Origin of the sequence: Eikenella sp. NML03-A-027, from assembly GCF_001648395.1 — a bacterium.
GTDB lineage: Bacteria > Pseudomonadota > Gammaproteobacteria > Burkholderiales > Neisseriaceae > Eikenella > Eikenella exigua.
Window position 1 is genome coordinate 1 of record NZ_LXSM01000016.1, and the last position, 57,020, is coordinate 57,020.

Here is a 57,020-nt window from a genome sequence, read left to right on the forward strand (position 1 = left end):
GGAAGGGGAAAGGATAACTTGAATCAGCCTGAAAGTCTTGTCTGTATTGAGTTTGGCTAATTGCATTGGATGGCGTTAGACGTAAAAAAACAGCCCGAAAATTTGGGCTGTTTTGTGAAGATGGTGCCGACAATGAGACTTGAACTCATACGACCTACGGTCACTACCCCCTCAAGATAGCGTGTCTACCAATTCCACCATGTCGGCTGAAAAATCAGAATTTGTTTTTACTCCGGAATAACTGGCTGGCTGGCTGTTGCTGGTTGCGAAGCAGCCGGAGCGTGATGCTGTGCTGCAGCAGGTGCATCCAAACCAAGTTTGCTGCTGCCCTGCTTGGATGAAATAATGCTGAGCGCCAAGCAGCAGCAGAAAAATACAGTAGCGGCGATAGCGGTGCTGCGGCTGAGGAAGTTGGCGCTGCCGCCAGAACCGAATACGCCTTGCGCGCTACCCGTGCCAAAAGCGGCACCGGCATCAGCACCCTTGCCTTGTTGCACCAGCACCAGGCCGATGACGGCAATCGAGGCAAAGCCGCCGATAATCATAATAAGGGTTTTGAAAGCTTCCATGTTTGTTTCGCTATTTATTGTTTTGCTGCAGCTTGAACGATGGCGGCAAAACTGTCGGCCTGCAAGGATGCGCCGCCGACTAAGGCACCGTCTACATTTGGCAGGGTCAGAATGGTTTGTGCATTTTGTGCATTGACACTGCCGCCGTAAAGAGCGCGGATATTAGCACTCTTGTTGGCGAAAGACAAGAGCTCTGCGTAAATAAAAGCGTGCATATCGGCAATTTGTTCGGCTGAGGCCACTTGGCCGGTACCGATAGCCCATACTGGCTCGTAGGCAACGGCAATATGGGGCATGGCTTTGCCGCGCAATACAGAGAGTTGTTCGGCCACTACAGCTTGCTCCTGCGCAGTTTGGCGTTGGGCTAAGGTTTCACCCACGCACAGAATCGGGGTGAGGCCGGCGGCCAAGGCATTGTCTAATTTGGCGGAGAGAGTTTTGTTGTTTTCGCCGAAATATTGGCGGCGTTCAGAGTGACCAAGCAGAACGAATTGTGCACCAAGGTCGGCCAGCATGGCAGCGGAGGTTTCGCCGGTAAATGCGCCGTCTTTATCGAAGCGGCTGACATCTTGTGCGCCGACTGGCAGGGCAGGTGCGGCTTGTTTTAAATCGAGTAGATAGGGCAGGGGGGCGGCAATGCCGGTGCTGACGTTTTCAGGTAGCCTTTGTTCTGCCCAAGCTTGGGCGAATGCTGCTGTTGAGCTGCGGCGGCCGTTCATTTTCCAGTTGCCGATAATCCAGGGTTGTTGCCAATTCATGCTGTGCCGTCCTTTCGGTTGTGGGATGGTCGGGGCTTATTCTGCGGGGTTGGTCGCAGTTTGGGGTTGCTCTGCTGTAGTAGTCAGGCGTGCCATTTGGGTGGCGATACCTCGTTCGATTTTGGCCATGGAGCCGGATTCAACTTCGTGGTAGGCCTCGAGTAGAGCGTATTTGAAGGCTTCTACGTCTGCGCCGCCGTGGCTTTTGATCACGATGCCGCGCAGGCCGAGGAAGATGGCGCCGTTAAACTTGCGCGGGTCGAGGCGGTTTTTGAAGCCGCGCAGGGTGGGCAGTGCCAGCAGGGCAGCCAGTTTGTTTAGCCAGTTGCGGCTGAATTCTTCGCGGATAATGCCGCCGATAAATTTAACCGCACCTTCAATGGCTTTCAGTACGGCGTTGCCAGTAAAGCCGTCAGCCACGACAACATCGACTTCGCCACTGAACACAGCGTTGCCTTCCACGTTGCCAACAAAATTCAGCGGGCTTTGTTGCAACAGGTGGTGTGCTTCTTTAATCACGCTACCGCCTTTGATGTCTTCAGTACCGACATTAAGCAGGCCGATACGCGGTTGGCTGTTGCGCGGATACATGGCGCCGAACAGTTCGCCGCCCATCACGGCAAATTGCAACAGCTGGGCGGCGGAGCAATCCACGTTGGCGCCCAAATCCAGCATCAGGGCGAGGCCGCCGCCTTTAGAGGGCATGAATTTGGCAATTGCCGGCCGGTCGATGCCGGGCAGGGTTTTGAGCACGAAGCGGGCAGTGGCCATCAGTGCGCCGGTGTTACCGGCGGATACGGCTGCCTGCGCTACTCCTGCTTTTACCTGGCTGATGGCCACGCGCATAGAGGAGTCTTTTTTGTTTTTCAAGGCCGACTGTGGGGCTTCGTCCATGTCCACCACTTCGCTGGCATGTATGATTTGTAGCCGCTCGTGTGAAGCGTGTTCGCTCAGTGTGCTGCGAACGGCTTCTTCATTGCCTACCAGAATGAGTTTGACATCAGTTTTTTCTTGTAGGAAGGCCAAAGCTGCCGGAATGGTAACCGTGAGGCCGGCATCGCCGCCCATTGCGTCTATGGCTAAAGTAATCATTTAATTCTGTGTTTCCGTTGTGTTCCGTTGCCGTGCCATGAGGCTACCTGAAAGATAGAATGGAATAGCGGCGGACGGATGGTTTCAGGTAGCCCTTAGGGCAGTTGCGGTTTTTGGGCGGCTAGTGCGTTGTGTTCATTGATGTCGTCGGCATCCCAGGGGTAGTTAATCCACCAGTCGGGCGTAACAAGGCCGCTGAAGTAGGCGATATTGGGCGGTAGGGTGCCTTTTTTTTCTTTGATTTTTTCGTGCAATACGGCTACGCCTAGTGAAGCAAAGTTTTCTTTTTGCAGCTGTTCGAGGCAGAATTGCAGGGTAACACGGCTGTCGTCTACTTCGTCCACCACCAAAACGTGTTTGCCTTTCAAGCTCTCCGGCATTGGGTCGAGCCATTGGATTTTCTGCACGGAATCGCGGGGGGTGTGGCTGTGGTCGTTACAGTAATAGGCGGTGGTGATGGCGTAGATTGGAATATTGATGAAGCTACGCAGCATCCGCGCGGGGATGAAACCGCCGCCGCCAATGGCGATCATCGCATCGTAGCGAGTGCCGGACGCTTGGATTTTTTGCGCCAGATGGCGGATAGCTTGATGAATCTCGTCGTAGGTGTACCAAATTTTTTCCGACATTTTCAATCCTTTGTTAAGTCGGCGCAGTGAGGGTTGTTATTGAGTTATCTGCGTGACGGCAAATTGTAAACAGCTGTTGAGCAGAGGGCAACCAAGCAGAGGGCAACCAATAGGCACAGAGGCTGTTTCAGGCTGCCTGAAACCCCGGTTTTCTTTGCTGCCCTATATTTGCAATGCAACGCAAAAAAGCCAGTAATTGCTAAGGGCAATCTGCTGGCTTGGAACCGGCCTATGGCTGATTTACTCGTCTTTGGCCTTAACGACTTTGCGGCCACGGTACATGCCGTTGGCGGAAATGTGGTGCGGGCGGTGTACTTCGCCGGTAGCGCTGTCTACAGACAGGGCGGGAGCGGTCAGCGCTTCGTGGGAGCGGTGCATGCCGCGGCGGGAGGGGGATTTCTTGTTTTGTTGAACAGCCATGTTGCAAACTCCTGAGGATAAACCTGAATAAAATAATTAACGACCACTTTTCAACGCCGCCAAAGCAGCAAACGGATTGGGGCGATCTTGATTGACGGCATCGAGCGTATCAGAATGGCAGCTTTCGTGGCAGGGTGCATACGGCAGCGCCATCAGAATCTGCTCTTCCACTAGCATGCCGACATCCAACTGCGCTTCTGGCAGCATGCCTTCGAGCTCTTCTTCGGCTGCCATGGCTTCATCCAGCGCTTCTTCGCTGTCGAACAAAACGATACGCGCCTGTTCGTTTAAAGCAAAGGGTAGCGGCTGCATGCAGCGTTGGCAAACCAGCAACAATTGCGCTGAAACCGACAAATCCAAATACAGGCGCTGCCGTTTGTCGCAGCCACCCTGTAAGGCAAAAGACACCGGCGTTTGCCGTTCGGCCAAAAACTCGTGCCAGCTCACGCGCTCATCCATCTCGCTCAGCCGGATTTGGCCGGCCAGATGCTGCGCCTGTTCGGCCAGCGCTTTCGGATCAATCAAAATAGGGTCTGACATAAACGCGTCATGATATAATCAGCCGCCTGAAACGTCAATAATTTTAATACGGTTTATGAACACAGTTCCGCCGATTGTCCTCGCTTCTTCTTCGCTGTTCCGACGGCAGCAGCTGGCCCAGCTCGGCCTGCAATTTGACACCGCCGCACCTGATTGCGATGAAACGCCGTTGCCCGGAGAAACGCCCTGCCAAACTGCCCAACGTTTGGCCGAGGCCAAAGCCCGCGCACTGGCCGTGCGTTTCCCGCGGCATTTGATTATCGGAGCCGACCAAGTGGCCTGCTGCAACGGGCGGCAGTTGGGCAAGCCGATGGACGTGGCGAAAGCACAACAAATGCTGGCTGAAACCGCCGGCCAAGAGCTGCATTTTTACAGCGCATTGTGTGTGCTCAATACGTTTTCAGGTAGCCTGCACCGCCATGTGGATACCACCATGGTAAAGATGCGCCCGCTTACCGCGCAGCAAATCGCTCGTTATCTGGAGCGCGAACCGGATGCGGTTTATTGCGCAGGCGGCGCGAAAAGCGAAGGTTTGGGCGGTGCGCTGATTGAACGCATCGACAGCAGCGATCCCAATGCCCTCATCGGCCTGCCGATTTTTCGGCTGATTGATTTTTTGCAGGCCGAAGGGGTGGCGGTTTTGTGAGCTTGAGGCTATCTGAAATTTCAGGTAGCCTCATTAAAATGTTTTAACGACTCAAGGAGGCAGTTATGTTTATCGTTTCCCTAAACTATATCAAACCATTATCCGAAATTGAGGCTTATCTGCCCGCCCACATCGACTATCTCGACCGCCACTATGCCGCCGGCACGTTTTTGCTTTCCGGTCGCAAAGAACCGCGCACTGGCGGCGTGATTATCATGCGTGCCGACAGCCGGGCGCAGGCCGAGGCCGTGATTGCCGAAGACCCGTTTTACCAAGCCAAACTGGCCGAATACCAAATCACCCAATTTATCCCCACCAAAACTGCCGCCGATTTGGCAGCCTATCGTGAAACGCTTTGATACGGCACAGGCTACCTGAAAACGGATTCAACGCCGCTAAAGCGAACGCAGTGAGTTTCGGCGAAGCTAAAACGAACAAAGCAAGTTTCGCTAAAACAAGGCGTTTAAAGGCGTTTAAAAGCAGTCAAGCCAAGGTTTCAGGTAGCCTTTCTTGAGCCAGCAACAAAACTATGCCCCCCACTTTATTCCTTATCCCCACCCCGCTAGGCAGCCCGGATACCCCCTGCCTGCTGCCGCACGAGCAAAAGCTGCTGGCCGGGCTCACCGATTTTGTGGTTGAAGGTGAGAAAACCGCCCGCGCCTGCCTGCGTCATTTCGGCTTGAACGCCCCGTTGCAAGAGTTGAGCCTGCGCACGTTAAACAAACACACCGAGCCTGCCGAATTGCCCGATTTGCTGCAACCGCTGCACCAAGGCCGCAGCATGGGTTTGCTCAGCGAAGCCGGTTGCCCCGCGGTGGCCGACCCCGGCTCGGCGCTGGTGGCACTGGTGCATCGCGCCGGATTTGCCGTGTGGCCGCTGGTGGGGCCGTCCAGCCTGATGCTTGCCCTGATGGCCTCCGGCGCCAACGGCCAGCAGTTTGCCTTCCGCGGTTATCTGCCCGCCGATTCTGCCGGACGGGTAGGCTACCTGAAAACCATCGAGCAAGATTCGCAGCGCCGCAACGAAAGCCAAATCTTTATCGAAACCCCGTATCGCAACAACGCCCTGCTGGCCGATGCCGTGGCCGCGTTGCAAACCGATACCCTGCTGTGCGCCGCCAGCAATCTCACCCTGCCGGAGCAGCGCATCATCAGCATGACGGCAGGCGAATGGCGCAAACAGCCGCAATTGCCCGACCTGCACAAGCAGCCGACCGTATTTGTGGTGTATGCCACCGGTCAAACGCCTGCGCCTGCCCGCAAACAGCGTTAGAGGCTACCTGAAACCTTGGCTTGGCTGCTTTTGAACACCTTGTTTTTGGCGAAACCCGCTTTGCTCGTGTTAACGGCGTTGAAGCTTCGCTTTCAGGTAGCCTTTGCCATCCAATCGTATTCAATAGAAGAGGCCTTATGACCCCCATTCCCGTGAGCATCACCATGCTGGTGAAAAACGCCGAGCGGCACTTGGCAGCCTGCCTGGCCGCACTGGCTGCGTTTGACGAAATCATCGTGCTCGACAACGGCTCCACCGACCGCACGCTCGACATTGCCCGCCGCTTCCCCAATGTAGCGGTACATCATCACGACTTTATCGGCTTCGGCCCAATGAAAAACCTGGCCGCCGGTTTGGCGCGCAACGATTGGGTGCTCAATATCGACAGCGACGAAATCCTGCCGTCCGAGCAAGTGGAAGCCATCCGCGCGCTGGATTGGAGTGACAGCAGCAAAATCTACGCCCTGCCGCGCCTAAACCATTATCGCGGCCGCCCCATCAAAAGCTGCGGCTGGTATCCGGATTGGGTGAAACGCCTCTACCACCGCCAAACCGTGCGCTTCAACGACAACCAAGTGCACGAATCCCTGATCGAACCGGCCGGCAGCAGCGTGGTGAGGCTACATGAAAAATATCCGCTTCTGCATTATTCGTTCGATGGCGCTTCCGCCCTCATCAGCAAAATGCAGCACTACACCGATTTGTTTGCCGCACAGCAGCAATTCAAACGGCGCGCTTCCGTGCTCGGCGCGGTAGGGCACGGCGCGGCGGCGTTTTTCAAAAACTATATTTTGAAACGCGGCATGCTCGACGGCGGCGACGGCTGGACGATTGCCTTTGCCAGCGCCAGCGGTGCCTACTACAAATACATCAAGCTGCACGAGGCCAACCAGCGGCTAAGCGTGTCGCTCATCATCACCACCTATAACCGCCCCGACGCGCTGGAAGCCGTGTTGCGTTCGGTGCTGGCGCAGCGCGTGCTGCCGCAGGAAGTGATTGTGGCCGACGACGGCTCGCACAACAATACCCGTGCCGTGGTCGAACGCTATCGGGCGCAGTTTCCCGTGCCACTGCTGCACGCCTGGCAGCCCGACGACGGTTTCCGCCTGGCCGAATCGCGCAACCGCGCCCTGGCGCAGGCGGGCAGCGACTACATCGTGATTATCGACGGCGATATGGTGCTGCATCCCGAATTTATCGCCGACCACAAACACGCCGCAAAAAAAGGCCTGTTTGTGCAGGGCAGCCGCGTGATCCTCACGCCCGAGAAAACCAACGAGCTGCTGGACAACCCTTCAAGCTACCGCGTGCTGAAATGGTATGAAAAGGGCTTGGAAAAACGTTTTGAAAAACGCTTCTCCGCCTGTCGCCTACCGTGGCTTTCCCAGCGTATCCTGCGCCGCGAAACCCGCGATGATTTCCACGGCATCCGCGGCTGCAATATGGCTTTCTTCCGCGAAGACGCGCTGAAAATCAACGGATTCAACAGCGATTTTGTCGGCTGGGGGCGTGAAGACAGCGAATTTGTCGCCCGCTTTTTCAACAACGGCGGCCAACGTGCCAACCTGAAATTCGCCGCTGTGGCTTACCACCTCTACCACCCCGAAGCCGAACGTGCCGCCCTGCCGGAAAACGACCGCCTACTGGCCGCTGCTCAGGAACAGAAGCTGGTGTGGTGCGAAAACGGAGTGGATCGGTTTTTGCCCGCAGAGTAAGCGCTGCAAATGATAAAAAGGCTACCTGAAATTTTCAGGTAGCCTTTTGGTTGAGAGAAGCAAGCGGTTAGCGGTTATTGTCGGTATTGTATTTTTTCTCCAGGTGGGAGAAGAACCAGGCCAGTGTCATGGTGAGCATCAGGTAAACCAAGGCGATGAAGTAATACGGTTCTTCATACACATAATAGCGGCCGGCCGCGCTCTTGGCGACATAGGTCAGCTCGGCTACGGCGATGGTGGCCAAGAGCGAACTGTCTTTGAGCAGGGTGATAAATTCGTTGCCCAAGGGACCGAGCATACGGCGCAGGGTTTGCGGCAGGATGATGTAACGCATGGCTTGGCTGTAGCTCAAGCCGAGCGAGCGGGCAGCTTCCATTTGTCCGCGGTCGATAGATTTGATGCCGGAGCGGAATACTTCGGTGATGTAGGCGCCGGAGTTGAAGGAGAGTGCCAAGATACCAGCCACCAGCGGGGCATAGTTCTGGCGCAGGTAGATAGCCAAATCGCCGCTGATTAACAGGCCGTTTTGCTGGTGCACCAAAAGGGGCGACCACACGTTGTGCCAAATAAAAATCTGCACCAGCATCGGCGTGCCGCGGAATAGGGTAACGTAGAGGCGCGAGCATTGTTGCAGCAGCCGCAGCAGGCCTTTGGTAACGATGTTGCCTTTTTCGATTCGAATCACGCGGATCAGGGCGTTGCACAAGCCCAGAATCATGCCGAAAAAGGTGGAGGCGGCGGCGATGCCGATGGTGGCCAGCATGCCGAAGAAGAACATTTGGCGATATTCGTAGATAATCGGAAAATGTTGGGAAAACAGTTGAATAAGGCCGGTTTCGCTGTTCATGGAAATCTTTGCTCTGCTGCGGTATGGCGAATTAACTTAACTTTTGCTACGACGTTGGCCCGCCTTGCCGTACTACCTGTACTATCTGCGGCTCGCCGCCTTGTATCGAAAATGTGTTAATCCGCTATCAAGGTTTACGGATTTTGACGAAATAAGAGGCGGATTGTACAAGAAAACGGCGGGTTTGTCAGTCGGCGGCAAGTGGCTGGGAAGGGGGTCGTTGGCGGCGAAATGAATGGAGGCTACCTGAAAGCGAACTTCAACGAAGTTAAAACGGGATTCGTTTTCAGGTAGCCTGATTGCGATTGGCTGTCTAGTCGGCAGGATTGGCCAGGCAGTTGATTTCGGCCAGTACGGCAGCGGGGTCGGACGCCCGGGTGATGGGGCGGCCCATTACGAGGTAGCTGCTGCCGGCCTCGAGGGCTTGGGCGGGGGTCATGATGCGGCGCTGGTCGTCTTGGTTGCCGCCGGGGTCGGGGCGGATGCCGGGCGTAACCAGCACAAATTCGCCGCCGCGCTGCCGGCGCAGGGCGGCGGCTTCGTGCGGGGAGCAGACCACGCCGTCGAGGCCGGATTGCTGCGCCAGGGCGGCCCAGCGGGATGCCCAATCGGCAACGGGGGCGGTGAGGCCGAGTTCGTTGAGGTCGGCCTGTTCCATACTGGTGAGGATGGTTACACCGATGAGCAGGGGGCGTTGGCGTTGGTTGGCCACGGCTTCGGCGGCGGCTTCCATCATGCGGCCGCCGCCCGATGTGTGCATGTCCACCATCCACACGCCCATGTCGGCGGCCACGCGGCAGGCGGCGGCGACGGTGCTGGGGATGTCGTGGTATTTGAGGTCGAGGAAGAGCTGGAAGCCTTGGTTGATTAGGGCTTCGGCCAGGCGGCGGCCGGTGGCGGTAAACAGCTCTTTGCCGATTTTGAGGCGGCACAAATCGGGGCTTAGGCGGCGCACGAAGGTGAGGGTATCGGCTTCATTGGCGAAATCGAGGGCAACGATAACGGGAGTGTGGCGGGCGGAGGCGGTGGAATCGAGGATAAGGGGGTTCATGGGGATGGGGGCGGATGGGGTTGGAATGGAAAAGGCTACCTGAAAGCCGTGTTGCTAAGAAATAGGTTTCAGGTAGCCTTTAATTAGGCATCGAGCGGGGGCATGGGGCTGCCGATTTCGCCTGCGGTGGCGGTAAGCTCGGCAAATTCTGCGGGGTGGCGGCGGATATAGGGGCAGACGGTGCAGAAATCGTCTTCGCACACGAGGCAGTAGTCGGCGTCGAGCTCGTCGAACTGGGGGAATTGCGCGCGCAGTTCTTCAATGCTGCTGCCGTTTTGGGCGGCGGCTTGGATGGCGGCGCCGTGCTGTTGGTAAAGGGCGCGGGCGCGATCGATGATGTTGGGGGTGTCGCGAACGCCCCATTGGCGCAGGTATTCGGCGGTTTCGGGGGCGAGGGCGTGTTCGCCCCGGCCATCGGCAATCAGCACCACGAAGCCGTCGTCTTCCATCAGAAGATCGAGGCTGAGGTAGGCGAGCAGGGCGCGTTGGGCGCCGCTGTAGCGTTCGATAAAACGGTCGCTGTGGCGGATGCGGTGTGTCCACACGTTGAGCATGCGGTACATTTGGTTGATGGTCATCATGTTATCGGGCATTTTGTTTTCCGTTCGGGGCTAAACTTCGATTTTGTTGGGGGTGAAGGTTTCCCATTTGTTGCAGGCGGGACAGTGCCAGAAGAATACTTGCGATTTGAAATGGCAGTGGCGGCAGCGGTACATCACGTTTTTCTGCAGGGTGCGTCCGATCACGCCGCGCATCATGTCAGCATCGCTCTTCCAGGCAGGATCGAGGTTGTTCAGGCGCAGGCCGAGCAGGCGGTATACGCCGCCGAGGTCAGGCTTTTGGCGCACGAGTTCCACGGCGGTTTCGGCCGCTTTTTCTTCGCCGTAGAGCAGCAGCGATTTTTCGTACACTACGTTGATTAAATCGAGCTGGGGAAAGGTTTTCAGGTAGCCTGTGAGCACGGCGAGGCCGGCGGCGGCTTCGCCTTGGGCATCGTAGGCGTCATACAGTTTTTCGCCCACCATGCTTAAGTAGGCATGGTTTTGTTTTTCGATGGCGGTGTAGGCGGCTACGGCGGCGGGGTAGTTGCCAAGCTTTTGCTCCAAGTCGCCGAGAATCATGTTGGCGCGGGCGCATTTGCGGTTGGCGCCCAGTGCTTTGGCAATATTGGCACGGGCTTGCTCGAAGTCGGATTTGAACAGGGCAGCTTGCGCCAGCTCACAATAGAATTGGGCGATTTCGAAGCGGTAGGTTTGTTCGTCGTGGCTGAGCAGCTGGGCAGTGTCGATGGCTTTGGCCCAGTCGCGGTCTTGCTGGTAGATATTCAGCAGCACTTGGCGGGCTTGGGCGGCCATATTGCCTTGCTGCAGGCCGAGGAAAATCTGCTCGGCGCGGTCTACCAAGCCGGCGCTTTGGTAGTCTTGCCCCAGTTCGAACAGCACTTGGTTGCGCTTTTCGCCCACGGTTTCGGGCGCTTCGAGCAGGGCTTGGTGCATGCGGATGGCTTTGTCGTTTTCGCCGCGCTGGCGGTAGAGTTTGCCCAGGGTGAGGTGCAGCTCGTAGGCGTTGTCGCCGGCGGGCGGCAGGTCGGTCATGTCGGCCAGGTGGCGGGCGGCGCTGCCGAGGTTGTGGTCTACCAGGGCATCCAGGCTGGCGTAAAACGCGGTGGGTACGGATTTGGCCTGCTTAAGCACGGCTTTCATGTCTACCCGGGCGGCAAACCAGCCCATGGCAAAGAAGACGGGCAGCAGGATAATCGGGGTGAGCCACCACCAAATATTGCCGTCCATGCGCCTATTCCTTCACCGGGGCGGCGTTGGGCACAGGCTGAGTGGCATCGGCGGGCGCGGGCGTTTGCAGCTGCTCCTGCGCGATCCGGGCGTTTTTGCGCACTTCGTTGCGCAGGCGGTTGTTTTCATGGCGCAAGGAGAGTAGGCGGCCAAACATGGAAAACACGCCGAACACCGCGCCGATAACGAAAAACGCCAAGAGCAGCAGAATCAGCGGCAGGCTGATTTCGCTGCCGGGCAGGTAGCTGAAGCTGACGAGATGGGTGTTGAATGCGGCTAAAATGATAAAAACCGCTAAAAGCAGCAGTTTGATGATGAGCGAAAACAGTTTCATGAAGCTAGGCCTTTCGTCATGCGGGCGGGAATGGATATCAATGGTGAAGTGTAAACTATTTGAGGGGTTTCAGGTAGCCTGCCGGGCAGTGGGAAGGCTACCTGAAAATATGTTATGATGGTTTCATCTTATTAAGTTTGCCGCCAGCTAGCCTGCATTAAGCGGCTAACCATTTCAAACAATAATAAAATATCCAATCAAACCCTGCTGGCTGGATTTTTCTCCCACTCGTTAAACAAATTAAGGAGCAATCTGATGTCTGCAACTGCTGTTACCTCTGTATCCGAATCCCTATTCAAACTCGGCCTGAACCAGGCGCTGCCCGTGAGCGAGCAGGCCACCACTTCGCGCACTGTGCTGAATAACGACTTGCTGCGTGTGGTGGCTTTCACGCTTGATGCCGGCCAAGTGCTCACCGAGCACACCTCTACCAAGGCCGTGGTGGTTACCCTGCTGGAAGGCGAGATGGATTTCTCCATCGGCGCGCGCCACGAAATCCTGCATGCGGGAGATGTGGTGTATCTTGCCCCGAACGAACGCCATGCGTTGAGCGCAGTGAGCGCTTGCCGGATGCAGCTGGTGATGGTGAACGTGGATTGAGCTTGGTGCCTCGGGTGTTGAAGCTACCTGAAAATGAAATAGCAGCTGGATATGGCTGTTTTTTCAGGTAGCCTTTACCCCTGATTCCGGGCTACTTGAAAAACGATTTACCCACACAGTCGCTACAAATTTTAACCTAGGGCTAACAGTAGATTAAAAAAACGGTTTGTTACAATGCACCCAATGTTCTGCATTGGGTTTTGGCCAAATAAAAGGCCAATCCGCCTAGAGAATACCGATTATAGTGAATTGAATGAGAACGCTACTGCGTTGGCTCGCCTTGCCGTATTACGCATACTGTCTGCGGCTCGCTGCCTTGTCCCATTCTCATTTTAATCCACTATTCATTCCAACATGAAGGGAGTTTGAAAATGAAGTTTTGGCAATCTACTGCATTAGCTGCTTTGGCCGTGGGCATCGCTGCCCCGGCATTTGCCGCCAGCGGCACAGTGTCTTATGTCTGCCAACAAGGCAAACAGGTGGATGTGAGCTATCAGTTCAACAGTCGTGGTAAACCCGTGTCTGCGCGCGCCCGCCTCAACGGCAGCAACCGCAACATGGCTTTCGATGCGCGCCACTCTGACAGCACAGGCACTGCGTTTAAAGACCGTGCCGGCTACAACCTGACCGGCCCGGTGCTCACCGTCAACAACTACCGCAGTGAAGAAGGCATCAGCATCCTCTCGCCGCGCAGCGAATTCCTGTATAAAGACTGTAATCCACGGCACAACGAGCCTGCCCGCCAAGCTCCGCCCGCTTCAGCCCGCAGCGGCAGTGTGGCCTACGTTTGCCAGCAAGGCCGCCGCTTGAATGTGAATTACCACTTCAACTCCGCCGGTGTGCCCACCAGCGCCGAACTGCGGGTGAACAACCGCAACCTGCGCCTGCCGTATAACCTGTCGGCTTCCGACAATGTAGACACCGTATTCAGCGCCAACGGCTACCGCCTAACCACCAATGCCATGGATTCGGCCAACTATCGCAGCCAAGACATCATCGTGAGCGCGCCCAACGGCCAGATGCTGTATAAAGATTGTTCGCCCGCCCGTTAATCGGAGTGGCGGATAAGCAAACAGGCACAACTTTGCAGTTGTGCCTGTTTTGTTTGGCTATGGTGTTTCAGGTAGCCTTGGTGTTTCAACGATGCCCAGCAGCTTTTCTGCTAAATCGGTTTTAGCCAAATCAGAGAAGCGGATGCTCAAGCCGTCGGCCAAGTCGTTTACCACGATGAAGTCGTTGCCTTTTGAAACGTGATCGCCCACATATCCACATTCGGTGCCATGGTATAGTCTGAATAGGTGAATACACGGATGTTGCCGGAGGGCGGTATCGATACATGGGCTGGGAATATCGCCGGCGTGGGCAGACGGAGCTCCCACAGAGAGATATTGAGTTTGAAGGGTGTAGTGGCAGTAAGTAAAACAGGCTACCTGAAAAGGTAGCCTGTTTGGGATTTGGTGCCGGCGGCAGGAATCGAACTCGCGACCCCCTGATTACAAGTCAGGTGCTCTACCAACTGAGCTACACCGGCAAGAAACGCTGCATTATGCCGATGTTGTGTATATTTGGCAAGTAGGCGCTGCAAAAAACAGTGGAACGTGGGTTTGCGGTAACTTGGTGAGAATGGGTAAGAATAGAATGGTGTAGCATATATTCTCAGGTAGCCTGTTGCGGGAACCAGGCTACCTGAAATATGTTTGTGGTGGTTTAATCTTAACCAGTGAGTTGTTTGGTAATCAGTTTTTTCACCAGCGGCAGGTGGTTGCTCAGGCGCAGTACAGTATTACGCAGGAATTTGGCGGGTAAAGAAGCCGGCGGGTGTGTACATTGATCAAGAGGTGGGCGTGGATGCTGCCGGCTGGTGTTATGTTGCCGAGCTTGTGTCGGCAGCGATGAGCAGGCAGGCGGATACGGTATCGCCGTTGTCGAGCAGGATGCTCACGTTTTCTTCGCCATCTACGGCTTCCTGCACTTTATGGCTGGTGAGAAAGTGGACATTTTTTGCCGGCTGGCAGTTTGGTAGGTGGTGCGGCGGATGTCGTGAGTTGGATATGAGGAGGCTGAGCTGGCCTTTGCCGTTGGTGTGTGGGGGGGGAAGTTGATGGTGCGGGGGAGCTGTCCTTGATCACTTTGGGGCTTTGAGCGGGTAGATACCTTCGGCGGGAATGTGCTGCCACAGGCTGAGTTTCCCCATGATGCCGTGCGAGGGGTGGGTGAGGGCGATTTTGCAGCTATCATGGGGCGGGTTAGCCAAGGGTTCCTGGCTGCTTTGTTTGATAAGCAGGATGTTCAGGCTGCCGTATGCGGCTGCGGTGGCGAAGCTGAGGCTGGCTGGGCCGATGCCGATAATGACGATATCGCAAGTGTGCTGCATGGTAAAGCCCCTCTTGGGGTGGTGGGAAAATCGTGTGGCTGTATCCGATTATGACGCTTCAGTTATAAAATAGTCAGTTGAAAAGATGAAACTAGATATGGAGCCGAAATAATGGATAAACAGGATACGCAAAAGCTGCTGCAGCAATTGGGTAAGGAGGCGAAGCGGCGGCAGGAGGAAGTGGCGGCGCAAACGAGGCAGCAGCGGCAGGAAGAGCTGGATTTTGCGGCGGCAGTGGGCAAGGTTACGCCGCTGAAAAACAGTAATCGGGTGGCTGCACCGAAAGACAATAAACCTTTGAAACGGCGGTTTGATGAGGCGGAGTGGGATGATGATGAGTATTTTTATGTGAGCGCCGACAGCGAACACGAGCCGCCGCGTTCGTTTTGCAAAAACGGCCGTGGGCAGGACGACATCCGCCGCTTGGTGGCTGGTCATTGGCCGTGCGTGGGGCGCTTGGATTTGCACGGCTGCACGCGCGAGGAAGCGCAGCGGGAGTTGAGCGAGTTTCTTGAGGAAGTGTTGCGACGCGGGGTGTGCGCGGAAATCGTGCACGGCAGCGGGCTGGGTTCGCACGGCTTTGTGCCGGTGTTGAAAAGCTTGGTGCGCCGCTGGCTGATGGCGCATCCGGAAGTGCTGGCTTATGTCGAGCCACATGGTGCGAACGATGGGGCTGTGCGCATTTTGTTGCGTAAACGGCGCGCAGGGTAGGCGGTTCTGTTTTGTTGTTTTGTGTATATGCCATCCTAGCCTGTTTTCGGATGATTTTTTAGGCAGTGAGGTGCCGGAAATGGGCTTGTGTCTTGAAGAATAAAGGCTTTAAAAGCCTGAAAAAAACGTTGCCAATCAGGCGCAAGACTGTTAATATTCCATGGAAATGCAGAGTGTTGCAGCATTGTTGGTGTGGCAGAAATCTTTAGGAAACAGCGGTTTCCTAATTTTTCTGTTTAAGTGCGTGCTTTGTAAGAGTTTTATGTAGATGATTAAGATACTATGTTTGTAGGAAAGGATTTTGATTGAGATGAAAAAATTATTAATAATGATATTTTTTTTAGCAATTTCAAGTTTGGGATTTTCTAGAGAATTTGCAATACATAGTGGAGTTTTAGATGGGGCTAATCTTAGGGAAAAACCTAATACTAATTCAAGGATATTGGCAAAATTAGATATCTTTGACGGCGGTAGAATAATAAGAAAAGAAGGAAGCTGGTATTATATTGAATATAAAACAGAATCAGGGAAAACTGTCTATGGATATGTCCATGAAAGTCAAGGTAATGTAATAGATTCTTATGTAGTTTCAGCAAGAGATGGCTATGCAAATGTAAGAGCAGGCGCTTCTTCTGAATCAAGAATTATGGGAAAGGTATATAATGGAGAAACAGTGCATTCCTATGGGGAAGAAGGAGATGGATGGCTACATATTACATGGGATGGATCTGCGGAAATACCAGTGGCGTATATTCATAAAAGCCAAGTAAGAAAAATAGAATAATAATATGGTAGATTTTTACTGTGTTGCCAAACGAAAAAGCAAAGCTCATTTATTAACTCAAGAAATGAAGATAGGAATTATGTCTGTCGAAAAACATGATATCGACCCGATTGAAACCCAAGAGTGGTTGGATGCGCTCAGTTCTGTGTTGGAAAACGAAGGCTCGGAACGGGCATATTTTTTGTTGGAAAGCCTGGCACGCTACACCCGCCGCTGCGGCGTGCTCCTGCCATTTAGTGGTACCACCGCGTATTTGAACACCATCCCAGTCAGTAAGGAGCAGAAATCGCCTGGCAACCACGAGCTGGAACACCGCATACGCGCTGCCATTCGCTGGAACGCTGCCGTCATGGTGCTGCGCGCTGGTAAGAAAGATTTGGAATTGGGCGGCCACATCGCTTCCTTCCAATCTTCTGCCACCTTATATGACGTGGGCTTCAACCACTTCTGGCGTGCCAAAAACGAAGCTGCCAGTGAAGAAGGCGATTTGATTTATGTTCAAGGCCATTCCGCTCCCGGCTTCTATTCTCGCGCCTTTGTAGAAGGCCGCCTGAGCGAAGACCAGCTGAACAGCTTCCGACAAGAAGTAGGTGGTAACGGCCTGCCGTCTTACCCGCATCCGCACCTTATGCCTGATTTCTGGCAGTTCCCTACTGTATCTATGGGCTTGGGCCCGTTAATGGCGATTTATCAAGCACGTTTCCTGAAATACTTGGAATCACGCGGCCTGGCCAAAACCAAAGGCCGCAAAGTATGGTGCTTCTGCGGCGACGGCGAGATGGACGAGCCGGAAAGCCAAGGCGCTATCGCTTTGGCCGCCCGCGAAGGCTTGGACAACCTGATTTTCGTTATTAACTGCAACCTGCAGCGTTTGGACGGCCCGGTGCGCGGCAATGGCAAAATCATCCAAGAACTGGAAGGCAACTTCCGCGGCGCAGGCTGGAATGTGTTGAAAGTGATTTGGGGCAGCCGCTGGGACGGCCTCTTGGCACGCGACACCAACCACGTCCTGCAACAGCGCATGGAAGAATGCTTAGATGGTGACTACCAAACCTTCAAATCCAAAAATGGCGCATATGTTCGCGAACACTTCTTCAACACGCCCGAATTGAAAGCCCTCGTGGCCGATATGTCTGACGACGAAATCTGGGCCCTGAACCGTGGCGGCCACGACCCGCACAAAGTTTATGCTGCTTACTACGAAGCCGTGAACAACGCCGGCGGTCGCCCCACTGTGATTTTGGCCAAAACCATCAAAGGCTACGGCATGGGTGCATCTGGCGAAGGCCAAAACGTTGCCCACCAAGCCAAGAAAATGGACGTGAAGTCGCTCAAACAATTCCGCGACCGCTTCGGTATTCAGGTAACCGACGAGCAAATCGACAGTGGCGACTTGCCCTACTTCCGCTTTGCTGAAGACAGCCCGGAAATGCAATACCTGCGAGAGCGCCGCAACGCCTTGGGCGGTTACTTGCCGGCACGTAATCCGAATAACGAAGCCTTGCCGATTCCGGCTCTGGAAACCTTCGATGCCCAGCTGCAATCCAGCGGCGATCGTGAGTTCTCCACCACCATGGCTTTTGTGCGTATCTTGGCTGCTTTGTTGAAAGACAAGCAAATCGGCCGCCGCATCGTGCCGATTGTGCCCGATGAGAGCCGCACCTTTGGTATGGAAGGCATGTTCCGCCAATACGGCATTTGGAACCCGAAAGGGCAGCAGTACACCCCGCAGGATAAAGACCAGCTGATGTTCTACAAAGAGAGCGTGGATGGACAAATTCTGCAGGAAGGTATCAACGAGCCGGGTGCTATGGCCGACTGGATTGCTGCTTCCACCAGCTATGCCAACAACCGCTACGCCATGATTCCGTTCTACATCTACTACTCCATGTTCGGTTTCCAACGCATCGGTGATTTGGCTTGGGCTGCCGGCGACATGCACGCCCGCGGCTTCCTCCTGGGCGGCACTGCAGGCCGTACCACTCTCAATGGCGAAGGTCTGCAACACGAAGACGGCCACAGCCAATTGCAAGCCGACCTGATTCCGAACTGCGTCAGCTACGACCCGACCTTCCAATACGAAGTGGCCGTAATCGTACACAACGGTCTGCAACGCATGTATGTGGATAACGAAGACGTATTCTTCTACATCACCCTGATGAACGAAAACTACGCCCACCCCGCCATGCCGCAACGCAAAGGCATCGAGCAGGAAATCCTCAAAGGTATGTATCTGTTCCGAGAAGGCGGCAAAGGCGACAAACGCGTTCAGCTGATGGGCTCCGGTACCATCCTGCAGGAAGTGATCCACGCTGCCGATTTGCTGAAAAACGATTTCGGTGTGGAAGCCGACATCTGGTCTTGCCCCTCGTTCAACCTGCTGCACCGCGAAGCCATCGAAACCGACCGTTGGAACCGCCTGCACCCGGCTGCCGAGCAGAAACTGCCCTTCGTGAGCCAGCAGCTGCAAGGCCATGCCGGCCCGGTTGTCGCCGCTACCGACTACATCCGTAGCTTTGCTGACCGCATCCGCGCCTACATTCCTAAAGAAAATGGCGACTATGTGGTACTCGGCACCGACGGTTTCGGCCGCTCCGACAGCCGCGCCAACCTGCGCAGCTTCTTCGAAGTAGACCGCTACCATGTGGCCGTGGCCGCGCTGGACGCTTTGGCCAAACAGGGTAAAGTGGGTAAAGACGTGGTACAGAAAGCCATCGAGAAATACGGCGTTCAAACCGAAGTTGCCCCCAGCTGGAAACGCTAATCCCGGCCTGAAGTTTTCAGGTAGCCCTGTCCTGCGGTAGAGGCTACCTGAAAAACAGAAAAGGAAAAATATGAAACCCTTATTCGTTGTATGCTCCGTCGCCTTGCTGGCTGCTTGCGCTTCCAATGCGCCGGTGGTGCAGGAGGAAAACACTGCGGTTACGAACAGCAGTACCCAAGTTACACGTGCCCCTATATGTCCAAAACAGGAAGCCACCGTCATGGTGAGCAGCATCAACTGCGAAGATGAAGATTGATCCGCCGCGGCCACAAAGTGAATGTGGGCGGCAGCTTGGGCGATGCGTTTGGCTCGTTTGCCGGTACGGTCAAAAGCCGCAGTTTGGGCATAGCCGAAACCGTACACAGCAAAAATATCGGTCAATCCAACGGTATTTTATCGCGGGCGATTTTTCCGCGAATTTGCCGTGCCGGCCGGCACGGCTGTGAACGTACAGGCCGCCTATCTCGACTTGCAGAATGTGATGGAAGGCGCTACCGAAACCGTCATTCAAACCGAAGGCTCGTGCAACACCCGCATGGCTTCATTCGTGCCCCAAGCCAGGCACGATTACGAAGTGATCGACCTGCCCGGGCGGCGCTGCACTGTGGCTGTGTATGAAGTTGGTATGTAAGGCGAACTAAAGCCAATGGAAGTGCAAGATGCGGTAAGCTGCCGAAGAAGGCGTTAATTTAATGGTGTCTGAACCTGTTCAGACCATATCCAACCGAATACTAAAGGAACTCTCATGAGTATTGCAGAAATCAAAGTCCCCGATATCGGCGGACACGAAAATGTAGACGTGATCGATGTAGCCGTGAAAACCGGTGACACCATCGCGCTGGATGACACCCTGATTACCCTGGAAACCGACAAAGCCACCATGGATGTACCGGCCGATGCTGCTGGCGTGGTGAAAGAAGTTAAGGTGAAAGTGGGCGACAAAGTGTCTGAAGGCCATGTGATTGTGCTGGTGGAAGCCGCCGGTGCAGGCGCCGCTGCCGCTCCGGCGGCAGCACCCAAAGCCGAAGCCGCTCCCGCACCTGCTGCGCTCGCCGCTGCCCCGGCTGCTGCTGCCAATGTTCAGGTAGCCGTGCCCGATATCGGCGGCCACACCGATGTGGATGTGATTGCCGTGGAAGTGAAAGTGGGCGATACCGTGGTCGTGGACGACACCCTGATCACATTAGAAACCGACAAAGCCACTATGGATGTGCCCAGCACCGCTGCCGGCACCGTTACTGCCGTACACATTAAAGTGGGCGATAAAGTGTCTGAAGGCAGCATTATTATTGACGTGGCCGCCGCCGGCGCACCTGTCGCTGCTGCTCCCGCCGCTGCCGCGCCCAAAGCTGCACCTGCGCCTGCTGCCGCTCCGGCTCCTGCTGCAGCTGCCGCTCCGGCCACCGCTGCCTATGGCAGCGCGCCCGTGAACGAAGCTGGTTTCGCCAAAGCCCATGCCGGCCCCTCCGCCCGCAAACTGGCGCGCGAATTGGGCGTGGATTTGAGTTTGGTGAAAGGCAGCGGCAACAAAGGTCGCATCACCAAAGACGACATCAAAGCCTTCGTTAAAGCCGCCATGCAGGGCGGTGCAGGCAAGCCCGCAGCTGCCGGTGCTTCTTTGGGCAGCGGCTTGGATTTGCTGCCGTGGCCGAAAGTGGATTTCGCCAAATTTGGCGAAGTCGAAGTGAAAGAACTCAGCCGCATCAAGAAGATTTCCGGCCAAAACCTGTCGCGCAACTGGGTAATGATTCCGCACGTTACCGTACACGACGAAGCCGACATGACCGAGCTGGAAAGCTTCCGCAAACAGCTCAACAAGGAGTGGGAGCGCGAAGGCGTGAAACTCTCGCCCCTGGCCTTCATCATCAAAGCCAGCGTGGCCGCACTCAAAGCCTTCCCCGAGTTCAACTCTTCGCTCGATGGCGACAACCTGGTGTTGAAAAAATACTTCCATATCGGCTTTGCCGCCGACACCCCCAACGGCTTGGTGGTGCCCGTGATTAAAGATGTGGACAAAAAAGGCCTTAAAGAAATCAGCATCGAGCTGGGCGAATTGAGTAAAAAAGCCCGCGAAGGCAAGCTCAAACCGCAGGAAATGCAGGGCGCCTGCTTCACTATTTCCAGCTTGGGCGGCATCGGCGGCACCGGCTTCACCCCGATTGTGAATGCCCCCGAAGTAGCCATCTTGGGCGTGTGCAAATCACAGATGAAACCGGTGTGGAACGGCTCCGATTTCGAAGCCCGCCTGATGTGCCCGATCTCCCTGTCGTTCGACCACCGCGTGATCGACGGCGCAGCCGGCATGCGCTTCACCGTGTTCTTGGCCAACCTGCTCAAAGACTTCCGCCGTATTTCCCTGTAAGCGTTTGGGCATGATGAAAAGGCTACCTGAAAGTTTTCAGGTAGCCTTTTTGTTGTTCTCGTGGATTAGAATAAGAATGGGATACGGCGGTGAGCCACAGGCCATACATGCGGCCAGGCTAGCCATTCTTAATTTTAATTCATATATGGTGAAGACCGAGGTTAGGGTGGTATTGTTATAGTAGAGCTCTGTTTGGCTGCCTTTTCTAATTTTCAGGTAGCCTCAAGATGGTATGGAGGCTACCTGAAAACTGATGCAAGCCAAACACAAACCGGCTGCCTGATGAGCTTAGGCAGCCGGTGTTTTGTGCGCGGATTACTTGAAGAAGTTGTCCATGCCGGGGGGCAGGCCGAGGCCTTGGGTAAATTGCGACATATGCTGCTGGGCGGCAGCTTCTACTTTGCGGGCGGCATCGTTGAAGGCGGCGGCAATCAGGTCTTCCAGCATTTCTTTGTCGGAAGCGGCATCGGCAGCGAGGCTGTCGTCGATATGCACGCGTTTGACGGCGTGGTGGCAGCTGAGGGAGATTTTCACCATGCCGCCGCCGGCTTCTCCTTCTACGGTGATGTTGGCCAATTCGGCCTGTGCCTGTTTCATTTTTTCCTGCATTTTTTGTGCCTGTTGCATCAGGTTGCCGAGGCCGGCTTTGTTGAACATGAGTGTGCTCCTATTTAAAGAGTGGGTGGGAATAAAAAAGTGCGGGAGCGGCCTTAGGTTTGGCCGTTTTCCTGCAATACAAGGCTTTCGGGTAGCCAGCGGGCGCCGAATAAATTAAGGATATCTTGTGCGGCTAGATCTTGCTCCAGCAGGCTTTGCGCTTGATCGCGGGCGGCCTGGCGCAGGCGCTGTTGGCGCATGGCGTGGGTTTCGGCGGCTGTGCCATCGGCCGGCCAATCGGTAGTGCGGATGCTGACGGGATGGCCGTAGGCGGCGGCCAGGTGCTGCTCAATGCGCTGGATGTGTTCACGGCTGATGCTGACTTGCCCGGCTTCGGCCACGGCAAGGGTGAGCAGGTGTTGCTGCGGGTCGTAACCGAGGCAGGCGGTGTGCTGGGCGCTCATTTGGGCGGCACCGATTTTGGGGGCGATGGCGGTGACGATGTGCGGCCAGGTGTCGGCATCGGGCAGGGGCAGGGCTGCCGTGCCGGGGTGTTCTGGGGTTTCGGCAGCGGCCGATTGGGCGGGAAATGGTTCGTTTTGCCCGTTTTGGCTGTGTAAAAATCCGCTTTGTTCGGTTTCAGGTAGCCTTTCACTGCCTAATTCGGATTCGTTTTGGGATGCGGCATCATGCCTGTGTTGGAGCAGGCTGTCATCTTGGTTTCGGCTATGCGGAAACTCGTTTGCGAGGTTTTGGCTGGGCTCGGTTTCAGGTAGCCTTTGGTTTGGCTGGCTGTCGGGCTGCCGGGTTTCAAAACCGGTGGTCGGCGGGGCATCGTCCCACGGCAGGCTGCTTTCGAAGGCGGCGGGGACGGCTTCTGTCGGGGCAGGTTGCGGCTCGCTAGGATAGAGGCGGCCGGGTTCAGCTGAACCGGGTGCGGACTTACCGGATGCATTTGGGTTGGGCGAAAGCCCGTGCTGACCGTTTGGCCTACCTGAAATGTTTTCAGGTAGCCTTTCGGCATGGCGGGCAGCGGGGGTTGTTTCCTGCGGCAGGGGTTCGTTTTGTGAAAGCCTGCCGTTGTCGTTTGGGCTACCTGAAAAGCTGCCGTGCTCATTTTGGCCGTGCGGAAACTCGCGTTGCCCGCTTTTGCTGCGCAGAAGTTCGCTATGCCCGCTTTCAGGTAGCCTGGGATCGGCTTGGGCGGCTGGGGCTTCTGCGGGATGGTTTTCGGCTGGAATGCGGGCCTTATCCGGCTGCGGTATGGCAGCCGGACGGCGCTTTGGGGCGGGATCGTGCAGTTCGCTGCCGCTGATTTGGCTGCCTTCGGGCAGCTCGGCGGCGGCCAAGGGGGCGAAGGCGAGCAGGCGCAGCAGGGTCATCACGAAGCCGGCGTATTCGTCGGGCGCGAGCGGCAGGTCTTGTTTGCCGTGGATAACGCATTGGTAATACAGCTGGATTTGTTCGTCGCCCAGTTGGCCGGCGAGTTGTTGCAGGGTGTCGCGCTCGGGGTCGTCTGCTGGCACGGCGGCGGGGATGGTTTTGATGAGGGCGAGCTTTTGCAGCAGGAGGGCGAGCTCGCTCAAGGCGCTGTCGAAACCGATGGCGCGGCCGGCCATTTCCTGTGCGGTGGCGAGCAGAGCGGCGCCGTCTTGGCTGGCGGCGGCTTGCAGCAGGGAATAAAGGTAGCGTTGGTCGACGGCGCCGATCATGTGGCGCACGTCGGCTTCGGTTACGCTGCCCGAACCCATGGCGATGGCTTGGTCGAGCAGGCTGAGCGCGTCGCGCATGGAGCCTGCGGCGGCACGGCCGAGCAGGGCGAGGGCGGGGGCTTCATAGGGGATTTGTTCGCTAGTCAGAACGTGTACGAGGTGCTGCGATACCTGCTGGGCGGTCATGTTGCGCAGCACGAATTGCAGGCAGCGGCTGAGTACGGTAACGGGGACTTTGTGCGGGTCGGTGGTGGCGAGGATGAATTTGACGTGTTCGGGCGGCTCTTCCAACGTTTTGAGCATGGCGTTGAACGCGGATTTGGAGAGCATGTGCACTTCGTCGATGATATAGACTTTGTATTTGCCGGCGGTGGGCGCGTATTGGGCGTTTTCCAGCACTTCGCGGATGTTGTCGATACCGGTGTTGGAGGCGGCGTCGATTTCCAGCAGGTCTACAAACCGCCCTGTGTCGATGTCGCGGCAGGATTGGCATTGGCCGCAGGGTTCGCCTTCGTGCGGGGTTTCGCAGTTCAGGCTTTTGGCCAGGATGCGGGCGATGGTGGTTTTGCCCACGCCGCGAGTGCCGGTGAGCAGGTAGGCGTGGTGCAGTCGGCCTTTGCCCAGGGCGTTTTGCAGGGCTTTGACAACGTGTTCCTGCCCGACTAAATCGGCAAAGGTTTTGGGGCGCCACTTGCGGGCGAGAACTTGGTAGGCCATGTGGGATGCTTTGATGGGTTGTTCGGGCGCACGGGTGCGCGGGGTGCGCGCATGATGGTGCTGAAGGCGGTATTTTAGCATTATCGCCGCTATTCTTGGGGCTGGGAAAAGGCAAACAGGCTACCTGAAAATCGGATTTCAGGTAGCCTGCCTGTTTGGCCGGGCGGGGCTTATGTGCCGTTGCCGACGTTGTTGGCGCGGTATAGTGGATTAAAATCGCCATGCTACGGCGTTGGCTCGCCTTGACGTACTGCCTGTACGCCCTGCGGCTCGCCGCCTAGTATCATGTTTATTTTAATCCCCTATAGTATGCCCATTCCTCCACTTCTTTGCCGTCGGGCAGGATGCACATGCCGTATTCGCTGCCGTCTTGGTTTTTACGGATTTCAGACTTGCCGCCCTGCTGCATGCAGTACACGCTGGCGGGATTAGCCGTGCCCACGGCGGGCATAGAGGCGTCGGCTGGCTCAGAGGCGGAAGCAGGGGTTTGGCTACCGGCGCAGGCGGCCAGGCCGAGGGCGGCCATCAAGGGGAAGAAACGTTTCATGGGTTATCCTTTCCGGGTGTTGCGAACGAATTTTCAGGTAGCCTTGTCAAGGTTATAGTGAATTGATTTTAAACCAAGACTGCGTTGACCTACCTTGCTGTGCTACCCATGCTATCTGCAGCTTGCCGCCTTGTCCTGATTTAAATTTAATCCACTATGGGTTTGCCTTGATTAAGACTACCTGAAAGATATATAGATAAACGGAAAATTAAACGTTAATCCGAGTTTGTGCAGGTAAAGGCGCGGTGTTTTACAACCTAACCTTGCGTACGGCGCGGCAACATTGGCGATACCAGCGCTTTTGTGCGGCTTTCGGAGGCAGGCCGTCGGCGTAGTTCCAGCGCTCGTATTGCGCTAGCAGGCTTTCTAGCTCGGGACTGAGATGCTCTTGTTCACGTAAGATGTTGGCAGTTTCGGCGGGGCCAAGGGCGGTGGGGTCGATGCCTTCCACGTCGAGCAGGCATGCTTTGATGCGGGCGAAGCCTTCTTCCAGGAGGTTGGCATAACGCCGGCTGCTGCGCCGCCACCATAACCACAGCGGAATCACGGCTAAGGTGCCGCCAATCAGCAGGAATACGAGCAGGCTCAATAGGTTGAAGCCGCCCAAGCCCAAGCTGTGGAACAGGTTTTGCTGCGAACTGCTGTCGTAGTTCACCACCCATTGTTGCCAGTAAAACTGGCCTTCGGCGCTGAGTTTGTTCCACCATTGCCAATTGCCGCTGCCGGCCACCAGCTCTTGCTCGCCGCCCTCCAGCGCGGAGGAGAGGCCTTGTTCGATGCGGTTGCTGCTCACGGCGGCGGTGGGATCGACGCGCAGCCAGGCCTCTTCTTCGGGCAGCCACACTTCGGCCCAGGCGTGGGCATCTTTGCCGCGCACCTGCCAGAAGCCGCCGTCGGGGTTGTATTCGCCGCCCTGATAGCCGGTAACCACGCGGGCAGGCACGCCGGCGGCGCGCATGATGACCACAAAGCTTTCGGCGTAGTGTTCGCAGAAGCCGCGGCGGTTGTCGAACACGAAGTTGTCGATGCGGTCGGGGCTGCGGTCGAGCGGGGGATTGAGGGTGTAGGCGAAGGATTGGTTGCGGTAATAGGCCAGGGTGCGGTTGACGAAATCGACGGTGTTGGCGGATTGGCTGCGCAGCTGGCGGGCGAGCGAGCGGGTGCGCTGGTTGCTGTAGCCGGGCAGACGGCTCAGCTGGCGCTGGCGCGAGGGGGAGAGTTTTTCAGGTAGCCTGTTGCCGATGGCGGCACGGAGCACGAAACGGCGCAGGCCGTCGTGGCTGCGTACGCGGATAGTGTGGCCTTCGGCAAAACGCATTTTGCTGCGGGCATTGTCAGCGTTGAAGTTGATAATGGGATAGTCTAGCGCAGGAATGCGGCCTTGCTCATCTCGCATAATGATGCTATAGGAAACAATGGTTTGCGTGTAGGCGGTATCGGCACGGGTGGGTAGTTCGTCATCATCGGCACGCCATTGTTCTCCGTCGAACTGGCTCATGGTGATAGCGCGCCAATAGAGATCGGCCGGGTTGGGGGTGTAGCCTCCGTCGAAAGTGGTGTTGAAAGCCAGTTCGTTGCTCTGCACCAAATTGCTGATGCTGCCCGGCTGCATGGTGTCAGACAGGCCGGTTTGGGCTTGGCCGGGTTTTGGTGGCTGCGGAATGCGCCACAGAGGCTCGCTCATGCGTGGCACGGCGATAAATAATACGGCAGTCAGCGGCAGGGTGAGTAGCAGGGCAGTAGCGGCGTGGCGGGCGGCCAGGCGCGGCGGCATATTGAAGAGGGCGATGCAGGTGGCAGTGCCGAACAGGCCGGCCAAAAGCCACAGGCCGATGAACATGCCTTGGTTGAGCAGCACGGTGGCGCCCATCAGGAATACCATGGAGGTGAGCAGCATATGCCAATCGCGCAACACGCGGCTTTCATAGGTTTTTAGCAGCACCAGCAGCAGAAGCAGTGCGCTGCCGCCTTCGCTGCCGAGAAACGTGCCCAACTGAGAAAACACGAAGCCAAACACGGCCAGGCCGCCGATGGCGGTGGCCCAAGCGGGCAGGCCGCGGCTACCGATAAGCGTGAGCCCGAGCTGTATCAGCCACAGCACGCCGAATACGACAATCACGCTGGCAGGCAGGGTAAAGGCCAGCGGCAGGGTGATCCATAAAAGCAGCAATAGAACGCCCAAACGCGGCAGGCGTTCGGGCGGGCAGTTGATATATTCGGGATTAAAAATAAACATGGCGGTTTGAGTTTGACGACGGCTTTGTTTTTGGCTTCGCAGAAGGTTGGCTTCTGCTGTGCCGAAGCTTCGTTGAAGCTCACATTTTTCAGGTAGCCTGAACGGTTGTTTTGGTTTCTTGAAAACTCGGCTTCCTTCGGGAGCTTTGTTTCAGGTAGCCTTTTTATCAGACGGTGTGTTTTGTGTGCCCGTAGCCGACAGTCTGCGTTCAACCGGTAATCAGATTGGGCAGGCTGTGGCTCAGTTGCAGCGAATTGCCGATTATACCCAAATCCGCATCGGCAAAGCAGGCGTTTTCCAAAATCAGCCCGCCGTTGGGGCGCGAGGCGTGCAGGCTCATGCGCATTTGCGCGGGGGTGAAGGGCAACCCGTGTTTGCGGGCGTATTCGGCAGCACGGCGGTTGGCGGTTTGCAGCATCGGAATCAGCGTGATGTCTAAATGAAACACGCGCACGCCCAACACCAAAATACGGGCGGCAAACCAATCTGCTTCTTCGGTGAACACTTCCGGGCTGTGTTGCTCGAAATTGTGCCGCTCGGCAGCAATCAAGCAGGCCAGGGAGCGGATTTGCGGCAGCAGGGCTTCGCACAGCATGAAATCTTGCTGCTGCGGCGTATCGGCCTGCAAATCGGCACGGTGCTGGTTGCCGTCCACGGCCAAATACCAGCGTTGCAGCTCGGTGCGAGGCTGGGCGGGGGGAAGCTGGCGGAGTTGGCGGGCTAGGGCAGACATTTTATGTTCCTGTTCGGCTTGGCGGTTCATGGGAGGGATTCCGTGGGTGAGCGGCCTTGCCGGAGCAAATAAAAAACCGCTCGGGGTTTCCGGGCGGTAGCTTTTCTTTCGGCTAATGTAGCGCGAATCAGGTGCGCAGTATAAAGATACTGCTCAGTTGGGCGGTACCATAAAAAGGAGGCGAAAGAGAAGTTTTGCGTATTCATGGGGGGGTGCCAATGGGGCGGCGTAGGCTGTCAAGTGCCGGGCAGCGACGGGATTGGCGTTTTCAGACAGCCTTTATAAACAGGAGCAGCTGGTTTGGCAACTGTAAAAATAATATTGCAGACAGTATGTTGGAGTAAAGCAGGGTTAAACGGTTTCGAAATTGCTTGCTCCGCTGCTATCATGCGTAACTTTGTGGATACCGCGCGGGCATTCCGAATTCTGTTCCAAATCAGCCGGGCTTGATCAGGTTTGGCTGGCTGTAGGAGAAAAAAGTTGAAATATTCAAATTTATTGTGGCTGCTGCCGCTTTTGGCGCTGGCCGGTTGCATTTCGCCGGAAGCAGCGGGCATCCGCCGGCAGCAGTCGAATATCAATTATGATGACGATGTGAAAATCGGTAGTTCGCGCATGGCCTACGGCTTCCGCAGCCAGCCCACACGCGGCAGGCCGGAGGTGGAGGTGCGGAGCGACAAAGCGCCGGGCGAGGTAGCACAATGCCTGCAAAAACAGCTGCAAACCCGTTTGCGTTTGCCGGAAAACTTTATCCAAGTCCGCAGCTATACCAATTCGGCCTATACTGTGGCACTGCACAACCCCTTCACACATAAAGACGGCGTGGTGATGGATGTGCGGCAACGCGGCGTAAAAAGTTCGGAGATTAAACTGTATGCCAACGGCACCACGCTTTCGCGCGTTTGGCGCAGCATACCGGCAGCGTGCAAGTAGCCGAGTGTTTGCCAATATATTATAATGACAGCGTTTTAATCCGATTAATCACACAGGCAGACGAAACATGAAAAAATATTTGCTGGCTTTGCTGCTGGCCTTGAGCAGCACCGCTTGGGCGCACCGCTTCCCCATCGACAGCATGGAAGTGGCCGTGCTGAAATCTGCTTCTTTCCCGCAGGTTACGCTCACTACCGACGGCTTTTCCTGGTTGCGCACCCTGACTTTGGGTTGGCTGGACGATGGCGCGAAAACTGTGGATATGGTGCAGGGCGTGCGCATTAAAGACGAGAACAACCGCTTCATTACCCACGGCCAGCTGCAAAACTACACCGGCCGCATCGTGGCTCTGCGCCGCAACGGGGCGGGCAATATCGTGGAAATGTGGATACTGACCCCGCAGGAAAACGAAGCATTCAAAGAACGCGCTGCCTTGCTGCAAAACCAGCAGCGTTAAGGCGGGATGAGAAATGAAACCTCCTGCTGCCCCGAATGGGGTGGCGGGAGGTTTTGGTTTGAATGGAGTTGAGATTTTGCTTTCAGGTAGCCTTTGGGAAAAGGCTACCTGAAAAAGTGAAAGCCATTCTATGAGGCTACCTGAAAACGCTGTACTGGGTTTTCAGGTAGCCTTTTTAAACAGAAGGGCTGGATAGTACGTTTAATCCGATGCAGTTTATGTGCGGCAACATATATCAATCCTACGGCTTGAGTTAAGCACCGCTCCCGTTATACACATCAAACCGGGTTGATTTGCCCGTGTATTGGTAATCCGGCTTGCGGCCGCACAGGAAATCGCCCAAGCGCGGGCGTTTGATCACCACACGGGCGGCGGCTGTGGCGAGGGAGGCATCGAGTAGGGTGGCATCATTTTGCGCGGTACCGACCAGCTCGTGGAAAAACGCCATTTCTTTTTTTACCGCTGCCGATTTGCGCCGTTCGGGGTACATCGGGTCGAGATACACCACTTGCGGGCGGCCGATTTCGGCAGCCAGGCGTGGCATATATTCGGCGGCATCGGCGTGGAGCAGGGTGAGGCGGGAAGCGGTTTCGGCAGTATCGGAGTGGAGCAGGGCGCGTGCGAGGCCGTCGGCCAATAGGCAGTATACGGCGGGATGCCGCTCGAAAATATGCACGTTCAGCCCCAAACCGGCCAAAACAAAACTATCGCGGCCGAGCCCGCCGGTGGCATCCCATACAGAGGGCTGTTTGCTGCGGCCGACGGCTTTAGCCAGCAATTCGCCGCCGCCGTGCAGCCGCCTGTGTTGAGCCGCGCCGGCGGTGAAATCTACCCACACGGCGCCTTTGTCGCCCGCGCGGTGCAATACGATGCCGTGTTCTTCGGCGGCCAGGTAGAGGCCGGAAGCAGGTGGGGTATTGGAGACAGTCAATGCGGGATGACGGGCGTAGTCGGGCAGGGTGTGTGGGGTGGGGGTGATGAGTGGGATGGGGTGCATGGTGGCTTATTGTCTTGTGTGAGGAGGTAAGAGGTTTAGTTGTAGCGGTGAGTGTGTTTGTTAGAACAATGAGGCAAAACAGACAAGCGCAAAACCTACCCCTGTCATCAGAAATCCTCGCCAAAATGCGCCTTTATTACTGCCTTCCCAATCACGCTGGGTGATCAACAGCCAGAAAAAGCCGAGAGACCAGGCACACATCCCGATAAGATAAATAAACAGCGCGTCTGTGTTGGATTGCAGGAATACCCACCATAGCGCCATATTGGCACTGAGTGAAATGCCTGAGGCCAGATAGGGTTTGAATTCTTTCCATTTGAGGCCGAACACGTACACAACTAGCGTGGGCAGCATCAATAAGAGAAACAGGCTCAAACCATACCAATCGGCATAAACCATAAACAATACCAGCATCGGCACATAGAACAGTGCGGCGAGCAAGCCGTCCAGTGTGCGAGGATTCGGTTTTTTCCACATTGGCTTCTCCTTGTGTCTGGATTTTGACTTTCAGGTAGCCTCAAAGGCTACCTGAAAGTTTATCTCTTCATTTCAGTCAAGTTATGCGGCTACTCGATTTCCAAGCGTTCCATCCGGTAGCGCATGGATCGGAAGCTGATGCCGAGCAGTTTGGCGGCCTGGGTGCGGTTGTAGCGGGTTTTTTGCAGGGCTTGCTCGATAATCAGCCGCTCTACGTCGTCGAGGTAGTCTTGCACCTGGGTGCGGCCGAGGACGAAGCCGGGCAGGTTATCGAGTTGGCCGCTGTTTTCTGGAGCGGCTGCTTCAGTGGTGTCGGGGCTGCCGCTGTTTTGGCTGACGGCGGCGATGGCGCTGCCCCAGTCGTCGTCTTCATCCAATAGCGGGGAGCTGGAGAGCTGGAGGTCGGCGGCATCGATGGTGTTGTCGGCGGCCAGGGCGACGGCGCGTTCGAGGATGTTTTCCAGCTCGCGGAAGTTGCCGGGATAGCTGTATTGCAAGAGGGCCTGTTTGGCGGGCTGGGTGAGGGTGTAGTCACCGCCTTGGCGGTGTTTGCGCAAGAGCTGGGTGATGAGCTGGGGCAGGTCTTCGCGCATTTCACGCAGGGGCGGCATGGTGAGGGAGACGACATTGAGGCGGTAGAACAAGTCTTGCCGGAATGCGCCTTTGGCCACGAGGGCGGCGAGGTCTTTATGCGTGGCGGAGATGATGCGTACGTCCACTTTCACTTCTTGCGCGTCGCCGATGCGGCGCACGGCTTTTTCCTGGATGGCGCGCAGGAGTTTCACCTGCATGTGCAGGGGTAGGTCGGCTACTTCGTCGAGGAAGAGGGTGCCGCCGTGGGCGTGTTGGAAGAAGCCGAGGCGGTCTTGGTCGGCGCCGGTGAAGCTGCCTTTTTTGTAGCCGAAGAATTCGCTTTCCATCAGGTTTTCGGGGATAGCACCGCAGTTTACAGCCACAAAGGGGCGGTCGCGCCGCTCGGAGAGCTCGTGGATACTGCGCGCGGCCTGTTCCTTACCGGAACCGGATTCGCCGGCGATATACACAGGCACAGTGGTGCGGGCAAGTTTGCGGATCATCTGCCGAGCTTCTTCGATTTGCGGGGAGCGGCCGATGAGGCGGGGGATGTCTTCGGGATTGGCGGCAGGCTGTTTGTCGGCTGCAGGCTGGAGCTTGCGGCCGGCGGCCTTGCTCTCTTCCTGCGGTTCTTCGTTTTCAGGTAGCCCTTCGTCTGCACCGTCTGCTTGGGGCGGAGGTTCTTCTTTGGCCGGTGCGGGGGCGGGGCGGCTGTCTTCTTCGTGGATTTTGATGGCGGATTTCACCAGGGTGCGCAGTTGCGCCAGGGTGATGGGCTTTTGCAGGTAGTCGAAGGCGCCGGTTTTGATGGCCTGCACGGCCTGGTCGGCATTGCCGAAGGCGGTGATCACGGCCACGGGCACGTCGAGCTCTTTTTCGTTAATATATTCCACCACTTCGAGCCCGGAGCCGTCGGGCATGCGCATATCGGTGAGCACGAGGGAGAATTTTTTGCTGTCGAGCCACTTTTTAGCGGCATTGACGCCCTCGGCGGTTTCTACCGACAGACCCATTTTCATCAGGGTCATTTCCATCAGGTCACGGATGTCTTGTTCGTCGTCCACAACCAATACTGGTTTTTGCAGGCTTTGTTTACTCATTGATATCTTTCGGCATAATTAGTTCGAATCCCTTGATTTCGGGATGATAATGAAGCTGGCCGGAGTTAGCGTGCGCCAATTCGCGTGCCACATACAGCCCCAGCCCGGTGCCTTCGGCGCGGGTGGTAAAAAACGGTTCGAACAGGCGCGGCTGGTTTTCGGGCGATACGCCGGGGCCGTCGTCCATCACAGTGAGCGATACGGATACGTTGTCGTCGGTGGGCTTAACCAATACGGTAATGGAATCGGCCTGCTTGCTGCCGTGCTGCCAGGCATTGTTGATGAGGTTCCACATAATCTGCTGCAAGTGCATTTTATCGAAATACACTTTTAGTGCGCCGCCCTGCATATAAAGGTGTACGGCGTGTTTGGCTTCGGGACGGGTGAGCAGGAATTCCTGTTTGAAATCAAACCAGAATTTCATCAGGTTGATCACTTGGGCGTCGAGCCGGTCGCTCTTGTTCAGGCTGCTCACTTCTTCCAGCATTTTATCGATGCGCTGGATGTTGTTGTCGATGATGCCGTGCAGCTTGGAGATCATAGGGTCTTCGTTTTCTTCGGCCAGGAGGCTGTTGGATTGGCGGATGGCGGAGAGCGGGTTACGGATTTCGTGCGCTAGGTTGGCGGTAAGTTGGCCGAGCGCGGCCAGCTTGGTGGCCATGGCTTCCACAGCCACTTCTTGGTCGGAGCGAATAAACAGCATCAGCAGCGATTCGTCTTCGCGCACCAATGGGCGGGCGCGCACCTGTACGCCTTGCCCACCCAGCTCGGCATGGGTGATGAAATTGCGCGTGGGGGTGCGCTGCCAGCGTTTCACTAGGAGGGTAAACATTTCTTCGTAGCGGTCGAGTTGCACATAGGGAAAATAGTGGCCGGCCTGGCGGTTCATCAGCCAGATGCGGCTGCCGGTGTCCACCACCACCACGGCCTCGGCCACATGGTTGAGCACCAGTTCGTTCAGGCCTTTGAGGCGGTCGAAGGCGCGGCGGTGTTTGCTCAGGGTGGAGGAGGCGCGGTTGAGGAAAGAGGCGTAAAACGAGGTGAGCAACGCCACCAGATAGCCTACCGCCGAGAGCACGATGGTATGGATAATCGCACTGCTGCCGGCTTGGCTGTTGGCTTCAAACGGCCAATAATGCAGCCAAGTGCCGATAAACAACAGGAGGGCAACGTAGGAGGCATATAGGAGCGGGTAGCGGCCGTGGCTGAGCAGGCAGGATACGCCGATAAAGGGCAGGATGAGGATGCCGAAGCCGGAGGCAATGCCACCAGCTAGGTGCATCAGTATCACCATCATAGTGATGTCGACCACCGCACTGATGTTGGGCAGATTGTTTCTTTGTTGCTGCCAGTTGGGAAACGCCATGCTGAACACGATTAGCCCTCCGTATACTGCTGCCCAAATATAGAAGCGGCTGCTGAAAATGGGCATTGAGGCCAGCCTAGCCATGCCCACATTTGAGCCGTAGGCATTTACCAACACGTGGAAGGTGAGCAGCGAGAGCAAGAGGCTCACGCGGGCGATGTTCATCAGCCAGGGCAGGCGGTCGAGTTGGCTGTCCCATTCGTTGGGGGCATACGGTTTCGGCAGTTGGGTCATGCTTCGCCCTCCTTCGTGCTGCTCAGGCTGATGAGGCTACCTGAAACATTCAGCACCCGGCCTTTGCGGCCGCGTTTGCCTTCAATGTCCTGCACGCGTAAGCGTTCGCGGTGTGCCGCGCCGCGTTTGCCGCGGCTGCATACCCAGAAATCGGGGGTGGACACCAAGGCGGTCAGTTGCAGCGTGTCGTTGCCACGCAAAGACATCAGTTGCAGGCCACGCCCTTTGGCCATCACTTTCAATTCGCCAATCGGGAAGGCGAGCAGGTGTTTTCCCGCGCTGGCCAGCACCAATCGGCAATCAGGGTTGATCAGTGCAGACTGGCGTACCGGCTGCGGCATCAGCAGGGTTTCGCCCGCCTCCAGTTTTACCACTTCCTTGCCCGCCTTCACGCGGCCGACCAAATCGCCCAGTTTGACGATGAAGCCATAGCCGCCGCTGCTGGCGAGCAGGTAGTGCTCTTGTGGCTGCCCGGCCAGCATGGTGAGCACCGACGCGTCCGGCTGCAATTCTAAGAGTGAGGCCAGCGGCACGCCGTCGCCGCGCCCACCGGGGATTTCGGCCGGGTCGATGGTGTAGCTGCGGCCGAGCGTGTCGAGCACCACTACCGGGTCGACAGTGCGCGTTTCCAGCGTTTGCTGTAATTCGTCGCCTTCTTTAAACGCGGTGGCCGACAAATCCAGCCCATGCCCGGCCCGGCTGCGAATCCAGCCCTGGCGCGACAGGATAAGCGTTACCGGCTCGTCGGCCGTGGTGTGGGTGAGCGCGGCGCGTTCGGCTTCGGCCACCAGCGTGCGGCGCGGGTCGCCAAATTGCTTGGCATCGGCCTGCATCTCTTTGATGATGAGCTTTTTCTTCGCACCTTCGTCGGCCAATAAGTTTTTCAGGTAGCCTTCTTCCTCGCGCAAATCGGCCAATTCATGCTCCAGTTTGAAACCTTCCAAACGGGCGAGCTGGCGCAGTCGGATTTCCAAAATATCTTCGGCTTGGATTTCGGAGAGGCCGAAGGCGGCCATCAATTCGGGCTTGGGCTCGCCGGCTTCGCGGATAACACGGATAACCTCGTCGATGTGCAAAAAGGCGGTCATGCGCCCGTCGAGGATATGGATGCGTTTGAGCACCTGTTCCAAGCGGTGTTGCAGGCGGCGGGTTACGGTGGACACGCGGAAATCGAGCCACTCCTGCAAAATAGTTTTCAGGTTTTTCTGTGCGGGGCGGTTGTCGAGTCCGATCATCACCAGATTGGCCGGCACATTGCCTTCCAGCCCGGTTTGCGCCATTAAGGTGTTGATGAAGTTATCCGGCTCGATGCGGCTGGATTTGGGTTCGAACACGAGGCGCACGGGGTGCTCGCCGTCGCTCTCGTCGCGTACTTTGTCGATGAGCTCGAGCATCAGCTTTTTGGTGTTGAGCTGGTCTTGGTTGAGCTGTTTTTTGCCGGATTTGGGCTTAGGGTTGGTTTGCTCTTCGATTTCGGCCAGGATTTTCTGCGCGCTGGTGTTGGGTGGCAGCTCGGTGATGATGAGGCGCCATTGGCCGCGTGCCAGTTTTTCGATTTCGTAGCGCACGCGCACGCGGATGCTGCCTTTGCCGGTTTCGTAGAGCTGGAGTAGGTCTTTGGCCGGGGTGATGATGTGGCCGCCGCTGGCGAAATCGGGGGCGGGGATGTACTCCATCAGTTCGGCGGTGGTGAGCGCGGGCTTTTTGAGCAGGGCCACGGCGGCGGCGGTTACTTCGCCCAGGTTGTGCGGCGGGATTTCGGTGGCCATACCCACGGCGATGCCGGAGGCACCGTTGAGCAGCACCATAGGCAGGCGGGCGGGCAGGGCTACGGGTTCGTCAAACGCGCCGTCGTAATTCGGCACAAAATCCACCGTGCCTTGATGCAACTCGGAAAGCAGCAACTCGGCAATCGGGGTGAGGCGGGCTTCGGTGTAGCGCATGGCGGCCGCGCCGTCGCCGTCGCGCGAGCCGAAGTTGCCGATGCCGTCGATTAAGGGATAGCGCAGGGTGAAGTCTTGCGCCATGCGCACCATGGCGTCGTAGGCGGAAGCGTCGCCGTGCGGGTGGTATTTGCCCAGGATTTCGCCCACCACACGCGCGGATTTCACCGGCTTGGAATTGGCGGCCAGCCCCATTTCTTTCATGGCAAACAGGATGCGCCGCTGCACGGGCTTTTGGCCGTCGCCCACGTCGGGCAGGGCGCGGCCTTTCACCACGCTCATGGCGTATTCGAGGTAGGCGCGTTCGGCGTAGGGGGCGAGCAGCAGGATGTCGCTGTTTTCAGCGGATGCGGTGTTTTCTGGCATGGTGTGGCTGGTGTTTCGGTTGCTAAACGCCGTAATTGTAAAGCAAGCAAGGGTTTTCAGGTAGCCTGCGGGGCGGTGGGGTTGGCTGAAACCATCGCGGGAGAACGGGTTAAGTTTTGTAGTATGCCTTGCGGGCGGCGGGGGAGCGAGTTTTATAATCACGCACTTTCAGCTGCGCCCGCATGAAGAAGGCTACCTGAAAACGGGAAGCCGGCATTTGCCGGCACGAAACGTCTGACTCACTCTTTATAAAGAGGCAAAAATGAACGAAAAGCAAATCCGCATTCTGGCCGTGGTGGCCACTGTGATGGCCGTGGGCATGTATGTGGCCTACATCCCGCAGATTGCCAACAACCTGGCCGGGCATAAAGGCAGCCCGATCCAGCCTTTGGTGGCCGCCGTAAACTGTACGTTGTGGGTTCTCTACGGCCTGTTTAAGAAACCGCGCGACCTCCCCGTGGCGCTGGCCAACGCGCCCGGCATCGTGTTCGGGCTGGTAGCCTTCGTCACCGCGCTGTAAGCCTTTTTACCATCGCAGCAGCCAAGTTTTCAGGTAGCCTTTTGCCAGCACGGCAGGCTACCTGAAAATATTGCACGGTTTCTGCCCAATGCCATCCAACCCCCAAGCCATGCTCTATCTGCACGCCTTTCCCTCGCCCTTGGGCAACATCCTAGCCGCCGCCAGCGAGCGTGGCCTGTGCCTGCTCGAATTTGCCGGCAGCCAGCGCATCGACGATGAATTGCGCGACCTCCAGCGCCTGCTCGGCTGCCAAACCAAGCAGGGCGAAAACGAACACGCCCGCCTGGTGCAAACCCAGCTGGGCGAATATTTCCAAGGCACGCGCCGCGAGTTTAGCGTGCCGCTGCACGCCCCCGGCAGCCCGTTTCAGCGGCGGGTGTGGAGTGCGCTGCAAACCATCCCCTACGGCGAAACCACCCATTATCAGGCGCTGGCCGAACAGCTCGGCAACCCTGCCGCCGTGCGCGCCGTAGCCGCCGCCAACGGCGCCAACCGCCTCTCCATCCTCATTCCCTGCCACCGCGTCATCGGCAAAGACGGCAGCCTCACCGGCTACGGCGGCGGCCTGCAGCGCAAACAATGGCTGCTCGACCACGAACAGGGCAGGCATCAGGTGCAGCCCGATTTGTTGGGATAAATAGAGGCGTTTCAGGTAGCCTGCCCGTGCGCTCAAGGCTACCTGAAAGAGTGAATCCGGTGGGCCTATGCTGACATTTGCAGTTTCGAGCCTTTTAGCTTTTCAGGTAGCCTTTTACTATGTGCAATCTGTTCACCTTTGCGCCTCATGCCGGCGCGGGCACTCGTTTAGCTACGCAAAAACAAGCCCTCTTGCAGAGCTCTTGTTTTAACTGCGTTAAAACGAACCCTTCTAGCGAAGGTTTCGTTTTTACTTCGCAGAAACTCGTCCTCCTTCGGAGACCTCGTTTTCTTTGCCTTGCCAAAGAAAAGGAAGCAAAAGAAAGGCGACTGCGGGTACAGGTTTGGCTTCGCCAAACTTCCCTCACTCCGCGCGGTTTTTCGGGCGGGCTCGCACCTTGCGGCTTCGCCGCTTCGAACATGCAAGCCCTTGTTCCCCGAAAAACCGCGCTCCGCTCGGCTGTGCCAGCAGACGGATGGCAAGACCGATAGGTTTAAGGGAGAGTTAACTGTATTTATCTTGTTAGATGTCCAAGGCTACCTGAAGCAGTAGGTTTTATCCCGTCTGCCGTAATATAGGCTACCTGAAATTCCATCCGCTTCATTTTTCACGTATCATCTGCCTCCCCGCAACCAACGCCAACGTCATGACTACCTTCACCCACCAACACACCGCCCACTGCGAAAGCGGCGTGATGTCCGCCCTTCTCACCCATCACGGCTGCGCCATGAACGAAGCCATGGTGTTCGGGCTGGCTCATGCGCTCACTTTTGTGTATTTGCCCGTGGTCAAGCTCAACAGCATGCCCCTGATTTCCTACCGCATCGCCCCGCGCGGCATCATCAAAAACGTTTGCCGCGCCCTCGGTGTGAAGCTGGATATGCGCAAATTCGCCCAAGCCGAGCGTGGTGCGGCTGCGCTGGATGAGGCGCTGTTGCGCGGGCAGATTGCCGGTTTGCAAACCTCCGTGTATTGGCTGCCTTATTTCCCGCCCGAAATGCGCTTTCATTTCAACGCCCACAATCTGTTGGTGTATGGCCGCGAAGGCGGGGATTATTTAATCAGCGACCCCGTGTTTGAAACGCCCCAGCGCTGCGCCGCCGCCGATTTGCAGCGCGCCCGCTTTGCCAAAGGCGCCCTGGCCGGCAAGGGCTTGATGTACACGCTCGACACCGCCAGCCTGCCGACAAAGCAACATCTGGCCGAGCGCCTGCCCGCCTTGCTGTATGCCGCTATCCGCAAAAACGCCAAACAAATGCTCGCCCCCGTGTTTTTCGTGGGTGTGCGCGGCATCCGCACCGTGGCCAAGAAAATCGAACGCCTGCCGCAAGAGCCGGAAAAATACCAAAAGCTGTGGCTTGGCCACTTGGTGCGCATGCAGGAAGAAATCGGCACCGGCGGCGCCGGTTTCCGCTATATTTACGCCTATTTTTTGGAACAGGCCGCCGATATTTGCGCCAACCCCGCCTTGCAAACTGCCTCGCAGGAAATGACCGCCATCGGCGACCAATGGCGGCAGCTGGCCAGCCAGTGCGTGAAACAATGCCGCCGCCCGAGCGAACAAGGCTGCGCCCAAATCGCCGCCTTCCTGCGCGAAATTGCGGATAGGGAAGAAAAACTGTGGTGCGGCTTGCTGCATATTGCGAAATAGGCCTGAGGGCAGAAAGGCTACCTGAAACTTCAGGTAGCCTTTGTAGATAGTTTTATTAAATGCTGAATTACTCACTCTAAACTACTGCTTTGATTTTTAAATTTACTTGTTTAGAATTCTCTTTTTCAACCACACACATACAAAAATCATGGATTTAGATATTCAACAATTCTCTTCAATTTCCGGCTGGGGCCGCCTTTTCGACATTGGCGTGGCATTCGGCACCAATTTGGTTGCTGCGCTGGCGATTTTCCTTATCGGTAAATGGATAGCTGCCCGCCTCGTTATTTTGATGAAGGGCACTTTGATACGTGCCAAAGTGGATAAAACGCTGGTCAGCTTTCTCGGTAATGTGGCTAATATTGGTTTGTTAATCCTCATTATTATTGCCGCATTGGGCAGGCTGGGCATTCCCACCACATCAGTTACCGCTTTAATTGGCGGTGCTGGCTTGGCAGTTGCCCTGTCGCTGAAAGACCAACTGTCGAACTTCGCCGCCGGCGCGCTGATTATCCTGTTCCGCCCGTTCAAAGTGGGCGATTTCATTAGGGTGAACGGTTTTGAAGGCACCGTGAGCGAAATCAAAATGGTGCAGACCGCGCTGAGTACGCCGGATAACGAAGAAGTAATTTTGCCAAACAGCGTGGTGATGAGTAACAGCATTGTAAACCGTTCTTCTAATCCGTTATGCCGCGTGCAGGTGGTGGTGGGCGTGGATTACGCTTGCGATTTGAAAGCCGCCAAAGCCGCCGTATTGAAAGCCGCCACAGAGCATCCATTGTGTGTGCAGACCAAAGATAGGCAGGCCATGGCATACATCACTAATCTGGGCGACAGCGCCATTGAAATCACGCTGTGGGCATGGACGAACGAAGCCGATTTGGGCGCATTCCGCTTCGGCTTGAACGAGCAGGTGGTGGAAAACCTGCGCGCTGCCCATATCAATATTCCCTTCCCACAGCGGGATGTCCATATTATTTCGCAGGTCTGATTAAAAGTATAAAAATTTAGTTGTTTATAGCTGAGGCCATGCCCTTATGCCAGGCGAGCTAACGCTGAAAGAGGTGCTTCGGCTATATCACACGATACCGTTTTATGAGGTACACCCATATGTTTTATGTCATCGTTGCAATCAAACTTATCCTGGGCCTGTTGGCCTTAGTGTTGGTTATTAATCTGACCGGCAAGGGCAATCTTGCGCCGGCTTCGGCCACCGACCAAGTGCAAAACTATGTGCTTGGCGGGATTGTTGGCGGTGTTATCTACAACACCGATATTTCTGTCCCCGTATTTATGTTGATTTTGGCCATTTGGTTTGCAGCGGTTTTATCGCTGCGCTGGCTGAAGAAGAATAACGATTTGGTTAAGATATTAGTGGACGGGCGGCCTGTAATGTTGATTTCCCGCGGCAAAATCGATGTGGACGCGGTGCGTAAAGCAGGCATCTCGGCCAATGATTTGTCCTTTAAGCTGCGTATGCAGGGCATTTATACGGTAAAAGATGTTAAGCAAGCCATTCTTGAACAGGACGGGCAACTCATCGTCACCTCTTTTGGCGAAGAAAACCCGAAATATCCGCTGATTACTGATGGCAATATCCAGCCTACTACGCTGGAGATGATTGATAAAGATGAAGAGTGGTTGCGGTCTGAATTGAAAGAGCAAGGGATAGAAGATATCAGTACAGTATTTCTTGCGGAATACGACAGCGGTAAGATTACTGTTACGGGGTATGAGTAGGTGTAGGCTGACGTTTTGCCCTGTAATCAACTAGAAAGGCTACCTGAAACTTTCAGGTAGCCTTTTCTTTTCAGGTAGCCTTGCTGGCATTTCAAGCAACCTGTTAAAGGCTACCTGAAACTTATCTGCATTATTTTGCCTGTTGTGCGGCCAGTTTTTGCGAGAAGGCGGCCACTTCGTCGCGTTTGGCGCGGGCTTTGCTGCTGTCGATGGCTTTGCGAGCTATATCCACGCCTTCGTCGAGCTCATCGCTGCCGTGCACCACGAGGGCGTGTTTGCTGCCGAGCTGCTGGAACACGTGGGAGAGGATGCCTACCAAATCAATGTGAAACACGCCGATGAGCTGGCTAGCAGCTCCAGCGAGGTTGGTGAGCGAGCCCAACACGTTGAACACGGTGCGTACGCCCAATGCGCGGCGCACGGGGACAACGTATTTCATGCTGCTGTGGTAGTTGGTGGGGGAATGGGGGTTTCTTTGCGGGAAAAGATAAGGCTACCTGAGAGCACAGCCTAAAATTTTTCGGCATCTTTGTTCGGGTAGCCTTTGGCATTTGCTATTTCTGCAAGGCGGTTTTGAGCAGGCGGCTTACATCGCTCATATCGGCTTGGCCAGCGAGGCGTTTTTTCAGCACGCCCATGGCTTTGCCCATGTCGGCCATGCCGGATGCGCCGGTTTGGGCAATGGCTTCGGCCACGGCGCTTTGGATTTCGGCTTCAGACAGCATTTCGGGCAGGTAGCGCTGGAGGATGGCCACTTCGGCCAGCTCTTTGTCGGCCAGGTCTTGGCGGCCGGCTTCGTGATAGATGGCGGCGCTTTCTTTGCGCTGCTTAATCATTTTGCTGAGCATGGCGGTGATTTTGGCATCGTCGGCTTCGGCGCGCTCGTCCACTTCGTAGCGTTTGATTTCGGCATTGGCTAGGCGGATGGTGGAGAGAGTGAGCGTGTCTTTGGCACGCATGGCGGTTTTCATGTCTTCGGTGAGGCGGGTTTTCAGGCTCATGGTGTTCTCCTTTTTGTTTGAGGTTTGAATTTGGGGGTTCAGGTAGCCTTTGGTTTTGCTACGAAGCGAGCCAACGCGGGAGCGGAAGTTAGGCTCACTAGCTATTGCGGCCGCGTACTCTTTAGATGAAGTTAGCCAGCATATCGTGGCCGTGTTCGGTGAGCAGGGCTTCGGGGTGGAATTGTACGCCTTCTACGGTGTGTTGTTTATGGAGCACGTCCATGATTTTACCGTCTGCCGCCCAGACGGTGATGTCGAGGCATTTGGGCAGACCGGCGAGTACGCCGCTGTTGGTGTGGTACACGGGCGATACTTTGCCGTGCATCAGCTCTTGCGCGCACGATGCGGCCGCCGAGCTTGAGTGGCCGGGGCACACGCCCAAAATGGGAATCTGCCCGACAAAGCGGCGCAGAGGGGAGCACGGAAATGCCGGCTTCTTTGGGCGAGCAGGGGTCGGGGCCGATAACAAGGTATTGGGGCCGGAGTTCGGCAATTTCGTCCAGCGCTATGTCGTCGTTGCGGCGCACACTGATTTCCTAGCCGAACTCGGCGAAGTATTGGACGATGCTGTAGATGAAAGAGTCGCAATTATATATAAATAACAGCATGATATGTTTTATTTATGAGTCTGCCTGAATTGGCTTGACAGCAATCGGTTTTGTTTGTTTCAGGTAGCCTTTTGCTTGGCTAGGCTTGTTCGTTTTTCACGATAAAGGCTTTGTTGACGCGGATGCGCTCGCCGCGCCCGGCTTTTTTGATTTCCACCCAGTCGCTGTAGATGGAGTGGATGAGGTCGCGGCCGTTGGCGCAGCCGTATTGGATGGGGTCGATGGCGGCGGGAAGCTGTTTGACTACGTCGCCCAGCCGCGCCCAGCCGTCGGGGTCGGCGGTGGCTTGGATGGCCTGCTGCACGGCGGGAATGAGCTTGGTGAAGGAAGGTTTGGCGGCTTTGGACGAGCTGGCTTCGGCTTTGGCGGACTGGGGTTTACGTTTGGCGGGTTTGCTTTCGGTGGGCTGGTCGTTTTGCTGGCGCGGCTCGTTTGGGTTGGGGCGGGCTTCGCTTCGTTCATTCTGGCTTTGCCGTGCTTCGCGTTGCTCGTTTTGATTTTCAGGTAGCCTTTCGGGGCAGGATTCGGTTTTGCGGCGCACTTGGAGTTGGTTGTTGTCGGTGCGGTGTTCGAAGATGTCGAAGGATTTGATGAGGTCGGAGAGTTTGCCGTAGCCGTAGAGGCGGGAGTCGAAATCGGGGTTGGTGTTGTTGATGTAGCTGCCGATGGGACCGAGGTTGGCCCAGCCGAGGTCGTCGGCGTTTTCGCGCACGGCGCGTTTGAGCAGGGGCAGGGCGTCGGGAGTGTTGTTGCTTTCTTCGGCGGCGGGGGCGTGGGTTTTGCCATTGCCGCGTTCTTTGTTGGCACGCTGTTTTTCGGGCAGGAAGATTTCGGTGTAGATGAATTTGTCGCAGGCTTTGCGGAAGGCGGTGGGGGTTTTCTTTTCGCCGAAGCCGTATACGGTGAGCCCGCTTTCGCGCAGGCGGCTGGCGAGGCGGGTGAAGTCGGAGTCGCTGGATACGATGCAGAAGCCGTCGAAATTGCCGCTGTAGAGCAAGTCCATGGCGTCAATTACCAAGGCCATGTCGGTGGCGTTTTTGCCTTTGGTGTAGGCAAATTGTTGCACGGGGATGATGGCGTGCGGCAGGAGGGCGGCTTTCCATTTGGAGAGGCCGTGGCTCCAATCGCCATAAATGCGTTTTACGCTGGCGATGCCGTATTTGGCGATTTCTTCGAGCAGGCGGTCAATGATGTCGGCGGGGGCGTTGTCGGCGTCGATGAGGACGGCGAGGCGGGCTTGTTGATCGTTTTTCTGCATGGTGTTTGGTTTCTTGGTTGGGGCTACCTGAAAAATGGCTTTCAGGTAGCCTTTGGTGTTAAGGCTATTGGTTTAACAGGGTTTTGAGGTCTTCCACCAGATGGATGGGTGGCGGTTTGACTGACGGCTCCCATCTCCACGGGGCGGCCGTTGCGGTAGGTGGAGGTGGATTCGCCGCCGATAGGGTCTTGGCTGATGTCTGTGCCGTGAAACCGGCTGGCAACAGCAGAGGTGGCAGAAGCCGAAGATGCCGACACTTTCAGGCGCGGCAGGTGGTTTGGATGGGCAACCGTCCAATAGCAGGAGGGCTGCGGATAAGGAGTATTGGTATGCATATGCGGCGATTATATATAGTGGATTCACTTTAAACCAGTACTGCGTTGGCTCGCTATGCTAGCTGCACTCTGCGGCTTATTAACTTGTCCTGATTTAAAGCCAATCTGCTATAATTAAGTATAAACTAGAACTCCACCATCGCACAAAATGAGGTTTTGTCCAGCCCAAAGGCAGCACGGCGGAGTAGGGCTGTGGTTTTATTGCCATTGAAAACACGGTCTTAAACGGCAAAACGGCGGATGTGCAGGTAAAAAACTTTACAAACGTGGAAAAATGCCTATAATGCCGTTTCCTCATCACCTGCCCAGGTGGCGAAATTGGTAGACGCAGGGGACTCAAAATCCCCCGCCGCAAGGTGTGTCGGTTCGAGTCCGACCCTGGGCACCATAAACCGCTTTTCAGCGGTTATTTTTTTATCTTCCCGTACCCACTAAAAACTGCAAAGTAATTTAAATTCAATAGATTGATTTGTTTTGATTTTAACTTTCCATCTTTACAAATCTTCCCTTGTTTTCCAAAAGCCACATCAATCAGTTGGTGCTTTTGTAGGTGCATGGTTAAGATAACTGGCAAAAGCACCAACATCCTAGTATGGCAAATTGAGAGAAAGTATGACTAAAATAAACGGTTATTCTGCCAATAAGGGAAATGTTATGTTATTAAGTGACCACAAGATTAAAAAGTGACCACAAGATTAAAAGCCTCAAACCCGGTAAGAAAAAACAGACCTTGGCCGACGGTGGAGGGCTATCATTTGTCGTTGCTCCTATTTTCCGAGGCAGCACACGGTATTTTGTCTACAATTACCGCTATCACGGTAAAGCACAGAGGCGATTGTGGGAGGCCTACGGCATTCAGATAGGGTTTCAGGCAGGTTTGGAATAGCAGGCCTTGGTAGAGGCTGTGCTCCAGCTGGGTGTAAGTGTTGTTGGCCACGCGGATGATTTCTTTCACTTGTTCCAGTGTGCCGTAGCTCAGTGTGCGGGAATCTTCGCCGGTGAAGGCATCCAGCAGGCGGATTTTGTCTTGTAGCATGTCAAAATCGGCCTGCAGTTCGGGGGAAATATTTACTTTGCCATTGCGCAAAGCCTGCAATTGGGAGAGTGTGTTTTGCAGTTGCTCAGCAGTCAGCGCCACTTTATTATTAAAACGGCTGAACAGCGGATCGTTGGCCAACAGCAAATCCCCCATCTGGCGGGTCTGGCCGTCGGTGGTGGTGTAGCTGCCTTCCTGCGCCAGCGTGTTGCCGTCGCCCAGGCTGCGGTTGGTGTTGCGAAATTGAGTGTTGAGCGACCGCACCTTGGCCTGCTCCAGCGTGAGCAGCTCGCCTTCCTGGCTGATGCCGTCTTGATTGAGATCGCGCCAAACGCGCAATGAAGAGAACGCCTTGTCGGCCGCATCGATTTTGCCGTCGCCGTTGTCGTCCAAATCGGCCAGCGCGGCAAAACCGTGTGCCGCCATGCCGCCGTTTTTCAGGTGGGTGGCATCGCCGAACAGCTCGCTGCCGTTGTTGATGATGCCATCGCCATTGCGGTCGTACACCAACAGCCCGTCTTCTTTGCCTACCCAGCCTGAAGCGGTGCGGATACCGTCGCCGTCGTGGTCGAAGAGGCTACCTGAAAACTGGTTGGCAGCCACAGTGCTGATACCGTTGCCATCGAGGTCTAGGGCGAGGAGGGGATCGTAGATGTAGTGTTTTGCACCCTTATGAGTATTTTTCCATGGATTAAATCCATCAGGAAGATGATTGTATAGCCAACGAGAAAAGTCTTCTAAGTTCTCTTCTAGGAAACCCCCAACGCTTTCTTGATCAAAAGGTAGTTCTCCTTTTAATATTTTTTCTGCAATTTCAAAAGAATCTGTTATGTTCCGATGTAACTCATTTGTTCCACCTTTCCATGGATTCATGCTGTCTGGTAATGAGCCGTAAGCAAACTCAGACCAGTTATGAGCCATATCTTTATATTTATAAGCTTGCGGGTCAAGGATAAAATCTCTCATATTCTTAGTGTTGAGATCTCCTTCATGAAAGCGAGAATCTCCTAATTTCTCACGACCATATGATTTAATTCTTTGCTCTAATAGATAAAATGATGTTGATATCCTAGATTTATCTAATGGTGTTTTACCAGCTAGAGAGAATATCTCTCCAGAAAATATCATAGCATCACCAACTATATCTGTAATATCAGATGCTTTATATGTTCCATCTTTTTCAATTGATTCTTGTATTTTTGCATAACTCATATACATACTAGCAACAGAAGCTATCGAGGATGAGGATTTTGTAATAGGAGTACTTTTCCCTACTAAGGATAATCTAGCATCTGTAGTTTGAATTACACCGCTTACGCTTAAAGTAATGAATGGGTCATAATAACTTCTATCACTTGAAAAAGTATCCAGCATTGATTTGTATGTGCTTTCTATAGAGTCTTTCCCTTTGCTAGTAGTTGAAACATAATCAATTATTTCTGCTATGAATAATCAATTATTTCTGCTATGAAATTTTGTAATTTAGCAATATTAACTCCCATTTTAAATCCTTCCTATATATTATCGATTAACATAAATAGCTTTTTATTAAAATAAAAAGCAGGAATTAAAAAACACGAAACATACCAAATTATATATATTACTATTGATAATTTATCTATATAAGAAATTAGAATAATAAGAAAAAATAATGTTATTAGTCCATTAGGTATAAAAATTATACTCGTTATAAAGTTAATTGTTTTATTGTCGTAGTGGTAACATAGTTCTCTTATCTGCTTTGCAGTTCTCATCTGGATAGTTTTGTATCCAATATAAGTTCCTAAAATTTGACATGTGCAAGGTATTAGGAATCCTTTTATGCTTATCTTGAAATAAGAAGACAGGAGAACCCATAACAGACACCCTGAAAGTTGAATAAAAAACAGAAATTTATATTGACTTAACCAATCTGTTAAATTATCTAATTTAATTTTCATACTATTATTAATAATTTTATAGTGACAAGTACATTGTGTGATTGCTAGTTATTAATTTTAAACATTAATTTTGCAATAGCTTAATTACCCATTTACAGGTAGCCTGAAAGCGTATGGGCATAAATGCCGCCCTATCTATGTTTGCCAGCCTTTTGTGATGATTGAAATAATATTGAACTTCCGTATGCGACAGGCTACCTAAAGGCGTAAGCTTCGGTGAAGCTAAAACATTGGCTCGGACGAAGCGGAAGCACTGCGGCCGCAAAGTTAGCGGACGAAGCTAAATTTTTGATTTTACGTCATGTTGCTTGGCGTGACAAGAATTTTATTTTGTATAGAAGCGATAAGAAGAAAGAAACTGTTGGCACGAGTTGCAATCTTGCCTGCAGGCTACCTGAAACCAGCCGCTCTCCGCTGCTGCATTTGCACTCTACAAAAGACAGCTGCTGCTGTTGGCCAATCTTGGGCTTTACCTAATCGGCGTTGCCCTTTTTAGCAAGCCATGAGGTTGCTTTGCTGCAGGTGTTGCTTTTAGGTAGCCTTTTCCATTTGGTTATGCCGTTATTTGGCTGTTCCATTGCTTGGGGCTTTGCCTGGGGGCGGCTTGGATAATAGTTTTGCTTGAATGGCACGGATTTGGTGGGATTGTTGCAAAGAAGCTGCATAGTTTGGGTGTGTGAGTGCTTTTGTTGGTGTTTAGGATGTGGCATATGGCGGTTCGCATTTATAATTATGAGCATAGAATGCGGCTTTGATAAAAGCCTGCCAAATATACGACAGCCTGAAATGATTAGCATTTCAGGCTATTTTGTGTTAGCTGCTAAGTTTCAGGTAGCCTTATGCTATATGCCGCTGTAGGCTACCTGAAAATGTCCACACACACATCATATAATATCGAAGGGGAGCCGGAATTGCATAAGCCATCAGATGTTTATATCAAGCGCGCTGCTGCGTTTCTGCCGAATCCGCCGGTGAGCAATGAGCAGATGGAAGCTGTGCTCGGTATGGTGGGGGATATGCCTTCGCGGGTGCGCAAGATGATTTTGCGCTCCAATGCCATTACTTCCCGCCATTACGCCATTGATCCGCACACCCGTCAAACCACTCATAGCAACACGGAGCTGGCTGCGCAGGCGGTGTGCGGTTTGCTGGAGCAGGGTTTGCGTGCGGAAGAAATCGGCAGCTTTGCCTGCGGCACGTCTTACCCCGACCAGATTTTGCCCGGCCATGCGGTGATGGTGCACGGGCTGCTGCCGCAGATTCCACCCTGCGAGGTGGTGAGCACGGCTGGCGTGTGTGTGGCGGGGATGGCGGCGATGAAGCAGGCCGAACGCGCGGTGCGTACCGGGGAATGTAGCGAAGCGGTGGCAGCAGCTTCGGAAACGGCTTCGGCAGTATTGCGCGGCGAGCGTTTCCGTTGTGAAACCGACAGCCTGCGCCTGCAGGGTGCCAAGCCGGAAATTGCGTTTGACAAGGATTTTTTGCGCTGGATGCTGTCGGACGGTGCCGGCGCGGTGCAGCTGGGCAGTGAGCCGCTGGCCGGGCAGTTGAATTTTAAAATCCATTGGATTGATTTGCTGTCGTATGCCAACGAGATGCCGGTGTGTATGTATGCCGGTGGCGAAGTGGGGCAGGGCGGGGAGTGGCTGAGCTGGAAAGATGTCGATGCCGATGAGTGCGCCAAGCGCAGCCTGATGGTGGTGAAGCAGGATGTGAAGCTGTTGAATGAAAATATCGTGGCTTACACGGTGGAAAAGCCGCTGTGCCGTCTGATTGCCAAGCACGGCCTGCAAGCCGGCGAGATTGATTGGTTTCTGCCGCATTACTCCTCCGATTTCTTCCGCAGTAAGTTAGCCGATGGTCTTGCTGCAGCGGGGCTGCCGATTGCCGAAGAAAAATGGTTTACCAACCTGCACTATAAAGGCAACACCGGCTCGGCGGCGATTTACATTATTTTGGAAGAGTTTATGCGCCGCACGGATATCCGAAATGGCCAGAAAATCCTATGCTACATTCCCGAAAGCGGCCGATTTTCCACTTGTTTTATGTTGCTGGAAGCGGTGTATGCCTGAGGCTACCTGAAAACCCAGATTCTGCTTGTTTGGAACTATTCAGCATGGATATCAACGACATTCCGCAAGACGACAGCCCCAACTATCGTGGGCATCAAAAAATTATCTATGGCACGCACAATGGCCGTTACCAAGCCGCCACCAGCACCGGCTGGCAAGACGAATCCTACGCCACTGTACAGGCCGTGGCCGAGTTGGAGGAACAGGCCGAAGCCGCCAAGCAGGCCGTGGAACGTGGCGAGCGCTCCGCTTTGTATTACCGCATGTTCCGCAGCCGATACGACGAAGTCGGCCTGGCTATGGCCGCCGGCGTAGGGCGCTGGCAGCTGCGCCGCCATTTACAACCAGTCGTGTTTGAGGGGCTACCTGAAAAAACCTTGGCTAAATACGCCCAAGCGTTGGGTATCAGCTTGAGCGAACTGCGGCAACCGTTGTGAGGCGATGGATGGAGCAGGATAGCAACCTTGTTTTTCCTCTGTATTAGGCGATGGGTGTAATAGGGCCTTTGTAAAGACAATTGCTGAAAATTTATTTTACAGCTGAGAGTTTGAAACGCTTGTTTATCCTAATGATAAGCAAGCGTTTTTTGTGTAAGGGCTAGGGGCGGTTGACATTGGGTTGTGTTTGCCCGATTTTGCGGTGCCCTGTGCCATTTATGATCTAGGTTTGTGTTGTATTACGATTAAAACCTCATAAAGGGTAGGGAGGAGAAAGTTACCTGAAATTTAGGAGGACATGGCAGCACGGTATTTTATTGCTATTTTGTTGCGTATTATAGAGAATTTTGTAATAGATATTGCTGCTAAGCTACAAGTTGATTCAAGCTAGGAATAGCTTGTAATTTACTTAGGGAGGTTACTCAATAAAGTGAAGCTTCGGCTCGGGCAATAGGAAACGAGCGTATTTATGCTTGGTTTTTGGGTGGTATTTAAGTGTTTGTATATCCAGGAATTATAATATTATGTTCGCTACCTAAAAACCGCCTGAAATGTGTAGTTGATGTGGCTTGTATAAGTAGAGAGTGTTACAAATTTGTTGCAAGTTTTTGTAAAAGAAATCCAACCAAGCGATAAGCGGCTAGGATGATACGTTAACTGCCTGTATTATGCCAGCCTCAATTTGCCCACGGGTTTAGAATACGTAGTCTATTGAATTTATTTGAATAAAATAAAGTCACTCTGCAAAAATAATTTAAGTTTTGTATGGCCTGACAAGCGTAGGAAGAAATCGATGGTGATTGATGTAAATAAACCGATGGGCTTTTCCGTTGTTTAATGTGTTTTATTTTTTGATTCTTTAATTTTGGAAAGTTAGGAAGCTGAATTATATGAACAAAGTTTACCGTACCGTATGGAATGAATGTACCAACACTTGGGTGGCTGTGCAGGAAACAGCTAAGGCTCATCGGAAGTCTGGTCGCAGCAGAGTTGTAGATGTTGGTGTGGCAGCATTGTCCTTTTTTGGTGTTAAAGCAGTTACGCTTTCTGCCGCTATTGCCGGTTTGTTTGCTATGAGCAGTACAGAAGCTTATGCTGCGCCTGGTATTTATATTAATGATGGGCATGATTCTGGTTGTACGGCAACGTTCGATAACGGTAATGCAAGCGGGCTGTATGCGATTAATCAGAATGGTCCGGATAATAATTGGAGAGCTTGGGGATATTGGGGGCTGGACAAGGTTCTAATTACCCCACCATTAATGGTACTCATTTTGGTGTACAGGTGGGAAGTTCCTTCCGTCCATGCTTTTCTGTTGAAGATGCAGCAAACGGTGCAACTAATCTGACCGGTGCTGAAAAACGTGAAACTCAGACTAACCGCACTTTGTTTTATGGCGATAAATGGAGTGCTACTGATAAAGATAATGGTGCTAAAAACCTGACGCTGGGCGGCCGTCTGGATGTCAATAGTGGCATCATTGGCATCGGTAACCGTGGTACGAACGGGGTTGATCCCAACTTCACTCCGAATGGTGAATATAAAGATACGAATGGCAACCTGTATCGTTCATCGAACAGCATCCGCATGGGTACCGGCATCACGTTGGATGAGGCCAATAATAAAGAGGCATCCGTCGCTATCGGTGTGGATACCGTGTCTTCCGGCTTGCGGGCGGTGGCCGTCGGTTGGGATGCGCAAGCCATTGGCAATGAGAGCGTGGCTTACGGCGTGCACGCCAAAGCTTCAGCTACGCAAGGCGTAGCTTTGGGGCCGTCTACCCAGGCCATTGGCAGTCAATCGACCTCCATCGGTAACAACACCATCGCCAGGGGCAATTCTTCCGTCTCCATTGGCGGGGACGACCTGAATGCGGTAGCCAGTACTACGCCGCTGGTCAGTACCAGCCCCGCTAATAACAACGATGCGCTGAACGATACGGCTGCGGCGGCTAAATATAGAAACCTGACGGGGCAGAACCTGGTCGACTTTACTTCTACCGCCGGCCGCTATATCGGTACCGAGGCGGGCGACGGCGCGGTTTCTTTGGGTGTGCAGGCCAAGGCAACAGGCGCCTTGTCAACCGCCTTTGGTACCAAAACGTCGGCAACCGGCATCGCTTCAGTGGCATTGGGCGTTGGCGCAAGCGCTGATAAAGAAAACGCCGTAGCATTGGGCGCGGGCAGCACCACGGCTGCAGCGGCTACGTCAGAAAAAACGGCAACCGTGGGTTCAATCACTTATGGCAGTGCGGCTAATCCGTTTGCTGGCAGCGGCAGCGTGACTGCCGGTGACCAGGTTTCTATTGGTTCGGCTGGTTTCGAACGCCAAATCAAACACGTTGCTCCAGGCGCTATTAATGCTGCCAGCACCGATGCCATCAACGGCAGCCAGCTGTTTTATGTAACGCAAGGATTGCAAAACCAGATTGGTGCTGCGAAAACGCATTACTATAGCGTAAAAGGCAGTGGTGCTACCGACGGAAACTACAACAACGACGGCGCAACTGGTACGCATGCACTAGCCGCTGGCGTAAATGCGTCTGCTTCTGCAGAGCATTCGGTAGCCGTAGGTTCTGCAGCCAAGGCAATGGATAAAGGAACTGTTGCGTTTGGTAATGATGCTCAAGCGACAGGACGAGATGCGCTGGGTATTGGTACGACAACTCGTGCAAACGGAATGGGCGCAACCGCAATCGGTAATACGGCTGAATCAACCAAGCATGGGGTTGCTATCGGTAATGGCGCACATGCAAAAGCTACGGGCGGTTATTCCACCGCGGTCGGTACCGGTTCCAAAGCTATGGGAGATGCTGCAGTAGCATTAGCTAATGATGCGAAGGCTGGAGGACGAAGTTCTGTTGCAGTTGGTAGAGAAGCTAATGCAGGGGGTGATGCTGCGATTTCTATCGGGGAATCGGCTGCTGCTAATGCTGCACAAGCTATTGCAATGGGTCGTGAAGCCAAGGTTACTAAAAATAATAATATCGCTATTGGCTATAAGTCCTCGGCTACCGGCGAAAGGACGGTCGTGGTCGGCCCGAATGCAATTGCGACTGCTGATGATGCGACCACAATCGGGAGTGCGGCAACAGCAACAAAATTACGCAGTTCGGCATTCGGTAGTAATGCGAAAGCTGACGGTATTGATTCCTCCGCATTAGGACAAGGTGCTGAAGCCAAAGCGGATAGCGCAACAGCTATCGGTTCTAAGGCTATTGCTTCTCAGGGCAGCTCCACCTCTATAGGTACTGAGGCTAAGGTGGCAGCCGCCAGCGGTGTTGCTATCGGTGCGGGTGCGAAAGTAGAAGGTGCTGGACAATATGGTACTGCCATCGGTTCTGGCGCATCGGCAACCCATTCTAGGTCTGTTGCATTGGGTAGTTCTTCGACTACTGAAAATGCGGTAGGTACAAATACTGCAACGGTAGGCAATATCACTTACGGTGGTTTTGCGGGAACCAATCCTGTTGCGACAGTAAGTGTTGGTAATGGCAATGAAAAACGTACAATTACCAATGTGGCCGCGGGCCGCATCAGTGCCACCAGCACCGACGCCATCAATGGTAGTCAGCTGCATGCTACACAAACGGTGATTGGCAATGTGGCCGGCAGCGTGAAGAATATCTTGGGTGGTAATGCAGCCGTAGGCGCCGATGGCAAGCTCAGCATGAGCAATATTGGTGGTACAGGCAAGGGCAATATTCACGAAGCCATTCAAGCCAGCAGAACCACGGTGTCTTCTAACAACGGCAGCCTTACGGTCACCAAAACGACCAATGGAACAACTGGCGCAGATAACTACGATCTGAGTGTCAACGCCCAAGGCTTGGCCGAGTCTGCCCAGCTGCCGGTGGTCTACACCAAAGCTGACGGCAGCAAAGTGTACAAACACACTGACGGCAAGTTCTACACCCAGCCTAACGGCGCAGGTACCCAAGTAGCAGCTGGCGATGTAATTGCCAGCATGCAGAATGCCGCTGGCTCCACCACTGAGCCGACCACATTGGCCAATGTGAAGAGCAACCTGGCTGATACAACCAATGCTGTAAACAACCCGGCCAACAACAGCCGCGCTGATTTTGCAGGCAAAGGCAACAATGCCGCTACCGTAAACGACGTATTGAACGCTGGCTTCACCGTACAAGGCAACGGAGTTAATAAGGACTTCGTCACCCACGGCGACACCGTCAACTTCGCCAACGGCCAAGGTACTGTAGCCAAAGTAACGAGTACCAACGGCGTAACTACCGTTAAGGTTGATACCCCGATGACCTATGCCGATGCTTCAGGCAACCCCACTAATACGCCAACTAACAGGGTGAACTTAGTAGGCGGTACCGCAGGCAACCCGGTTACCTTAGGTAACGTAGCGGACGGTACTGTTGCCGCAGGCAGCAAGGAAGCTGTAAACGGCGGTCAGCTGTATGCCACCAACCAAAACGTGGCTAAAGGTATCAACTTCGGCGGTACTACTGGCAGCAACAACTACAAGCTGGGTGACACTATCAACGTGAAAGGTGACAGTAACATTACCAGCACCACTATAGCTGGCGGCACACAGTTGGCGTTGAACCCGAACCTGAACGTAACCAGCGTAACCACCACCGATGCAGCTGGTAATAAAACTGTTACCAACGGTAGTGGCGTAACCATCACTCCGGCAGCAGGTGGTGGTAACCCCGTTAGTCTTACCACCGGTGGTCTGAACAACGGCGGCAACAAAATTACCAATGTTGCTAGAGGTACGGATGGCACGGATGCAGTTAACGTGAATCAGCTGAATGCGGCTAAAGCAGCAGCCACCAGCAAGATAGAAGCAGGCAACGGTATTAGTGTTAGCAGTACGCCAAATGCTGATGGCAGTACCACCTACAAAGTGGCTGCCGACACCACTGCGTTGAACGTGGGCGACGGCACCGGTGGCAACCCGGCTGGTAAAGTGATTGCTCCGGCTCCCGCTGATGCTAACAAACTGGCTACTGCCGGCGATATAGTCAAGGCCATCAACAACAGCGGCTTCAACATCGATGCTGGCGGCAATGTAGCGGGTAATCATTCTGCTACGCTCGCCAAACCCGGCAGCACTCTGACCCTGAAAGCGGGCAACGGGTTGACTGTGAAACAGGAGGTGGACGGCAATGGCAATCAGAGCTACACCTACGCCCTGAATGCCCAATCTGTGGTGCAGAGCGCCCAAACCCCAGTGGCGTACACCAAAGCTGACGGCAGCAAAGTGTACAAACACACTGACGGCAAGTTCTACACCCAGCCTAACGGCGCAGGTACCCAAGTAGCAGCTGGCGATGTAATTGCCAGCATGCAGAATGCCGCTGGCTCCACCACTGAGCCGACCACATTGGCCAATGTGAAGAGCAACCTGGCTGATACAACCAATGCTGTAAACAACCCGGCCAACAACAGCCGCGCTGATTTTGCAGGCAAAGGCAACAATGCCGCTACCGTAAACGACGTATTGAACGCTGGCTTCACCGTACAAGGCAACGGAGTTAATAAGGACTTCGTCACCCACGGCGACACCGTCAACTTCGCCAACGGCCAAGGTACTGTAGCCAAAGTAACGAGTACCAACGGCGTAACTACCGTTAAGGTTGATACCCCGATGACCTATGCCGATGCTTCAGGCAACCCCACTAATACGCCAACTAACAGGGTGAACTTAGTAGGCGGTACCGCAGGCAACCCGGTTACCTTAGGTAACGTAGCGGACGGTACTGTTGCCGCAGGCAGCAAGGAAGCTGTAAACGGCGGTCAGCTGTATGCCACCAACCAAAACGTGGCTAAAGGTATCAACTTCGGCGGTACTACTGGCAGCAACAACTACAAGCTGGGTGACACTATCAACGTGAAAGGTGACAGTAACATTACCAGCACCACTATAGCTGGCGGCACACAGTTGGCGTTGAACCCGAACCTGAACGTAACCAGCGTAACCACCACCGATGCAGCTGGTAATAAAACTGTTACCAACGGTAGTGGCGTAACCATCACTCCGGCAGCAGGTGGTGGTAACCCCGTTAGTCTTACCACCGGTGGTCTGAACAACGGCGGCAACAAAATTACCAATGTTGCTAGAGGTACGGATGGCACGGATGCAGTTAACGTGAATCAGCTGAATGCGGCCTTGGGTGCTTTGAGCGGTACCAACAATGCTAACATCATTGCTCTGGATGCCAAAGTTAACGATGTAGCTAATACGGCCAATGCTGGTGTGGCCCAAGCCATTGCTACTGCAGGCCTGCCGCAGGCTTACTTGCCGGGCAAAAACATGGTGGCTGTGGGTGGCGGCTACTACAAAGGCGAAACCGGTTATGCCGTTGGCTTCTCCACTATTTCTGATAGCGGTAACTGGATTATTAAAGCTACCGGCAGCGGTAATTCACGTGGTAACTTCGGTGCTTCTATCGGTGCAGGCTATCAGTGGTAAGCTGAAAGAGGCTACCTGAAAATCTAAGCATAGAATTTTCAGGTAGCCCTACTGGATTCTCCAAAATAAACAACCCAAAGGAAAAAATTATGAAATTTGCTAAAGTAGCCCGTTGCACAGCAGCTGTGGCCACTATCGCCATAGTATTGTCTGCCTGTTCCTCACTAACAAGAGTAAGCTCAAGCGGTACTACTGACCAGCCGGTATGGCCAAAGTGGGATCGGGTAACCCTCAATAAAACCCGTGGCACCTTCCCTGATTTGGGCAGTCTGAACCAAGTGAGAGCTGGCTTGACCAAAGACGATTTGTACTACCTGATCGGCCGTCCGCACTACGGTGAAATGTGGCGTCCGCGTGAATGGAACTACCTGTTCCACTTCCATACTCCCGGCCAAGGTACCAATGGCGTAACTACTTGCCAATTTAAAGTGTTGTTCGACAAAAACGTGTTCAGCAACGAAACCTACTGGCACGCTGTTGATCCCGAAAACGCCACCTGCCCACCACTATCACAAGAGTCTGCAGCCCCTGCACAACAGCAGCACCGCTACACGCTGAGTGCAGATGTATTATTTGCGTTCGACCGTAGCGGCGAATATGATTTACAACCACGTGGACGCGAAGAGCTGAGCGAATTGGCCGCTAAATTGAGAAACTTCGAGCAGCTCAATAGCATCACCGTAATCGGCCACACCGATTACCTCGGCTCAGATGCCTATAATCAAAATCTATCGCAGCAGCGCGCCGAAACTGTGCGCCGTTATTTGGCAGCTCAAGGCTTGCCGGCTGACAAAATCCACGCAGTTGGCATGGGCGAATCCCAGCCAGTTAAGCAGTGCGATAACCACGGTGGACGCAACCAGCTGATCACCTGCCTGCAGCCCAATCGTCGTGTGGAGATCCAAGTAGACGGCTACGGCAGCCGCTAAGCTTGCCTACAGGCAGTTTTGTTGGTACTCAGTTGGCAATAAATAAACCTTTCTGTTTCGGCAGAAAGGTTTATTTATTGCAGGGGAGGAAACTGGCATAAGACTTGCTTGGAATTAGATAGCTCTTACATATCTGTTTCACCTGTCAGGATTTTGCTGGC

General features: G+C 54.6%; 51 protein-coding genes, 3 tRNA genes and 2 pseudogenes. 25 read left to right on the forward strand and 31 right to left on the reverse strand.

Going from position 1 to position 57,020, the window contains the following annotated elements; translation table 11 throughout:
- Positions 1-121: 121 nt before the first annotated feature.
- The 7 genes from A7P96_RS05465 to A7P96_RS05495 all read right to left on the reverse strand — a co-directional run bounded on the left by A7P96_RS05465 (position 122) and on the right by A7P96_RS05495 (position 4,008).
- Positions 122-207, reverse strand: a tRNA-Leu gene (locus A7P96_RS05465).
- Between the two features lie 20 nt (positions 208-227).
- A complete protein-coding gene (secG, locus tag A7P96_RS05470) occupies positions 228-569 on the reverse strand; it encodes a preprotein translocase subunit SecG (RefSeq protein ID WP_067525389.1) in 342 nt (113 codons plus the stop codon).
- A gap of 14 nt (positions 570-583) precedes the next feature.
- Positions 584-1,327 (reverse strand): triose-phosphate isomerase, encoded by a 744-nt coding sequence (gene tpiA / locus A7P96_RS05475; protein ID WP_067525391.1) that lies wholly within the window; start codon positions 1,325-1,327, stop codon positions 584-586.
- Between the two features lie 36 nt (positions 1,328-1,363).
- Positions 1,364-2,419 (reverse strand): phosphate acyltransferase PlsX, encoded by a 1,056-nt coding sequence (gene plsX, locus A7P96_RS05480; RefSeq protein WP_067525393.1) that lies wholly within the window; start codon positions 2,417-2,419, stop codon positions 1,364-1,366.
- Between the two features lie 95 nt (positions 2,420-2,514).
- Positions 2,515-3,048, reverse strand: a complete 534-nt coding sequence (locus tag A7P96_RS05485) for a phosphoribosyltransferase (RefSeq protein WP_067525395.1) — start codon at positions 3,046-3,048, stop codon at positions 2,515-2,517.
- Positions 3,049-3,288: 240 nt separating this feature from the next.
- Complete coding sequence (gene rpmF, locus A7P96_RS05490; protein WP_067525397.1) at positions 3,289-3,468, reverse strand: 50S ribosomal protein L32; 180 nt, start codon at positions 3,466-3,468, stop codon at positions 3,289-3,291.
- Positions 3,469-3,504: 36 nt separating this feature from the next.
- Entirely contained in the window at positions 3,505-4,008 is a 504-nt protein-coding gene (locus A7P96_RS05495) for a DUF177 domain-containing protein (protein WP_067525399.1), read from the reverse strand.
- Between the two features lie 55 nt (positions 4,009-4,063).
- Between A7P96_RS05495 and A7P96_RS05500 the strand changes: the two genes are divergently transcribed.
- The 4 genes from A7P96_RS05500 to A7P96_RS05515 all read left to right on the forward strand — a co-directional run bounded on the left by A7P96_RS05500 (position 4,064) and on the right by A7P96_RS05515 (position 7,642).
- Positions 4,064-4,654 (forward strand): nucleoside triphosphate pyrophosphatase, encoded by a 591-nt coding sequence (locus tag A7P96_RS05500; protein ID WP_067525401.1) that lies wholly within the window; start codon positions 4,064-4,066, stop codon positions 4,652-4,654.
- 65 nt (positions 4,655-4,719) lie between these two features.
- Positions 4,720-5,013: a YciI family protein gene (locus A7P96_RS05505; protein ID WP_064084012.1), complete on the forward strand. Its 294-nt coding sequence runs from the start codon at positions 4,720-4,722 to the stop codon at positions 5,011-5,013.
- Between the two features lie 170 nt (positions 5,014-5,183).
- On the forward strand, positions 5,184-5,927 hold the full coding sequence (locus A7P96_RS05510; RefSeq protein WP_067525403.1) for an SAM-dependent methyltransferase: 744 nt from the start codon (positions 5,184-5,186) through the stop codon (positions 5,925-5,927).
- A 137-nt stretch (positions 5,928-6,064) separates the two neighbouring features.
- The gene (locus tag A7P96_RS05515; protein WP_067525405.1) at positions 6,065-7,642 is read left to right on the forward strand and encodes a glycosyltransferase; all 1,578 of its coding nucleotides are present in this window, start codon (positions 6,065-6,067) and stop codon (positions 7,640-7,642) included.
- Between the two features lie 67 nt (positions 7,643-7,709).
- Here the strand turns inward: A7P96_RS05515 and A7P96_RS05520 are convergent, their stop codons facing one another.
- From A7P96_RS05520 to A7P96_RS05540, 5 genes are all read right to left on the reverse strand, one after another.
- Complete coding sequence (locus A7P96_RS05520) at positions 7,710-8,489, reverse strand: amino acid ABC transporter permease (RefSeq protein WP_067525407.1); 780 nt, start codon at positions 8,487-8,489, stop codon at positions 7,710-7,712.
- A 313-nt stretch (positions 8,490-8,802) separates the two neighbouring features.
- On the reverse strand, positions 8,803-9,540 hold the full coding sequence (gene pyrF / locus A7P96_RS05525; RefSeq protein WP_067525409.1) for an orotidine-5'-phosphate decarboxylase: 738 nt from the start codon (positions 9,538-9,540) through the stop codon (positions 8,803-8,805).
- 83 nt (positions 9,541-9,623) lie between these two features.
- Positions 9,624-10,133 (reverse strand): DUF4375 domain-containing protein, encoded by a 510-nt coding sequence (locus A7P96_RS05530; protein ID WP_082887918.1) that lies wholly within the window; start codon positions 10,131-10,133, stop codon positions 9,624-9,626.
- Positions 10,134-10,151: 18 nt separating this feature from the next.
- Positions 10,152-11,330, reverse strand: coding sequence for a lipopolysaccharide assembly protein LapB (lapB, locus tag A7P96_RS05535; protein WP_067525411.1), 1,179 nt, complete (start codon positions 11,328-11,330; stop codon positions 10,152-10,154).
- A 4-nt stretch (positions 11,331-11,334) separates the two neighbouring features.
- Complete coding sequence (locus tag A7P96_RS05540) at positions 11,335-11,664, reverse strand: lipopolysaccharide assembly LapA domain-containing protein (RefSeq protein WP_067525413.1); 330 nt, start codon at positions 11,662-11,664, stop codon at positions 11,335-11,337.
- Positions 11,665-11,919: 255 nt separating this feature from the next.
- Here A7P96_RS05540 and A7P96_RS05545 point away from each other — a divergent pair, with 255 nt between their 5' ends.
- Positions 11,920-12,264 carry a cupin domain-containing protein gene (locus A7P96_RS05545; protein WP_067441515.1) on the forward strand — a complete coding sequence of 115 codons (345 nt, stop codon included), beginning with the start codon at positions 11,920-11,922 and terminating at the stop codon, positions 12,262-12,264.
- A gap of 371 nt (positions 12,265-12,635) precedes the next feature.
- On the forward strand, positions 12,636-13,316 hold the full coding sequence (locus tag A7P96_RS05550) for a hypothetical protein (RefSeq protein WP_082887919.1): 681 nt from the start codon (positions 12,636-12,638) through the stop codon (positions 13,314-13,316).
- A 57-nt stretch (positions 13,317-13,373) separates the two neighbouring features.
- Here the strand turns inward: A7P96_RS05550 and A7P96_RS10730 are convergent, their stop codons facing one another.
- The 3 genes from A7P96_RS10730 to A7P96_RS05560 all read right to left on the reverse strand — a co-directional run bounded on the left by A7P96_RS10730 (position 13,374) and on the right by A7P96_RS05560 (position 14,638).
- Positions 13,374-13,643, reverse strand: coding sequence for a hypothetical protein (locus tag A7P96_RS10730; RefSeq protein WP_156496282.1), 270 nt, complete (start codon positions 13,641-13,643; stop codon positions 13,374-13,376).
- A 76-nt stretch (positions 13,644-13,719) separates the two neighbouring features.
- Positions 13,720-13,795 (reverse strand) — tRNA-Thr (locus A7P96_RS05555).
- A gap of 594 nt (positions 13,796-14,389) precedes the next feature.
- Positions 14,390-14,638: a hypothetical protein gene (locus A7P96_RS05560; protein ID WP_067438239.1), complete on the reverse strand. Its 249-nt coding sequence runs from the start codon at positions 14,636-14,638 to the stop codon at positions 14,390-14,392.
- Between the two features lie 111 nt (positions 14,639-14,749).
- On the opposite strand from A7P96_RS05560, the gene A7P96_RS05565 reads away from it, so the two are divergent.
- The 6 genes from A7P96_RS05565 (at position 14,750) to aceF (ending at position 21,259) form a co-directional block, all read left to right on the forward strand.
- Complete coding sequence (locus tag A7P96_RS05565; protein WP_067525417.1) at positions 14,750-15,349, forward strand: Smr/MutS family protein; 600 nt, start codon at positions 14,750-14,752, stop codon at positions 15,347-15,349.
- A gap of 310 nt (positions 15,350-15,659) precedes the next feature.
- Complete coding sequence (locus tag A7P96_RS10300) at positions 15,660-16,133, forward strand: SH3 domain-containing protein (RefSeq protein WP_156496283.1); 474 nt, start codon at positions 15,660-15,662, stop codon at positions 16,131-16,133.
- Positions 16,134-16,212: 79 nt separating this feature from the next.
- The gene (gene aceE / locus A7P96_RS05570; protein ID WP_067525419.1) at positions 16,213-18,897 is read left to right on the forward strand and encodes a pyruvate dehydrogenase (acetyl-transferring), homodimeric type; all 2,685 of its coding nucleotides are present in this window, start codon (positions 16,213-16,215) and stop codon (positions 18,895-18,897) included.
- 70 nt (positions 18,898-18,967) lie between these two features.
- The gene (locus A7P96_RS11215; RefSeq protein WP_231863640.1) at positions 18,968-19,153 is read left to right on the forward strand and encodes a hypothetical protein; all 186 of its coding nucleotides are present in this window, start codon (positions 18,968-18,970) and stop codon (positions 19,151-19,153) included.
- A 168-nt stretch (positions 19,154-19,321) separates the two neighbouring features.
- Complete coding sequence (locus tag A7P96_RS11220) at positions 19,322-19,528, forward strand: hypothetical protein (protein WP_231863641.1); 207 nt, start codon at positions 19,322-19,324, stop codon at positions 19,526-19,528.
- A 114-nt stretch (positions 19,529-19,642) separates the two neighbouring features.
- Complete coding sequence (gene aceF, locus A7P96_RS05580; protein ID WP_067525421.1) at positions 19,643-21,259, forward strand: dihydrolipoyllysine-residue acetyltransferase; 1,617 nt, start codon at positions 19,643-19,645, stop codon at positions 21,257-21,259.
- Positions 21,260-21,574: 315 nt separating this feature from the next.
- Here the strand turns inward: aceF and A7P96_RS05585 are convergent, their stop codons facing one another.
- The 5 genes from A7P96_RS05585 to A7P96_RS05605 all read right to left on the reverse strand — a co-directional run bounded on the left by A7P96_RS05585 (position 21,575) and on the right by A7P96_RS05605 (position 27,801).
- Entirely contained in the window at positions 21,575-21,916 is a 342-nt protein-coding gene (locus A7P96_RS05585) for a YbaB/EbfC family nucleoid-associated protein (RefSeq protein WP_067525423.1), read from the reverse strand.
- Between the two features lie 53 nt (positions 21,917-21,969).
- Entirely contained in the window at positions 21,970-24,285 is a 2,316-nt protein-coding gene (gene dnaX / locus A7P96_RS05590; RefSeq protein WP_067526330.1) for a DNA polymerase III subunit gamma/tau, read from the reverse strand.
- 289 nt (positions 24,286-24,574) lie between these two features.
- Positions 24,575-24,832 carry a DUF333 domain-containing protein gene (locus A7P96_RS05595; protein WP_067525426.1) on the reverse strand — a complete coding sequence of 86 codons (258 nt, stop codon included), beginning with the start codon at positions 24,830-24,832 and terminating at the stop codon, positions 24,575-24,577.
- Positions 24,833-25,082: 250 nt separating this feature from the next.
- The gene (locus A7P96_RS05600) at positions 25,083-27,068 is read right to left on the reverse strand and encodes a DUF3488 and transglutaminase-like domain-containing protein (RefSeq protein ID WP_067525428.1); all 1,986 of its coding nucleotides are present in this window, start codon (positions 27,066-27,068) and stop codon (positions 25,083-25,085) included.
- Between the two features lie 208 nt (positions 27,069-27,276).
- Positions 27,277-27,801 (reverse strand): hypothetical protein, encoded by a 525-nt coding sequence (locus tag A7P96_RS05605; RefSeq protein ID WP_067526331.1) that lies wholly within the window; start codon positions 27,799-27,801, stop codon positions 27,277-27,279.
- A gap of 480 nt (positions 27,802-28,281) precedes the next feature.
- Here A7P96_RS05605 and A7P96_RS05610 point away from each other — a divergent pair, with 480 nt between their 5' ends.
- Both A7P96_RS05610 and A7P96_RS05615 read left to right on the forward strand, forming a co-directional pair.
- Complete coding sequence (locus A7P96_RS05610; RefSeq protein ID WP_231863642.1) at positions 28,282-28,734, forward strand: hypothetical protein; 453 nt, start codon at positions 28,282-28,284, stop codon at positions 28,732-28,734.
- Between the two features lie 67 nt (positions 28,735-28,801).
- Positions 28,802-29,191, forward strand: coding sequence for a hypothetical protein (locus A7P96_RS05615; RefSeq protein WP_064083976.1), 390 nt, complete (start codon positions 28,802-28,804; stop codon positions 29,189-29,191).
- Positions 29,192-29,444: 253 nt separating this feature from the next.
- On the opposite strand, the gene A7P96_RS05620 is transcribed toward A7P96_RS05615, so the two are convergent.
- From A7P96_RS05620 to parC, 5 genes are all read right to left on the reverse strand, one after another.
- The gene (locus tag A7P96_RS05620) at positions 29,445-30,188 is read right to left on the reverse strand and encodes a class I SAM-dependent methyltransferase (protein ID WP_067525430.1); all 744 of its coding nucleotides are present in this window, start codon (positions 30,186-30,188) and stop codon (positions 29,445-29,447) included.
- Positions 30,189-30,248: 60 nt separating this feature from the next.
- The gene (locus A7P96_RS05625) at positions 30,249-30,665 is read right to left on the reverse strand and encodes a hypothetical protein (protein ID WP_067525432.1); all 417 of its coding nucleotides are present in this window, start codon (positions 30,663-30,665) and stop codon (positions 30,249-30,251) included.
- Between the two features lie 89 nt (positions 30,666-30,754).
- Positions 30,755-32,338, reverse strand: a complete 1,584-nt coding sequence (locus A7P96_RS05630; RefSeq protein WP_067525434.1) for a sigma-54 dependent transcriptional regulator — start codon at positions 32,336-32,338, stop codon at positions 30,755-30,757.
- Positions 32,331-33,938 carry a PAS domain-containing sensor histidine kinase gene (locus tag A7P96_RS05635; RefSeq protein ID WP_067525436.1) on the reverse strand — a complete coding sequence of 536 codons (1,608 nt, stop codon included), beginning with the start codon at positions 33,936-33,938 and terminating at the stop codon, positions 32,331-32,333. The genes A7P96_RS05630 and A7P96_RS05635 overlap by 8 nt, the downstream gene beginning before the upstream one ends.
- Positions 33,935-36,247, reverse strand: a complete 2,313-nt coding sequence (parC, locus tag A7P96_RS05640) for a DNA topoisomerase IV subunit A (RefSeq protein WP_067525438.1) — start codon at positions 36,245-36,247, stop codon at positions 33,935-33,937. Before parC ends, A7P96_RS05635 begins: the two co-directional genes overlap by 4 nt.
- Before the next feature lie 262 nt (positions 36,248-36,509).
- Between parC and A7P96_RS05645 the strand changes: the two genes are divergently transcribed.
- From A7P96_RS05645 to A7P96_RS05670, 5 genes are all read left to right on the forward strand, one after another.
- Positions 36,510-36,767 carry a SemiSWEET family transporter gene (locus A7P96_RS05645; RefSeq protein WP_067525440.1) on the forward strand — a complete coding sequence of 86 codons (258 nt, stop codon included), beginning with the start codon at positions 36,510-36,512 and terminating at the stop codon, positions 36,765-36,767.
- A gap of 88 nt (positions 36,768-36,855) precedes the next feature.
- Complete coding sequence (locus tag A7P96_RS05650; RefSeq protein ID WP_231863643.1) at positions 36,856-37,404, forward strand: methylated-DNA--[protein]-cysteine S-methyltransferase; 549 nt, start codon at positions 36,856-36,858, stop codon at positions 37,402-37,404.
- Positions 37,405-38,050: 646 nt separating this feature from the next.
- The gene (locus A7P96_RS05660) at positions 38,051-39,055 is read left to right on the forward strand and encodes a BtrH N-terminal domain-containing protein (protein WP_067525444.1); all 1,005 of its coding nucleotides are present in this window, start codon (positions 38,051-38,053) and stop codon (positions 39,053-39,055) included.
- Positions 39,056-39,203: 148 nt separating this feature from the next.
- Entirely contained in the window at positions 39,204-40,046 is an 843-nt protein-coding gene (locus tag A7P96_RS05665) for a mechanosensitive ion channel family protein (protein ID WP_067525446.1), read from the forward strand.
- Between the two features lie 119 nt (positions 40,047-40,165).
- Positions 40,166-40,795: a DUF421 domain-containing protein gene (locus A7P96_RS05670; protein ID WP_067525448.1), complete on the forward strand. Its 630-nt coding sequence runs from the start codon at positions 40,166-40,168 to the stop codon at positions 40,793-40,795.
- Between the two features lie 130 nt (positions 40,796-40,925).
- Here A7P96_RS05670 and A7P96_RS05675 read toward each other — a convergent pair.
- From A7P96_RS05675 to A7P96_RS10735, 5 genes and pseudogenes are all read right to left on the reverse strand, one after another.
- A pseudogene (locus A7P96_RS05675) lies at positions 40,926-41,249 on the reverse strand (hypothetical protein); the annotation flags it as partial.
- A gap of 100 nt (positions 41,250-41,349) precedes the next feature.
- The gene (locus tag A7P96_RS05680; protein WP_067438306.1) at positions 41,350-41,796 is read right to left on the reverse strand and encodes a GatB/YqeY domain-containing protein; all 447 of its coding nucleotides are present in this window, start codon (positions 41,794-41,796) and stop codon (positions 41,350-41,352) included.
- A 121-nt stretch (positions 41,797-41,917) separates the two neighbouring features.
- Positions 41,918-42,404: pseudogene (locus tag A7P96_RS05685) on the reverse strand (anthranilate/aminodeoxychorismate synthase component II).
- A 79-nt stretch (positions 42,405-42,483) separates the two neighbouring features.
- On the reverse strand, positions 42,484-43,662 hold the full coding sequence (locus A7P96_RS05690; protein ID WP_067525452.1) for an NYN domain-containing protein: 1,179 nt from the start codon (positions 43,660-43,662) through the stop codon (positions 42,484-42,486).
- Between the two features lie 41 nt (positions 43,663-43,703).
- Positions 43,704-43,997, reverse strand: a complete 294-nt coding sequence (locus A7P96_RS10735) for a hypothetical protein (RefSeq protein WP_156496285.1) — start codon at positions 43,995-43,997, stop codon at positions 43,704-43,706.
- A 303-nt stretch (positions 43,998-44,300) separates the two neighbouring features.
- Here A7P96_RS10735 and A7P96_RS05695 point away from each other — a divergent pair.
- Positions 44,301-44,385: transfer RNA gene (locus A7P96_RS05695), tRNA-Leu, on the forward strand.
- 363 nt (positions 44,386-44,748) lie between these two features.
- On the opposite strand, the gene A7P96_RS05705 is transcribed toward A7P96_RS05695, so the two are convergent.
- Positions 44,749-45,636, reverse strand: coding sequence for a hypothetical protein (locus A7P96_RS05705; RefSeq protein WP_067525456.1), 888 nt, complete (start codon positions 45,634-45,636; stop codon positions 44,749-44,751).
- A gap of 2,206 nt (positions 45,637-47,842) precedes the next feature.
- Between A7P96_RS05705 and A7P96_RS05710 the strand changes: the two genes are divergently transcribed.
- The 5 genes from A7P96_RS05710 to A7P96_RS05745 all read left to right on the forward strand — a co-directional run bounded on the left by A7P96_RS05710 (position 47,843) and on the right by A7P96_RS05745 (position 56,859).
- On the forward strand, positions 47,843-49,045 hold the full coding sequence (locus tag A7P96_RS05710; protein WP_067526335.1) for a beta-ketoacyl-ACP synthase III: 1,203 nt from the start codon (positions 47,843-47,845) through the stop codon (positions 49,043-49,045).
- Positions 49,046-49,089: 44 nt separating this feature from the next.
- Positions 49,090-49,482 (forward strand): hypothetical protein, encoded by a 393-nt coding sequence (locus tag A7P96_RS05715; protein WP_067525458.1) that lies wholly within the window; start codon positions 49,090-49,092, stop codon positions 49,480-49,482.
- 890 nt (positions 49,483-50,372) lie between these two features.
- Complete coding sequence (locus tag A7P96_RS05720; protein ID WP_067525460.1) at positions 50,373-50,831, forward strand: ESPR domain-containing protein; 459 nt, start codon at positions 50,373-50,375, stop codon at positions 50,829-50,831.
- Positions 50,768-55,930, forward strand: coding sequence for a YadA-like family protein (locus A7P96_RS10305; RefSeq protein ID WP_156496286.1), 5,163 nt, complete (start codon positions 50,768-50,770; stop codon positions 55,928-55,930). The genes A7P96_RS05720 and A7P96_RS10305 overlap by 64 nt, the downstream gene beginning before the upstream one ends.
- 89 nt (positions 55,931-56,019) lie before the next feature.
- Positions 56,020-56,859, forward strand: a complete 840-nt coding sequence (locus A7P96_RS05745) for an OmpA family protein (protein WP_067525467.1) — start codon at positions 56,020-56,022, stop codon at positions 56,857-56,859.
- The last annotated feature ends 161 nt before the right edge of the window (positions 56,860-57,020 follow it).

Coding starts and splice junctions, on each gene's coding strand:
- A7P96_RS05745 (WP_067525467.1), top strand. CDS start 56,020: ATGAAATTTGCTAAAGTAGCCCGTTGCACAGCAGCTGTGGCCACTATC.
- A7P96_RS05620 (WP_067525430.1), bottom strand. CDS start 30,188: ATGCACCCCATCCCACTCATCACCCCCACCCCACACACCCTGCCCGAC.
- A7P96_RS05500 (WP_067525401.1), top strand. CDS start 4,064: ATGAACACAGTTCCGCCGATTGTCCTCGCTTCTTCTTCGCTGTTCCGA.
- A7P96_RS05630 (WP_067525434.1), bottom strand. CDS start 32,338: ATGAGTAAACAAAGCCTGCAAAAACCAGTATTGGTTGTGGACGACGAA.
- A7P96_RS05625 (WP_067525432.1), bottom strand. CDS start 30,665: ATGTGGAAAAAACCGAATCCTCGCACACTGGACGGCTTGCTCGCCGCA.
- A7P96_RS10735 (WP_156496285.1), bottom strand. CDS start 43,997: ATGCATACCAATACTCCTTATCCGCAGCCCTCCTGCTATTGGACGGTT.
- A7P96_RS05660 (WP_067525444.1), top strand. CDS start 38,051: ATGACTACCTTCACCCACCAACACACCGCCCACTGCGAAAGCGGCGTG.
- aceE (WP_067525419.1), top strand. CDS start 16,213: ATGTCTGTCGAAAAACATGATATCGACCCGATTGAAACCCAAGAGTGG.
- A7P96_RS05530 (WP_082887918.1), bottom strand. CDS start 10,133: ATGCCCGATAACATGATGACCATCAACCAAATGTACCGCATGCTCAAC.
- A7P96_RS05635 (WP_067525436.1), bottom strand. CDS start 33,938: ATGACCCAACTGCCGAAACCGTATGCCCCCAACGAATGGGACAGCCAA.
- A7P96_RS05710 (WP_067526335.1), top strand. CDS start 47,843: ATGTCCACACACACATCATATAATATCGAAGGGGAGCCGGAATTGCAT.
- A7P96_RS05545 (WP_067441515.1), top strand. CDS start 11,920: ATGTCTGCAACTGCTGTTACCTCTGTATCCGAATCCCTATTCAAACTC.
- A7P96_RS05720 (WP_067525460.1), top strand. CDS start 50,373: ATGAACAAAGTTTACCGTACCGTATGGAATGAATGTACCAACACTTGG.
- plsX (WP_067525393.1), bottom strand. CDS start 2,419: ATGATTACTTTAGCCATAGACGCAATGGGCGGCGATGCCGGCCTCACG.
- A7P96_RS05665 (WP_067525446.1), top strand. CDS start 39,204: ATGGATTTAGATATTCAACAATTCTCTTCAATTTCCGGCTGGGGCCGC.
- A7P96_RS05670 (WP_067525448.1), top strand. CDS start 40,166: ATGTTTTATGTCATCGTTGCAATCAAACTTATCCTGGGCCTGTTGGCC.
- parC (WP_067525438.1), bottom strand. CDS start 36,247: ATGCCAGAAAACACCGCATCCGCTGAAAACAGCGACATCCTGCTGCTC.
- pyrF (WP_067525409.1), bottom strand. CDS start 9,540: ATGAACCCCCTTATCCTCGATTCCACCGCCTCCGCCCGCCACACTCCC.
- A7P96_RS05585 (WP_067525423.1), bottom strand. CDS start 21,916: ATGTTCAACAAAGCCGGCCTCGGCAACCTGATGCAACAGGCACAAAAA.
- dnaX (WP_067526330.1), bottom strand. CDS start 24,285: ATGGCCTACCAAGTTCTCGCCCGCAAGTGGCGCCCCAAAACCTTTGCC.
- A7P96_RS05615 (WP_064083976.1), top strand. CDS start 28,802: ATGAAAAAATATTTGCTGGCTTTGCTGCTGGCCTTGAGCAGCACCGCT.
- lapB (WP_067525411.1), bottom strand. CDS start 11,330: ATGGACGGCAATATTTGGTGGTGGCTCACCCCGATTATCCTGCTGCCC.
- A7P96_RS05495 (WP_067525399.1), bottom strand. CDS start 4,008: ATGTCAGACCCTATTTTGATTGATCCGAAAGCGCTGGCCGAACAGGCG.
- aceF (WP_067525421.1), top strand. CDS start 19,643: ATGAGTATTGCAGAAATCAAAGTCCCCGATATCGGCGGACACGAAAAT.
- A7P96_RS05605 (WP_067526331.1), bottom strand. CDS start 27,801: ATGTCTGCCCTAGCCCGCCAACTCCGCCAGCTTCCCCCCGCCCAGCCT.
- A7P96_RS05600 (WP_067525428.1), bottom strand. CDS start 27,068: ATGTTTATTTTTAATCCCGAATATATCAACTGCCCGCCCGAACGCCTG.
- A7P96_RS05715 (WP_067525458.1), top strand. CDS start 49,090: ATGGATATCAACGACATTCCGCAAGACGACAGCCCCAACTATCGTGGG.
- A7P96_RS05595 (WP_067525426.1), bottom strand. CDS start 24,832: ATGAAACGTTTCTTCCCCTTGATGGCCGCCCTCGGCCTGGCCGCCTGC.
- A7P96_RS05690 (WP_067525452.1), bottom strand. CDS start 43,662: ATGCAGAAAAACGATCAACAAGCCCGCCTCGCCGTCCTCATCGACGCC.
- A7P96_RS11215 (WP_231863640.1), top strand. CDS start 18,968: ATGAAACCCTTATTCGTTGTATGCTCCGTCGCCTTGCTGGCTGCTTGC.
- A7P96_RS05520 (WP_067525407.1), bottom strand. CDS start 8,489: ATGAACAGCGAAACCGGCCTTATTCAACTGTTTTCCCAACATTTTCCG.
- A7P96_RS05505 (WP_064084012.1), top strand. CDS start 4,720: ATGTTTATCGTTTCCCTAAACTATATCAAACCATTATCCGAAATTGAG.
- A7P96_RS05680 (WP_067438306.1), bottom strand. CDS start 41,796: ATGAGCCTGAAAACCCGCCTCACCGAAGACATGAAAACCGCCATGCGT.
- A7P96_RS05560 (WP_067438239.1), bottom strand. CDS start 14,638: ATGCAGCACACTTGCGATATCGTCATTATCGGCATCGGCCCAGCCAGC.
- rpmF (WP_067525397.1), bottom strand. CDS start 3,468: ATGGCTGTTCAACAAAACAAGAAATCCCCCTCCCGCCGCGGCATGCAC.
- tpiA (WP_067525391.1), bottom strand. CDS start 1,327: ATGAATTGGCAACAACCCTGGATTATCGGCAACTGGAAAATGAACGGC.
- A7P96_RS05645 (WP_067525440.1), top strand. CDS start 36,510: ATGAACGAAAAGCAAATCCGCATTCTGGCCGTGGTGGCCACTGTGATG.
- secG (WP_067525389.1), bottom strand. CDS start 569: ATGGAAGCTTTCAAAACCCTTATTATGATTATCGGCGGCTTTGCCTCG.
- A7P96_RS05650 (WP_231863643.1), top strand. CDS start 36,856: ATGCCATCCAACCCCCAAGCCATGCTCTATCTGCACGCCTTTCCCTCG.
- A7P96_RS05515 (WP_067525405.1), top strand. CDS start 6,065: ATGACCCCCATTCCCGTGAGCATCACCATGCTGGTGAAAAACGCCGAG.
- A7P96_RS05510 (WP_067525403.1), top strand. CDS start 5,184: ATGCCCCCCACTTTATTCCTTATCCCCACCCCGCTAGGCAGCCCGGAT.
- A7P96_RS05485 (WP_067525395.1), bottom strand. CDS start 3,048: ATGTCGGAAAAAATTTGGTACACCTACGACGAGATTCATCAAGCTATC.
- A7P96_RS10300 (WP_156496283.1), top strand. CDS start 15,660: ATGAAAAAATTATTAATAATGATATTTTTTTTAGCAATTTCAAGTTTG.
- A7P96_RS05565 (WP_067525417.1), top strand. CDS start 14,750: ATGGATAAACAGGATACGCAAAAGCTGCTGCAGCAATTGGGTAAGGAG.
- A7P96_RS05540 (WP_067525413.1), bottom strand. CDS start 11,664: ATGAAACTGTTTTCGCTCATCATCAAACTGCTGCTTTTAGCGGTTTTT.
- A7P96_RS05550 (WP_082887919.1), top strand. CDS start 12,636: ATGAAGTTTTGGCAATCTACTGCATTAGCTGCTTTGGCCGTGGGCATC.